Origin of the sequence: Paenibacillus massiliensis subsp. panacisoli DSM 21345, assembly GCF_000426545.1 — a bacterium.
In the GTDB taxonomy this organism is placed as follows: Bacteria; Bacillota; Bacilli; order Paenibacillales; family Paenibacillaceae; genus Paenibacillus; species Paenibacillus panacisoli.
The window spans coordinates 115,343-173,013 of the sequence record NZ_AUFO01000012.1 but is presented as its reverse complement, the minus strand read 5'-3'; the positions used below and the strand labels follow the sequence as shown (position 1 = coordinate 173,013).

The window sequence follows — 57,671 nt, the reverse complement described above, 5'->3', positions numbered from 1 at the left end:
ACAAATATGTCTTTTTTCACAATATTCCATTCCTCCCGATTGATCAGTCAGTCGGTTAATGACTAAATCCTATAGGACAACTGCGAATTTGTCAATACATTGATTTTCTATTGCTTCAGCGGACACAAAAAAGCCATCCGACCACAACATCATTGTTGCGATCTGGACGGCCCCATGCCGATGCGTTTATGTGTATACAGCAAACGAACGGCTCAAGAGACAGAAGAGTTCAGGCGCCCCAGCTCATTCTCCACGACTAGAGTTAGCTCTTCTTCATAACCTCCCGTAATCCGATATTTGCGTACGTACTCTTTTACGAATTTTTTGGGATCTTTAGGCCGGAAAATTCGAGTCATCTCCCGCAGACTTTCCTTTACTTCGTTATGACCTTTCGTTGCCATGATAACTCCCTCCCAAAACGTTGAAAAATAAATGCTTCGTTGAAGAGAATGCCGCAAAGTTGTGTTGTCATATACATTTGAAGTAGGTGTAGAAAACGCAGCTTAGGTCGGGAACTACCTAATGGCAGTGTACCTGACACTTTTATTACCCGAATCTGACCAAAATGAATCACATTCATAGTATAACATATTCAAAACTTCGTTTCAGCTTTCCGGGCTTCATGAACTTTTTTTAATTTCATGTTTTCGATGCAAAGCACGGTTATAGATTAATATCGGTATTTACAGCTCAATATGTTTGGGCATATTCTCAAAAGAGAACATTCATCATGATCAACTGCGTAGTATTGCCTGCACGATTCAAGCCCATTTCATGAAGCGATCTATTAGGAGGAAGCGTCATGCTGAAGAATCAGCCCAAAGTCTTGATTCTCTATGCCAGCTACGGGGCTGGACATTATCAGGCCTCACTCGCGGTCAAGCAAAGCCTTACGAATAGAGGATTCCAGGTTCGATTGCTCGATCTCATGGCCGAGGCACACCCTCTGCTCAATGAGGTTACGAAATTCGTATATATGCAGAGCTTCAAGACGATCCCAAGGATGTACGGCTGGGTCTACAATCGCACCAAGGACATGAGCGCACGGTCTGCCTTCGGCCATGTCCTGCATTCCTTCGGTATCCGTCAGCTCGCCAAGGCCTTGAACGAGGAACAGCCCGACTTGGTCATTCATACGTTTCCACAGCTCGCACTACCCGCATTGCGGCGCAAGCGTGGAATCCGGCTGCCCATCGTCAACATCATTACTGATTTTGATCTGCACGGAAGATGGCTACACCCTGAAATAGATCGTTATTATGTGCCGACCGAGGATATGAAGCTTGAGGCGATCGAGCGAGGGATGGACCCGGAACGGATTGTCCCATCAGGCATTCCAGTCCATGCTTCCTTTCACGAGAAGAGCGCGGAGGAGCTGACTCCGGTGGATGAAGCGACCCATCAGCCAAATATCATAGAGCTCAATGCAGGCGGTGACAACAAGACCAAGACGATTCTGCTGCTAGGGGGCGCTTATGGCGTCATGACCGGGATGCACACTCTGTGCAGTAGGCTGGCAGCTCTGCCTGATGTCGAGGTGCTGGTCGTGTGCGGTCGGAACGAGTCACTACGAGAGCGCCTGACGAGAGATCTTGCTCACTGCTCCAATATCCGCATCTTTGGGTACGTAGATCACATCGCAGCATTAATGCGTAGGAGTGACCTCGTCATTACAAAGCCCGGGGGAATTACTCTGTCGGAAAGTCTATCCTCTGGCTTGCCAATCTTGATCTACCGTCCGGTACCAGGACAGGAAATGAACAATGCCTTATATCTGGAGCGCAAGGGAGCTGCACTCATCTCTACTCATTTCGAGCAGTTAATTGAACAGGTTACCCGGATTTTGTCCGTCCCTCATACCTATGCAGCGATGGCAGCTACAGCCAGACAGCTCGGGAAGCCGTGGGCGGCAGAGCACATTGCGGAGGATATTATACAGCAATGGTTCACTCCTCTGCCCACAGCTATGGAGCAGTAGAACGCTACAGCATATAGCCTCCGGGAACCAGAAAAGCAGAGTCAGCAGCCACGTAGCTTTACTGGGCTCTCGCATAACTTTACGTCAGTACGGACAGCTTAATAGGAGTATATGAAGCCATCCAGCAAGCTCTTGCTGGCGAGTGCTATCAAGCTGACGTAAAGGAGCCAAGCCATGGAACGTAAAGGGAAAGACATGCTCCCACTCTCGGGAGAGCAAGTGGAGGTAGATGGAGTCTACACCGATGAGGATGGTCACGAGCAGCATCTGAAGCGGGGACAGCATTTTCCATCGGATCTGGTACTAGGGTCCAGTGAGTGGCAGCTGACGGAGTATTCCTTTGACAATCATCATGAAGGCCGCACCGATCCACGCCTTGTCCCCAAGGAGGATGACGTGGACAAGCAAGGGAAGATTACTCATCCTCGTCGGCACATGGAGCGCGGTGACCGCTAAGCTTATACGAGCTTTACATGAACTCTTAATACGCCCGCTTAAAAAAAACCGCAGGTCCCTTACGTGGGAGCCTGCGGTGCTTATTATCTCAGAATTTGTTTTACCAGCTTATGATCTACAACGGCATAAAAGGCCGTATCGGTCACACCAGAGACTGCATCCATATATCCAGTAGTGAAGGCACGCTGGAGCTTCAGATTAATCTTATTCAGCACCTCGTAGCGATCCTTCAGTTGGATGCGTACATCCCCAGCCGAAGTCAGTGTTACTGCACCTGGCAGAATAGTATCCTCCGTATAAGAGCGTTGGACGATCTGGTTCTGCTGAGAATAGAGCTCTATGCTGTGCTCCGTATAAAGTACATAGTACTGATCATTCACCACGATGTGGGCTTCATCGGGAATGGTGAGCTCCCATTGCTTTTCCCCATCCTTGTTAAAGGACATGAGCAGATCGTTAACACCTTCTGTCTGGATACGCAGCATGAAGGTACTGTCATTCGTAGCATGGATGGAGTAGCGTGTCGGGTCTCCAGCCGAGACATTAGCATTCGCCGGGAAGATGTAATTGTTAATCGGCTTTAACTCCAGGTTCAGAATATCCAGCACCGTGCTGCCCGATGGCTGCCACCCGTCTTTGGTTTTGACCTTTCTTTGGCTATCCATAACGATTCGATCCTGCTCGGCAGCGACAAAGGCTCCATTCACAGTACCTCCGCCAGTTAGCTTGCCAGCGTCGCTGTAACGGTTAACGACAGAGGTTACAGTCCCATCCGCTCTGACCGTTGCCTCTTCAAATACGTACAGCTCCCCGTTATTCATCAGCTTAATGATACTACCTGCCGATATATTCTGATTCCACCGCTCTAGCCCCTTGTCTGACAAGGATATTAATTTGTTCGTGCCATCGGTATACTTCACATAAGCGTAGAAGGAACCTGGCTCTGTAGGCATCAGCTCTACAGACGTTGCATAGGCTCCATCCGCGGATTGGAATGTATACTGCCAAAGTGACTCCCCAGTCTGATCATTGAAGGCCTGCAATGTATACAGATACGAGTCACTAGTCTCTTGCCCCTCAGCAGACTTCACAACAGGCTGTTGTGTGTATACGTACACCCGTTGCTTGGATGGCAAGGCGTACACCTTGGACTGATTCGGCTCAAGCAGCTTCTGCTCGGCCTGCGCCACAGGCAAGGACGGAGCATTCCAATAAGCAGCCTCCATTGGCTTGGATACACTTATATCGGCTGCATTAGCTGCCAAGACTGCTGGCTGAGAAGATAACAGTAACACGGCTCCCAGCGCTACACTTCCTCCACATTTCCACCATTTCATACTCATGTCGGATTCATTCCTTTCAGCATTTCTTGGGCACGAGCTCCACTTCTGTATTTCAAAATAACAAGAGTACATATTGGGCAAATTCAACAACATGTACATGTATATACGCTCGGCACCATTTCGGTCATTGTTACTAAACTATACCATTCCTATCTAACGACAGCTATCCTATCAAGATTCTACTCAACAAAATGAACCTTACCATCCTCCAGCGACGCAATACGCACCAGAGACTCGACTCTGTAACCAGCCTCCTGCAGCAGGCGCCCGCCAGGCTGGAAGGCCTTCTCAATCACAATACCTATGCCAACGACCTCCGCTCCTGCCTGCTCCACAATCCGTGTCAGCCCGAAGGCCGCTTCTCCATTAGCCAGAAAATCATCAATGATCAAGATACGCTCACCTTCGTGTAAAAATTTGCGAGACACCGTGATTTCATTCGTCTCCTGCTTGGTAAAAGAATACACCTGCTCGACCCAAATATCCTCTCGTAGCGTGAGAGACTTGTGCTTGCGAGCAAAGATCAGGGGGACATCCAGCTCCAGAGCGGTCATGATGCCTGGTGCAATCCCCGATGATTCAATGGTAAGCACGCGCGTAATGGCCTGATCCGAGAAGCGACGCGTGAATTCACGGCCAATCTCCTTCATGAGCATGGGGTCCATCTGATGATTCAGGAAGGAATCCACCTTCAGCACCGTGTCACTGAGTACAATACCTTCTTTACGCACCTTATCCTGTAAAAGTTGCATGATTTCAACCCCCGATCACCAAATTCATATTTGGAACATCACAAATTTTGTGTAAAATAGGCTGTAGAAACTCAAGCTCGATTCGATTATCTCAAGATAAGGAGTGCCACTGTGTATGAAGGGAAAAGGATTATTACATGAATTCAAGGAGTTTGCTGTACGTGGCAATGTCATTGATCTTGCAGTAGGGGTTATTATCGGAGCCGCCTTCGGCAAAATCGTCACATCTATTGTAAATGATATTTTGATGCCGCCGATCGGTAAAATTCTCGGAGATACCGACTTCTCCAACCTATACTATCCGCTGGATGAGAATCACCTGAACCCGGATGGCAGCTCAATGTCCCTCGCTCAGGCCCAGGATGCAGGTGTAGCCGTCATTGCTTACGGACAATTCATCAATGTCCTGCTGGATTTCGTTATCGTCGCGTTCTGTATCTTCCTGCTCGTCAAGGGCATCAATATGCTCAAGCGTAAGGAACAGGACAAGCCTGCTCCCGAGAAAAAAACCAAGGAATGCCCGTACTGTCTCTCCGAGATTCCTGTGAAGGCTGTACGCTGCTCCCACTGCACTTCCCAACTGGAGGAGTCCGTCAGCTCCTGATCGGCTCGTCCAGTATAGCTCGGGCGAATATCACACGCCCGCGGCGTGGCATGTCTGTGAGAAGCATACCACGTCGCGGGCGCTTATCGTCATGCTGTATGAGTGACTTGTAGCTGATCTCTTGGCTTCTTAGCGTCTAGGCAACAGGTTCTCCAGCAGGGCACGAAGATTGCGATCCTCGCTGTACACCTCTTCCCCCGTATCCAATTCCGTCACACGGATATACTTATAGCCAGATTTCGCATCTGTCGGCTCGAACACCAGCTCATCCGTCTGATCTGCTCTTACGTTGTAGCCCATGTTCCCGAACATTTCTGTCAGCTGATTCATATTCGGTGCAGCCCCATCATCTGTAAAGATTAAGCCTCTTAGCTCTTTGACCTCTTCATCATGCACAACGCGAAAGTGAACGATACATTCCATCACTTCCACCTCCTTAATACCATAATTCGTCACATACACTTCCATAGTCTTATCCAGCTTGCCCCGATCTGCGAAGGTTAACCAGCTGTAATTCCCTTGCCACACTCGGCAAAGCAGGCTGATGGGCGTATAATGTATAACCAGCCCTATAGCGGACCCTTACCTATAGTTTACCATTCTGATCAAGGGAACTACCCTGCAATTAGCAAAAATTTATGTATTTTATCCAAACACAAGACACCTAATCAGAACAAGGACCCATTTCTAATACAGCTTATACAGCTCATACAACTACAATATGCCCACATAGGAGATTACGAGCATGACAGAGGAACGTTTCGATATCTATGATGAAGAGGATCGGTGGATCGGCACAGCCAGCAGGCACGACACCCATCGCTTAGGCTACTGGCATCATTCATTCCATTGCTGGATTGCTCGGCAGGAGGGTGCCCGAAGCTATTTGCTGTTCCAGCAAAGACAGTCCACCAAGGATACCTATCCGGATCTATATGACATCACGGCTGCTGGACACCTGACCGCAGGAGAGGATATGAGTATGGCCGCCCGTGAGCTTCAGGAGGAGTTGGGAGTAAAGGCAGAGCTGCATGAATTGATTCCTTTAGGACATACACGAGAGGAACTACAGGGTTATCTGAAAGGAGTACCGTTCGTGGATCGTGAGGTTAGCTCCGTATTTGGCCTACTGGATCAACGACCACTGCATGCGTACCAGCTTCAGCAAGAGGAAGTAGCAGGACTGTACGAAGCAGAGCTGGAGGACATGCTGGCTTTATTTGAAGGAAGGCTGCCTATCGTCCAAGCCCGAGGTGTGAATGTGGAAGCCAAGTCCGCAGGTAGTTCATCTTCACTGGAAGATCGACAAATCACGGCAGATCAATTCGTTCCTCGTCAGATGGACTACTATCAGCGAGTATGCAGAGCGCTATTACATATCATAGGTGGCAGTAATGAGGTGGGCACGCGCCTGCACTAGCGCGTGTATTTATCTACAATGGAGCGGAAGCCTGGACCGTAGCGGGCCGAGAGCTCTGTGCCCATATCGTGCTCCAGCTCGAACAAGATTACTTCCTGTGCAAAATGGTTCAGCAGCAGTCGGGTCATCACCGGGTGCTCGGTTACAACCGCCTGCGCCTGACCCTCTCCGTCCCTCGTGCCGAGTATGCACCAGCGGCGGTCAATGATCAGCGAGAAGGCGCGCCCCGTCATAGGCGTCATCTCGCCGAATGTATCCAAAGGCAACAAGCGCACGGACGGAGCTTCGCCTCCGTCATACGACCACAGCAGCTTGACGCCTCTCTCCTCCGCCTGCGCAAGCTCCTCTCGAAGGAGCTCAGCTTCCTCGCGGGACACATCCGCAATGACCTCATGCTGTGAGCGACGAAGCTCACGCAGCACGGTATCAATAATGTTCCTGTCCCCTTCCATGTTATAGAAGGGAGACTTATCAGGCTCCGGACGAGGCATTTCCTCTACCACAGCCTCCAGTGATTCCTGTACCTGGCCTGAGATGATCCGTGTTAATTCCTCCGCTGGCAGTACGCTGTACCGTACAGGCTCTCCTTCACTGGTACGCAAGTAGCCATGGCTGGCGAGTCGCTGCAAGGCGGCGTACACATTCGAGCGTGAGGCTCCCAGGCGCTTGGCTACTTCATAGCCGGAGGAGGCTCCGTATCGGGCAAGATCCAGCATGGTCTTGCCCTCCATTTCGGTAAATCCCAGATTTCTAAGATGATGCAGCAATCGTTCCATATCCTCTTCGTCCCTCCATGCTGTCGAACGACAGATCCCTGCCTACTCAGCAGGGACCCAGTTGCATCAGATTTGTTCAGCACCACAGCGGGGACACCACTTGGAGCCTTGTGGCAGCTCAGCAGTACAAATTTGGCAGCGTACCAGCTCACGATCCGTATTTATGCGTGGCGCTGCCTGAGCGTCAGTCTGATTGTTCTCCTGCCAATAGCGGATTCGCTCATCCAACACCTCTTGACGCTTGCGTTCACGTGCCAGCTTCTCTTCCTCCATCTGCTTGGCAGCCAGCTCCTCTTGTCGGCGACGCTCCCACTCTGCATCGAATTCCGCCTTTTCTTCAGGCGAGAAATCATGTTCTGCATAATCATATCTATCCTCGTCCAATTCCGGAAGCTCGAATTTGCGCTTCTCCTGCCCTTGCTCTGGTGCCTTCTCCAGAATAGGCTCCTGATGGCCCAAGCCACTCTCCCGCAGAATCGAGGAAATGTCGCTTGCTACTGCAGCCTGAGAATGGGCATGAGTATGATTTTGAGTATTACTTTGAGCTTGGGCCTGAGTATGAGCTTGAGTGCGAGATGGCGAGCTACCGAAGTCATTCGTCAGCTTGCGCCCACACTTCGGACAGAAGTTGGCGTCCAGTGCAGCGGAGGCACCGCATTCGCACAGCCGCTCGTTCTTCAGCTCAGCAATAATCCCACGCAGCCGATCCACATCGTCCTGCAGCTTATCACATTCCTTGGACAGCTGGGTCATTTCCACCTCAGCAATGGACATATCGGAATAACGGTAGCCCTCGTAGAAGACCTGCCCCATCCGCAAGAAATGCACATCCATCTCTTGCTGGATCGCGTCAATCTGATTATTAATTCTCCCGATCTCAACCGCATGTTGGGCCTTCTCTGTCGCCCTGTTCGCCCCATCCTTAATACGCTGAATAAATTTCATAATCTGTATCCTCCTCGTTCCTCTTCAAGCCATATACCTGCCAGACATCCTTCAGGCGCCTGCACCGCATGAGCCTAACTATATTTCCAGGGCTATGGGTCAGCCTATTGGTCAGGTCGTATACGTAATCCCCTTTTGCCAGGCTACTGTTGGAAGCGGCCAATCTTCGCTATAATGGATTTCTATATATTCATATTAGTTGTTGGACGCAATTTTCGCTCGAAAGTCGCGCCTGTCTGTTCAGAACATGTCTATCATACCAAAAAGTATGCTGGAATGTGAAAATGGAAGATTTTGAAAACGAAAGAGGTTTCACAGTATGAACCCCATAAGTACATTTTACCCCCGTCCACTCGGGGTTGCCTATCATACAACACAGCCGGAGGCTTCCAGAGCCTCTCTCAATACCAGCAGGGAGCTTGTGCACGAGCACGAGCCAGATGCTGCTTATTTTCGCGCCCTGGAGCAGGCTGGTATTCTGCTGAATAAGCCGCAGATTGATGCGGTGCGCTACGGACAAGGACCTCTTCTGACCCTGGCTGGTGCAGGCTGCGGCAAAACGACAGTGCTCGCCGCCAGAGCTGGCTATCTTATTACGGTACGTGGTGTAGCCCCGTCCTCACTGCTTCTCGTTACCTTCACCAGTAAAGCTGCTGCCGAGATGAAAGAGCGAATCGCCGCATTACCCGGAATTCGGCCCGCTGCTGCCAAAGCCGTGCAAGCCCGTACGTTCCATTCCTTTGCACTCGCACTGCTCCGACATCAGGGTGTACAAGAGGAGATCTTCGGAGATACGCAGGCGCAGCATACTGTGGTGAAAATGCTCCTGCGTCGTCTGCGGTTAAGTGATGCCATGCAGCCAGAGACCATCCTGTCTGCCCTGTCTGCCTGGAAGGGAGAAGGAAGACAGGTGGAGGAGCTGCCTGAGTCCACTCCCGAGGAAGCTGATCTGAAGCAGGTCGTCCTGGGCTACGAGGAATGGAAGCGGGATCGTCATAAAATAGACTTCGACGACATTCTGCTCCGGGCAGCGACTATGATGCGTGATCCAGACATCCTGCGTCCACTACAGCGGCGCTTCTCTTATATTATGGTCGATGAGTTCCAGGACACCAACGTGCTCCAGTATGAAATGGTACGCAGATTGGCCGCCCCACATCGCAACCTGATGGTCGTAGGTGATGACGACCAGACCATCTACACCTTCAATGGTGCGCGTCAGGAGTCGATTCTGGAGTTCGACCGCGTCTATCCGGGAGCCAAGATTATTACCCTGAATATTAATTATCGCAGTGATCCTCGCATTCTCGGCTTGGGCTCACGCATCATCGCTGTGAATCGCCGGAGACGGAAGAAGACTCTCATGTCCGCAGGTCCAGGAGGCTTAGAGCCGCAATACTTTACTCCCGCTCAAGCGGAAGAGGAGGCCGCCCATGTAATCCAGCACCTGACCCAGCAGGTAGAGGAGGGTACGCTGCGTTATGCTGATATCGCTATTCTACACCGTACCGCGAGCGCCAGTCGGGCGATCTTCGAGCAGTTAGTCATGCGGGAGATTCCTTTTGTCCAATATGGTGCGAGCTCCGTATTCTATGATCAGTCCCTGATTCGTCCGCTGATGGATCATCTGCGGCTGGCCCTGAACCCTCGGCTGAAGGAGGCGCTTCCCAGTGTACTTGGCCCCCTCTATGTGCCTCGGGAGTCAGGAATCGAGTATCTTCAGACGGAGGATCGCAAGCAGCCCAAGAAGTATCCGCTCATTCACCTGACCCGTTGGGATCGACTGCAGAGCTTCCAGCATGAGCAAGTCAAAGAACGGATTCGCCTGATTAAGAATCTCGCAGGGATGAAGCCTGTAGCAGCCATCCAGGAAATGCGACGCACATTTTATGATAAATATCTGGAGAGCGGTGATCCGGGTACATGGACACACTACAAGGAGACCATTCAGGAAAGTCTGGAGGAGCTTGAGACTGCTGCGCAGCGCTTCGAGACAGTGGAGGATTTCGTAGGCTTCGCTAACGAGCTGACAAGGCGTCATCAAGAAATGGAGCAGCTACAGGCTGCTGCTGACGGGGATGCACTGCATCTCATGACCATTCACCGTGCCAAGGGTCTCGAATTTCCCTGCGTATATTGGATCGGTGCCAGCGAGGGCTTGCTCCCACACAGCTCGGCTCTAGCCTCCCAGGCACCGGAGGACCTACGCCAAGGTCAAGCAGCTGCTGGCTCTTCAGGCACGACTTTATCTGATACGGATGCCCTGCTTGAAGAGGAACGGCGACTGGCCTACGTAGCGGTCACACGAGCGAAGCAGATGCTGTATATTACGTCTCCAGCATCTCATCATGGGAAGCCTGCCGCCGTATCCCGTTTTCTGCTGGAGGCCTACGGAGTCAAGCAGGTACCCTCTCGCCCTTCGACATCAAGACCGGAGGTCAAGGAACGAGTTAGCGAAGGGCGAAGCCCCCGCACCATCACCATACCGGTGTGGGTCTGCCCGGATGTGGCTTGCGGAGCCTGGATGCGACAAGACACCCGGGGAGCATCTGGAGCATCAGCAGCCTCTTTTGCTAGCCTAAGCGGAGGGTCAGCAGTTCATCAAAAGACTGGTCAGACCAGACAAGGAACAGCTAGCCAGGCAGAACAAGCAGGATTCACCAGACAGACGACGCGGGAGGCACCGCCGGCATGTCCGCTATGCTCAGCAGCGATGCAGACGGGTACTCGTGCTGTGCCCGCCAGATAAGCATCAGAGATACTTTATATGTATACATTTAGCAGATTCCACACATACGCTATGCACATTTCTTCATAATTTAAGCTCACTTTAAGCGTGAAGCTTTTGCTTGTAAGATTCGGCTTAGTGTACAATAGAATTAAGGCAAGAACAGCCCGAAAAAACACATACGGCACGTGCAGGGCTATTGAATACGAAAGTGACAGTGTACAGCGCTCAGCAGTACATCATTCGCAGCTGAATATTAGCAAGACAGGATATCTGGCAGGTCACCACACTTTAACGAGGCCGTGGATCGTGAAGCCCATCTACCTTTTGGGAACACTGATTGCCAGCACTGCCCTGCTGCGATGTAACTTCCATGTACGGCCGGCTAGGAGAATGCATGTGACTGAATCCAATTCGTCAACCTTGAATCAAATCCCACTCCCGCTTCATGAGTTCCAGCAGCATCTGGAGACTAATCATCAGCTCGCCAAGCAGTTTGAGGAGTGGAAGAAAATACCCGTCATGTACCAGCTCGCTCTGGAGGAGCTCCAGAACAAGATCAAGCTGATTCAGACCGAATGGAAGCTCATGGATGGCTTCAGTCCCATTGAGCATATCAAGACTCGGATCAAGGAGCCCCATAGTATATTGGAGAAGGTCCGCCGTAAAGGATATGAAGTCACGGTGGATAACGTGTTATCCCAAATTCATGACATAGCGGGTATGCGTATTGTATGTGCTTTTGTCAAGGATATCTATCGTCTGCTGGATCATTTGCAGACCCGTGAGGATATACGCATCATAGAAGTAAAGGACTATATTGCTCATCCTAAGCCTAATGGCTATCAAAGTCTGCATGTCATTGTAGAGGTGCCTCTGATCCTGTTCGAGGGCAAGCGCTGGATGAAGGTCGAGATTCAGATGCGTACGCTCGCTATGGATTTCTGGGCCAGCCTGGAGCATATCCTGTATTACAAATTTGACAAACAGGTACCGGAATATGTTGTGACTGAGCTCGCCGAGGCAGCCAAAGCGGCCAATGCGCTGGATGACAAGATGCTGAGTCTGCGTCGTGAAATCCTGTCCCTGAGTGACGGACAGCGACAGCCTTCCTAGTCCCGTTCTTAGCTTGTCCTAATGACAATGTGAACAAAAGCGGCCTGCTCTCGGAGCATAAGCTTATGCCCCGAGAGCAAGCCTGACTTGTGACCAGTTCCGCTATCTGGAGCTGGTGCTGCAACCAGTGAGGCGAACAAAAAACAGGTCGAGAACCGCTCAACTGAGCTCTGTCCCCGACCTGTTTTTTCTATTGTTAGATCGCTATGACCTTAGATGATCCTCGTCTCATTGCAAATGCAGTTGCTTCTCGGTGCACTATATTTCCAATAATTCTCGTGTCACTACAGCTTCATATGATCCTCGTCAAAATACTCCTCCAGCGTCAGTCCCAGCTTGGCTACGTCCTGTGCAAGCTCCTTGCCAAGGTATCGAATGTGCCAAGGCTCATATACATAACCCGTAATACTTTCCTTGCCATCTGGATAACGAATGACAAAGCCATATTCAGGTCCATGCTCTGCGAGCCATTTGCCTTCTTTGGTGCTGCCAAGCGACTCTTCCAGCGCATTCCCTACACTTGGGCTAGATACGTCGATGGACAGGCCCGTCTGATGCTCACTCATACCAGGGACGGCGCTCACGCGTGATGCATAGGCCTCACCCTTGGTCTTCACGTTGTTGTTATAGATGGCCTCTTGACGTTTGTAGGACCGGTATCCAGAGACAGCGCGCAGCTCTATCCCATCCCGCTCTGCTGCTGCGAAGAGTCCCTCAAGTGCCTGAGCTGCTTCCTTACGCATATGGCGCTTCTCATGAGGGCCGTCGAAGGAGAACGGTACATTCGGCTCGACCAGATCACTAGGCTCATAGCCATCTGGAAGGCTACGCTGCTTGTTCACAATGACAGCGATGGCCTCAGCGTTCGTCACTACAGCCTTGCTTCCCTGCTCCCGTACTGTCGCTTGCAGTGCATTGTTCTGACGTTGTGCCAGCACCGGAGCTGCTGACGAGCTCGTACCGCCTGTAGCCTGTCCTACTCCTGAGTCTCCACCTGCGGGCTGTTCTCCCGATGCTTGTCCTGCACCAGTAGATCCAGTAGCAGACCCCGGGGATACTTCCGTGTTGTTGTCGTCAGTGCTGCCGTCAACTGCTGGTGTATCTGTCCCCGGTTCAGCAGGCTGTACAGACTGCTCTCCGCCTTGTTCTCCTTGAGAGGCCGCCAGGTTGTCGCTCTCCTGCTTGCCGGCTCCCCCTTCGCCGCAACCGCCTAGCAGCATTGCTGGCACCAGTAGGCCCGGAATCAACAGTCTTGTCCAAGATTTATAACCGCTCATGCGGTGTTTCATATGCTCCATGAGATAAGCTCCTTAATCTATGTCAGGATGAATATTCGATCTTCAGATCGCACCATCCCATTGTATCCAAATTGTGAATAAGTCACGATGTTCATATAGGACCATGCCATGAACTGAGTAACGGATATAGTCCTATTATAGCCTAATTCGTCTATCAGACGTCTCTTTTCGACAGACCTCCAATTCGTTCCTGCACATTCGCAGCGGCATGCTGACGAACGATGTCGAGTGCCTGAAGCGCCTTCGGGTGATGAGACATCAGGGCGGCTACATCACGAAGCTCAGGCTGTGACACCGGCCCTGTAGATGAGCGAATCTCGAACGTATGCAGTTCGGGGCCTGGCTGATGAAGGGTTCCTTCGGCCGCTGCTTCTGCAATCCACTCACCGAATGCGCCTCCCCCTCGTCTGCCTTCCCCAGACGGATCGACAGCGAGTCGTTCGAGAGGATTACTTCCAGACGCCCTTCCCCGGTCTCTCGCCCACTCGTCAAATACGCCAGATAATAGCTCCGCCTTCGACAGCCCCGCTGCTTCCAGTCTGAGCAACGGATCAGCCTCTAGCACAGCCAGTGCCTCCGTGGCATGCCTGCACTCCTGCTCTCCACAGCTACAGTCTTCAAGGATGAGGAGGGGCGGCAGTTGTCTCTTGATCCATTCAGATGCATCTCCCTGCAATAACTGGTACAGCTCCAGGGGGAAGCCGCGCAGCCTGTTCAGTATACTCTCCCGGATTGGGAGAGCAAGCAGTTCCGTCCTGCCTGTGACTGTGCATACAGGCTGCTCTTGCCGCTCATCGCTCCACTCTGCCGACCATGTCCCTGCAGCCACCTGCAGACTTATTCGCATCTTCATTCCCCCTGCAACCAAATATCATTCTGCAAGGCAACCAAGCCTCGCAGCTCTTCATCTGACATCTCTGTAAGCCAATTCTCGCCAGAGCCGACAACCTGCTCGGACAGCATCTTTTTGCTCTCAATCAGCTCATCAATCCGTTCCTCCAGCGTGCCCTGACAAATCAGCTTGTGCACCTGAACATTGCGGTTCTGTCCAATCCGGAATACACGGTCTGTCGCCTGATTCTCCACAGCGGGATTCCACCAGCGATCATAATGGATGACATGGCTAGCCCGTGTCAGATTCAGACCGACGCCTCCTGCTCGAAGCGAGAGAACGAAGATATCTGGTCCTTCCCCCTGCTGGAATCGCTGCACCAGCTCATCTCTCTGCTGCTTGGACAGCCCGCCGTGGAGGAAAGAAGGACGCTCGTCATACATCCGTGCCAGACGTGATACCAGTAGCTCTCCCATAGCTACATACTGAGTGAAGATCAGCGCTGCTTCTCCATTGGCCCGTATGGCCTCGATCAGCTCCAGCAGTCGTTCCATTTTGCCCGAGGCCTCTGACTTGGCATTCTCTCCCCGTTTACTACCCAATAGAGCTGGGTGATTACAGATCTGCTTCAGCTTCGTCAAGGAGGAAAGGACCAAGCCTTTGCGTGCGATGCCACTTTGTCCATCCAAGGTTCCCATCAATTGATCAACGACGCCTCTGTACATGCCCGCCTGCTCTGGAGTCAGCACACAATATGATTTGAGCTCCAGCTTCTCTGGAAGGTCCTTGCGAATATCGGGGTCACTCTTCAATCTGCGCAGCATGAAGGGCGAGACCAGCTTATGCAGCTCACGTAGCATCTCCTGTCGATCCTCCGCTGCACCGGTATAACGGTGCCGGAAGGAAGTCGCGCTCCCAAGATAACCAGGATTCAGGAAATGAAAGATCGACCACAGCTCGCTGAGACGGTTCTCAACGGGAGTGCCTGTCATGGCAATCCGATGCGGAGCCGAGAGCTTCATAACGCTCTGCGATTGCTTGGTCCTGGAATTCTTGATGTATTGTGCTTCATCCAGCACAATGGAGGACCACGATACGGCTGATAGATCGCCCCCGTCGCGACCAGCCAGATGATAGGTCGTCAGTACAATCTCATGATCCGTAACCTGGTTCACGAAATCCTCACCATGCAGTCGCTGGCCCCCATGATGGATATATAGCGACAGGTCGGGTGCGAACCGCTGCAGTTCACGCTGCCAATTGCCAAGTAAGGAGGTCGGGCAGATAATCAGCGCAGGCCCCCTGCTGCTATTGGACGGGCTGTAATCGAGTAGACAGGTAATTACCTGTATTGTCTTTCCCAGTCCCATATCGTCCGCAAGGCACACACCAAAGCCCAGATCACGCATCGCAGACAACCACTGAAAGCCACGCTCCTGATATGGACGCAATTGCCCATGCAGTTGGGGAGGTACTCGCCTTGGGGCAACAGATCTTAGCACACCGCCCTCCAGCAGCGAGCCCAGCAGACCAAACGACTCAGTGCCATAGATGGATATGCCCTTCCAGACGGAGCCCTCCTCTGGGTCCTGCTCGGCAGACAAATGCATCCATTCGGCCAGAGTCATCTCGCCCTCTTCCTGTTTCTTGATGTATCTCAGTACCTGTCGCAGCTCTTTCGGATCAATCTCAACCCATTCGCCTCGCAAGTGTACATAGGGCAGGTTAGTTGCAGCGATGGCTTCAAGCTCCGCCAGTGACAGCACATTCCCACCTAGCACCGCCTCGGCATCGAAGGCTACAATTTGATGCATGCCTAGTGGAGAGGCCTCCACTGCGTTTGTCCCGAACGCAGTACCCTCTGCATGCTCACGCATACGCAGACGCAAGCCTGCGCGCTTGCGTCCCTCCTTGCTCCATTTGGAAGGCATTTGTACAGCTGCACCGATCTTCTGTAGTCTTGGGACCGATTCGAGCAGGAAAGGATAGAACTGCTCCGGGCTTAAGGTGAAGGCTTCCGGGTAGGGATTCTGCATAGCCCCCTTCACCTCACGCGACACCTCTGCTGCACGTCCCATACTCATGAGTAGCTGCAGTCGAAGATGGCGATAAATGATATGCCCGCGTTCAAGATCAGGCTTGTCATACGTCCATATATCCGCCGCTGATAGACGGAGGGACGGCTCCAGCACACTTTCCGCCCAGAAGGTCACCTGCCAATTCGTAGCTCCCTCCTCTAGAGGAGGCTCAAGACGCAGACACAGGCGCAAGCTCCCTTCCTCAGGCTCTCTTTCTTCCTTCCCACTCTGCGGAATACCTGCTCCATTCAATGAAGCCACCTGTGCATGAAGCTCCTCCATCTCAGCTGGCGTACCCTGAATGGTGATCGGTCGCGTACCTGTCAGCAGACTGTTCCACCATAGATCAGCCAGCGGTGAGGTCCCGCGGCGATAATCCGGGCGCTGCCTGGAGAGCTCACGCTCACGTTCCGCCGTCGCCTTGCGCATCTCCTGCTGAATGATGGCGGACATGAAGGAATGCAGTACGATCGCTGCGGCTTCTTCCCGAGAGGAAGGATCATGATTCGCAAGCAGCGTTGGCGCAGACAGACCAATCGCAGGCATTGCTGCTGCTAGCTCACGAAATCTACCGATATCCTCTTCCGATTCGAGTCGTGGCTGCCAGACACCCATCGCAGATTCCTGCACACCGCGTCGTCTGGCACCGCCGGACTGCACCTGCTGGATACCTGGCACAACCTCGCCTCTATGAATCAGTTCAAGCGCAAACCGCGCCGCTGTTCGCCAATAAGGCAGCTCTTCTCCTGCCCGGATACCTGCAGCAGCACAGTCCTGTTCACTCAAGCGCAGCAGCAGCTCAAGCGCATCTGCAGGCTCCAGTGCCAGTCCTTCCAATGTACGTCCGAGCATGGCTCGCCTCTTGCCTCCGCCTGATTGCTCCGCACGTCCAGCATTGGGCACACGCAGCTCAGCCAGCCGCAATGCTGCCTGCCGAAAAGGTTGTATTCCGTTAGATAGCTTCAGTCTTCGTACGACACTGCTCCAGGCATCGACACGTGGCTCAGAAGTCTCACCCGAAAAGCAGAACATTACATCTCCAAGCCAAATTGCGTACAGCGGTTGGTTCATATCAATCTCCCGTCCAGCCTCTAATTGTTACTCTTCATCATATACGAAAATCCCGCCAAATCAAAATGCTTTCGAAATTATACTGACGCCAAAAAGACGTCCCCGGCATCCTGGAGACGCTTTTTTGGGAGATCAGCCCTACTAGTATTCCCGCGAATGAAAGGACTGCGCTGCAAGGGGAGCTACTTTCTCCCGTAATCCGCCTTGATTTCTCCCCAGCTCTTGGTTTCCCACTTGACTACTTTATTAGTATACGTATTATTCTGCAGCCACCGCTCCGCGCGGTCTACCAGATCCCAGATCTCTCGCGTCGATTCATCGCGCGGCAAGGTGGAGACGGCCTTCTTCTGTCTGACCCATTTCAGGGCGTTGACCGAGTCGCTATAGACTGTCTTGTTGCTGTTCAGATTCTTGAGATACGCAAGTCCATGCACGATGGCCAGGAATTCGCCCAGATTGTTCGTCCCCTTGGCAATTGGCCCGCAAGAGAACAGTACCTCACCAGTACGGGTATCGACTCCCTTATACTCCACTGGCCCCGGATTTCCGCGTGTGCCTACATCCACCGAAATGCTGTCATAATCAATGTCCGTTGCTGGTGCTCCTCCGGAATGTGCTGTGCCCTTGCCTGCAGCCGATCCCTTGCTTCCCGAGGAAGCTTTGCCTGTACCCGCCACATTACCCCAGATTCCCTTCCAGCCGTGGGCAAATGCCTTCTCCGCCTCTGCCTTGGAGGGAAAAGCCTTGAACTTGGCCCCCGTCACACCACTCACTTGCTTCTGACAATCGGCCCAGCTTGTATAGACACCTGGTGTCTTCCCTTCCCAGACAACATAGAATTTTTGGTTAGCCATAGATCCTCCATGTATGAAAAGATTAGTTTTATATTTCATGATCATCAAATGAACCTGTCCAACATAACATTTTATCATGTCATATGTTACATGTGGGCAAAATGGGTATATTCATAATAGACATTCTTGACCCGCTGGTCATCGCAAATGACCGTGGAGCGAACATTCACTTCAGTTAGGAGGATTTCGAAATGCATCGAAGCCATCCCTTTAAATGGTGGAATATCATTGCTTATGTTGCGGTCATCGTGACCAACTATCTGGCCATGGCACTGCCGATCGGAGGTCGCAGCACATCGGCTGTCTCGGACATGTATCCAACGTTGATTACTCCAGCGGGCTACGCCTTCTCGATCTGGTCGGTCATTTATCTGCTGCTGGCAGGATTCGTGATCTATCAGGCTTTGCCTCGAGGCCAATCCCGGGACTCTGTACAGAGCATCGGAGTCTTCTTCATTCTGAGCTGTCTGTTCAATATCACCTGGATTTTCCTGTGGCAGAATCTCTATATTGAACTCGCTCTCCTCGTGATGCTCCTGCTGCTTCTGTCACTCATCAAAATCTATCGTGCCACCAGGGTATCTTATCCGAGCTCCGGGGAAATATGGTTCGTACGACTCCCATTCAGCCTCTATATGGGTTGGATATCTGTCGCAACGATTCTCAACGTGGCCATTACACTGGAGAAGAATCAATGGAGTGGCTGGGGCCTGAGCGACAGCACCTGGGCCGTCATTGTCCTCTGCATAGGAGCAGCCTTGGCGATTCTGGTCAGCTTCCCATACAGGGACAGTATCTATCCGCTCGTGTTCGTATGGGCCTATATTGCCATAGCCGTCGAGCAGCGAGGTACGCAGAGCGTCTATCTTGCAGCCCTTATTCTGGCGGCCCTGATCCTGATCTATTCCATCTGGCTGCTATTCGCCCGTAGTCAGGATCGCGATTAGCGGAGTTATCTGTGCTGATTGAATGATTGAATCAATGATTCAATCGTCTAGCTCGGCTGAATAATAACACATCCAATGTCTTCACAAAAAAAGGGGATCATCCACCGTAGTCTTATCACTACGCGGACAGTCCCCTTTTCCTGTATTATATCTAAGTAACGATTAGCCCTTCAGTGCGATGGTCTCGATCTCCACCAAAGCATCCTTTGGAAGGCGTGCCACCTCAACTGCACTTCTTGCCGGGTATGGCTGCTCGAAGAAGGAGCTGTACACCTCGTTCACTTTGGCAAAATCGTTCATATCCTTGAGGAACACTGTAGTCTTAACTACATTGCTCAAGCTGCTGCCGGCCTCTTCCAGAATAGCCTTGACATTATTCAGGGAAAGTCGTGCCTGCTCCTCTACACCTTGACCGAACTCACCAGTTGCTGGATCAAGTCCCAGTTGACCTGAGGTAAAAATAAAATCGCCTGCCTGCATAGCCTGACTATACGGGCCGATTGCGCCAGGTGCGCGTTCTGTCGAAATAGGTTTCATCATTATGTACTCCCTTCGGTCATCTTTTTGAATACTGAGCCTATTATAGCATTATGCTCAGGGTGTAGGACAAGCTATCCTCACCTTACCATATGAAAAAGGTACCGAAACGCCCGGTACCCTGCTCATACGACATCTATTCTGATTCAGCCTGCAATCATCCTATTGGCATGTCCAAGAACATTACGACTGTCGACGGATTAATACCCGCCTGCTCCGTGTGTATAGGTCCCCATATTTCCGGCGGCCCCTGTCCCAATTGTTAGTCCTGGAGTAATGAATATAATACCGGCACTAAGCGTAAGTAACAAAAAGCATTTCATTTTCCGCATTTTTACGCACTCCTCTGATCATATTTTCATAACTCCGCTGATTTTCAACACGTGTATGCCGTCTAAATTCTTCAAATAATGTCACACATTTGATAAAACCAGCCTTGTCACCCATTTTAATGGATGATGACAAACTTTGGAGTACATATTTTACTGCAAGGTCGAAATTTTGCTGCTGGTAATAGTAATATGACAATTCATAACAGAAATTGGCGAATCGTTCGAGGGTGAAGTGCATATTATAATAGCTACTGCTCGCTTGCTGGCTGTCGATATAGGTGGAGATTCGGTCCTCGAATTGATCAAGTATGCTGCTGACGTCCAGACTATAGCGGTTCGCAGCCTCCATAATCTTCTCCAGTGCAGGCAGGACCTCGTCTTCATTATGCTCAATATACGCAATGTAAGCAGGCAATACGCTTGTATTGCCTGTCATCAGCTCATAGGCGAAGCCGTTGGCCTTGGCCCAAATGCTGAATTTGCGCACCTCTGCCTTACCCATCTCACCCAATCCCTTGAACCAGCTCAAATCTGTGTAGTACTGCGTATACTGCTTGGCCTCATGATACTTCTTCTGCTTGTCACACGCCGCTGCCTTCATCAGATAGGCGTAGCCATAATAGACCACAAGTGGATACTTGGTTGTACGTTCTTCTTCGTTATATGGCTTGTTCTTGCATTCGTATGTATACATGGTGTAAGTATAGTTGCTTAATTCATTCGCCAGCTCGTGGACCCGGTCCAGTCGATTCAGTGTGAAATAGACATTAATCAGTTGGAGCATAGCATCAGGCTGCTCTTCCTCCGGCAAGCGGTTACGGAATGGATCGAATCGAATTGCTGCGCGCAGGTTCATCTCGTAATCATCACTCAGTTGCAGCATGAACAAACGATAGTGGCTACGTGCGAGTCGCTCTGCATGCTGATACTGCTCACTCTCGGCCACCGCCTCGAAGAATGGAGCCGATTCCTTATGATACCCTTCCTGGTACAGCTGCTCTCCTACTGCAAAAATAACAGGGATATGCCCAAGCTCGTCCAATACAGCAGGTAGTGCCGATTGGATGCAATCCAATCTTCCCATGCGTGCGCATTGCAGCAGATAAGGCTTCAGACGTGACAGCTTCCATTTGTTATCAACAACGCACTCCTCCAGATACATCGGGTATAGCTCGCCCTCCGGGTGCCCCATCGCCTCTGTGATCCGGTCCAGCTCCTTGAGCGACAACGGTTTCGGAATCTGGTAACGCAAAATAGCACTTAAAGTCCCTTTATTCAGTCCGCAGCGTCTGCTGAATTCCTGAAGTGAACAATTCGTCTGCTCTAAGTACGACGCTATGAGCGAACGCAGTCTATTTCCAACCTCCACATTAGCTCCCTCCCACCATAGTACATATGAACATCACCTTTTAATTCACTTTCCCTGCTGCAATACGCATGTGGTCGATATTGTTGCTTTATCCCCTTCTAAGTAGCATATATAGAGACAGTGTATTTTTTTGAATTTATTGAGATTATATGTAAGAATTAACCAGGGGTCAATGAAACTTTTTAGCTATTTATCGACGGCAAATTTTACTAAGTCGAAAAGCATGACCACGGAACCACTTCTTTTGTTATTTTTACTATTTTCGGTGTCTGTTTTCGGCGGAAGTGCTCGGATCGAATCGAAAAAAAGCACAAGTATCGCTGACTCGTAAAATAACAAGAATCAGTGAACTTGCGCTTATCCGGAATCTATATTTACTTGTTCAATGTAGGCTGCCACGGCCTCTTCGTTATGTTGTCTGCTCATTGTCCTCCTAGGCTGTAGGCTTTTTGTATTGTTTTTTGGCATACCAGTAACGATTCAAGAGGTCATCCAGTTGTTCGGAGGCTCTCAGTACTCGATCGTCTGTTCGGCCAAACTGATGTGCAGAGTCTAACATTTTTTCACGAAAGTACTCGATTTTCCCCTCCATCTCTCTCAAATCCACCATAATACCCCTCCTTTTCATCAAGTTTCTTGCCCAAGACCTTACGATTTTAGGCCTGTCACTCCTACTCTGGCTCGTGGCTTACATCTTCAGCTTTAGTGTCACATATGTTTATATTTTTTTGACATTGCCAAAAAAAATAATCTTTTGTCTTCTATGCTATATATACCCATTTTTTAGCAGCAACCATCATGGAAAGTACAGATTTTTTTACAAAAGTAGTTTCGAACCTCCCGATTCTCCCATGGATGTGAGACAGAACGCCTTTAGCTGAAGTGTTTCTTGCGATAATCGAATGGTTCAGCTCCGCTGAAAACTTACATTCTATTATCTGAACAAAATGGGAGTACCTGTCGGTTAGACAGAGCACTCCCATTTATTCGTTCGGTTCTCACGAGCGATAGTTGTAGATCAATGCGTCGGATCAGAGCCCAGCGCGTGAATGACTTCATTCGGGTACACATGGACTCCTCTAGCACCCGCTAGAGCTATGCGAACCATTGCCTTGGCAATAGCTGCCGCCGGAATGGCCCGATAAGCAGACAGCCTTCCGTTCCACAGTGGTGACGTAAGCTTCATGAGGACCGCAGCAACCCGCTCGCCTGCTCTTCGCTCTGATCGCTCACCCAGAATGAGGGATGGACGAAACAGATGCAATGCAGGCAGCCCCACTTCGGCCAGCGCTTCCTCAGCCTCGCCTTTTGTACGGCTGTAGAAGATTCGTGAATGCGGATTGGCACCAGCGGATGAGACAGCGAGCATCTGTACGATCCCTGCCTGTCGTGCCAGCTTCGCAGCCTGCAGTGGATATTCCAGATCCACGAGCCGGAACCTCTCCTGCGACCCCGCCTTCTTGATCGTAGTGCCGAGTGCACAGTACAGATCATGCACTCCCTCAAATACATGAGCGGATTGCTCCAGCTCATCCCACGAGATGATGTGCTCAGTCAGCTTGGGGTGCTGGATGCCAAGCGGTTTACGAGTAAGGACCTTCACCTCTGCATAGGCGGGGTTCTCCAGCAGTTCTCTTACGATCAGGCCTCCTACCAGTCCTGTCGCCCCTATAATCAATCCCTTACGATCCATGCAATTGTCTTCTCCTCTTCCTATATCCTTGCTTGCGGCCTGACTCCTCTAATGGTAAGGACTCTGACGTGTAGAGGGGCAGATACAACGCGAACGTGCTCCCCTCACCCTCTGCACTGTCCAAGCGAATAAAGCCTCCCATCAGACGCGCCAAGTCCCGACTAATGGACAATCCCAGGCCCGTCCCTCCATACTTGCGGCTAATCGATCCGTCCGCCTGCTGGAAGGCCTCGAAGATATAATGCTGCTTCTCCGAAGAAATGCCAATTCCTGTATCCTTCACTGCAAATACAACCCATTCACCTTTGAGTTCAGGCTCTACAAGCTTGCGCTTATGGATACTCAGTGTCACACTGCCCTCATGAGTGAACTTGAACGCATTAGACAGCAGGTTCCGCAGAATCTGCTGAATACGCTGCGGGTCAGAATTCATCTGGGCCGGGCAATCCTCAGAGGTCTCTAACTGGAATATCAAGCCCTTGTTGCGGGCAGTAATCTCAAAATTCACCATCATGACCTGACCGAGCTCCAGCACATTGACGGGCTCCATGACAATTTCCATCTTCCCAGCTTCCACCTTGGAGAGATCCAGAATATCGTTGATCAGCTGCAATAGATCTTGCCCTGATGCATGGATAATACCCGAATACTGCTTAAGATTGTCCTCCTCCATCTCCTTCCCCTGCTCATTAATAATCTGGGCAAGGTTAATGATGCTATTTAGCGGAGTACGAAGCTCATGAGACATGGTTGCCATGAATTCGGATTTATATTTGGAAGCCATCATTAGCTGCTTGGCTCGTTCCTCCAGAATCAGCTTGGCCTGCTGCAGCTCGTCCCTCTGCCTTGAGAGCAGACGGTTGGCCTGGATAATCTGATGGTTGCGCCTTTGATCCATTTGGAAATCACGCAGCATCAATGCGAACAGATAGCTTAACACTATGCCTAACGGCAGCGTATAGGGCACGATATGCCCCAAATAATGGGCTGTAGGGATAACCCCGAATATCGCAATATTAATGACATTCGCTATATTAACAATACCTATTACAATGGAAGCCTTGACGATAAGTCGATAGCTGGAGTGCCGCATCCAATAGTTCAATCCGGCTCCAAGCACTCCTAATATACTCATATTGATAAAGCCCGCGATAGAGGCTTCATTGAACCCAAGCGTGAAGCGCACCAGTCCCGTGAGCACCCCGATCAGCACTAGCACAGAGGCATGAGGATAGACCAATATGGCGATGATCAGCGGGACGAACCTGAGGTCAAAGATAACTTCCTCGTTAAAATTAAAGCCGAATGCGGAGCTGATCCAGCCACACAAAATGATGAACAGGACAGAACTCACATATTTTACAGCGGTAGAGGCCTTGATCAGTACATATTTATAAAATACGTTCGCACAGTATGCCACTGCGATCAGCATACCTAAATTCAGCAGGAACATCTTTGAATATTCCATAGCTTCCCCCTGCTATTCAGAATAGAAGTCCCTAACCTAGGGATGGCTCACATACTCTTCCATCATACCATGAAGTGATTTGATTCGACACTCGTGCTAAGGAATCGAATTTTCATTTTGAAAGTTAATGATTTACTTTTAGCGCACTATATGTTATAGTGATATTTGTATGATTTAACCCCATATGATTCCTCGCAACAAGTACACTCCGCTCACCGCTGGAGTTCATTCAATTTTTTTCATCACCCAACGTGTAGAATTTTGAGCTTTTTGCAGTATATTTTGCATTCACACTGGCGCGGTCATCGGAGCCGCAAGGATGGAAGAGAGGTAGGGCTTTCGTCGTTTGGCAAATGAATTGATGGAATCGCAATGCCCTGTTACCGGGTTGGTAACTGCCTTCATTAGCGAAGGTGGCAAGGGGTTAGTATATAGAATACTGGCTGACAAGTGTGTACGTCGCCACAGAGAGGCTGTCCCCATCTTAGATGGTAGGGCAGTCTTTTTTTACCCAAAAAAAATGAGCCTATGAGCCTATGAGAATCGCTGGGCAAAAAAATAACCCGTCCATTATGGGCGGGTTCATTCACACTTGATGAAAGAAAGGGGTTAATATCTGTAGTATAGGTGGCCTACCTTAAAATCAAATGATATGAACCTTAAAGAAAGATTAAATTAAACCCCTCTACAAGGATTAATAATCGGTCCAGTATCTATAGGCCTCATCATCCTGTGAGGAGCGCTGAGGCAAGGGTCTCTTGGTCTGGGTGCTTCCCTCGGGACGCTCCCATCCCTCCAGAATGACCGCCTGCATAAACGAGGACTTGTCGTCCCATCGAATATACGCCTGCTGCTCCAAATGGATAAAGGCGTTCGTTATCTCCTGCTTGCTCCGCCCAGTCCTCACCTGAAGCTCTCGTTCATTGGGCATCCGCCGCTGCTGCGCATAGAAATTGTACAGGATACGCAGTAGCTTGCGCTCAAGATCTGGCAGCATGGAACCCCTCCTTCATGAACTGGAATAAAACATAGTCTATCTGCTTACACGAATTAGAATGCAACACCACACCAACCATCAACATGATCTCAACATAAGCAGTTCAACATAAGTAAACTAACAAAATGATCACCAAAAATAACTTCAGAAAATAAGAACACTTGTTCCTATTTTAACAGTTACTAATACTGTTGGCAACCCTGTGCCGCATCCAAAAAAACACAGCTTCAACTGAAGCTGTGCTCTGCCCTTAATCATCAACCATTGTCTCTCTCCTGGCGGCCTACAGAATACATCCACCATGCGATACTGCCAATGCCTCCAAGAGCCAGTGCTGAAAAAAACAGGATATACAACAAATGGGTCATTTGTGACATCACAATCGCCTCCTACTTGTTGTATACCCTTATTGTAAGTCTGATTATACCTTAAGAGCTGCTTTTGCTGGGTTCACCAGGCTTACCACCTCTACGCTTCACCAGAACGATAATGATGGCAACTACAAAAAAGATACAGGAAAGCGCAACAGCCAACGTATGCGAAATACCTCGAACATCCTCTTGCTGAATCCCGTTCGATATCGTGTAGCTTGCCCCCTGCATGATCATCAGTGTGCTGAATAGCACAATCGGGCTGAGAATAATCAGACTAGCAATTCGCTTCTTGCCTGCGACCAGCACGACACTCCCCGCCGCAACGATCAGCAGCAGCCAGTACAGCAAGGCTTCTATCAAAATTGAATTTCCCAACATGTTCACTCCTCTACACATAGAACTAATATCGTCCTGCAATCCGTCATCTAAATCACTATTTGTGCAATCATATTGTAACAGACTACAGTCCATCCTCCAACCGCAGCGCCTGCGTTCTGAACCTTCTTTTACTAATACCTTGACCAGATCAAATAGGAGTGTAAAGCCACTACAAGTCTGCACCATTGCTTAATACAACGAAGGGCACCCCTTGCCTCCAAGGCTTAGGGTACCCTCGTCTGCTTCCCAATCTAAGCAGTCCTGTACAGCCTGCTTCTTAATGTGCGCCCTTCTTGGTGAAGCCACCGCCATACACGTCAGCGACATCCTCGACGGCGACAAAGGCCGACTTGTCCACTTCCTGCACGACGCTCTTCAGCATAGACAGCTCCAGTCTGCTGACCACACAGTAGATCACTTGAGTCTCCTCCTTGGTGAAGCCTCCTCTAGCGTACAGGTAGGTAGTGCTTCTGCCCAGACGTGTCATAATAGCCTCGGACATCTCCTCGTATTCACTCGTAATGATCGTGACTGATTTGGACTCATCCAGACCTTCAACGACGATATCCATGACCTTCGAGGCAATGTAGAACGTAAATATGGAATACATCGCCGAATCCCAGCCCAGAATAAAGCCTGCCACGATGAAAATAACCACGTTGATGATGAGAATGATCTGTCCGACAGAGATGTTGATTTTTTTGGAGATCAGGATCGCCAGAATCTCAGCACCGTCGGTAGTTCCTCCCAGACGAAGCACTAGGCCAACTCCCAATCCCAGCAGCAGCGCTCCGAATAATACTGCAAGCAGCTTGTCGTCTGTGAAGGCCTCTACATGGTGGAGATAGCCGGTGGTAAGCGACAGAACCACAATTCCGTATAGAGCTGACAAGGCAAAGGTCTTGCCTACTTGTCTGTATCCGATGAACAGGAACGGAAGATTCAGAACGAACAGAAATATCCCGAGTGGAAGCTTGGTCACATTCGCAATCATTAGAGAAATCCCTGTAATCCCGCCGTCAATAATCGCATTCGGCACGAGAAACAGCTCCAGTGACACCCCTGCCAGAATTGCTCCCGCTGTAATAAAGAGGAACTTCAATAGCAATTCAGTGGGTGTAAGTTTCTTGGGTTTATGTACCATAACCAATCCTTTCTTCAAGCAGATTAGCTTAATTTTAATATTTTTCAACCACTTGGTAAATGCTTCATCCTTACAAGTCGTTATCCGTTCGACTCATCAGGTACAAAAAAGACCGGTCCAAAGGCTGGAAGCCGGTCAAACAACATGACATCTATACATTCTAACCGATCTCCGGAGCAATATCCTAAAGATCCCTCAAAAGATGAGATGCAAAGAATCCGGAAAAACCAAATTGGAGTCTCCGGATTCCGTTATCCATGTGAGAAATTTATGGTTAATAGCCTTCTCTTTCAATATCAAATTTCACTTTCTCCGATACCACAGCGCCAGAAACAGCACTACTGCCAGCAGCAGGAGTGACATCGTATTCGTAATCAGGAAAGCATACCCGGTGCCGCTAGTGATGAGATCCAATGCATAGATCTCCATTAGCAGAACCCCAGTGAACATGGATATGACGGTATTCAAATGAAGCCCCTTGGCCGAGCGTTCTCTACACATCAGTACAATTTGGGGCACCCAGCCTATGGATAAGATGACACCGCCGATCAATTGCAGTATGGCAAATAGCACATCGCCCATCTCCTTTACCCGAGCAGTATATGCCTAGGTGTAGAGATGGTTACGATGCAGCGGAGTACTTTGTCTTGAATTTCGCGCTGACTTGGCCTTCTTGGAGACACCAATGCTGCTTAAGATCGGGAATTGTTATCCTGTCGCCGATTGTTCCCCTATGTATGTATGAATAGCCGTAGTCCAGTCCAGCACCAGACATATCTAATTCAGGTCCTTACTACGTAACGCTGACAGCTTGGAGGTGACCGATTGCAGCTTCAGACTACGCGAGGATTCCTTGTCGCGACGATCATCAATCTTCACCGAGGTGGACACCCGTCCTGCCCCTGCTTGAAACGGCGCCTCATGTAGCGCAGCAATTGCAGTAAATACATCGTCAAGCGATCCCTCAATGATCGTGCTCATCGAAGTAAGCTCGTAGGAGATTCCTTTCTGCGTAGCCAGTACGCGCTGCATATCTGCCACATAGTCACTCAGACTTGTAGTTCCAGTACCAATTGGGATGACGGTCACTTCAGCGATTGCCATTGGCTGCTCCTCCTTCAAATTGGATCATTCTAAACTCTATTCTACCAGTCTGCAGCCTGCCAATTCAATTGAGCTCAGGTAGAGAGGAACAAGAAGGCGATCATAAATCGTTCCACACAAAGTTCAAATTTGAGCCAAACTTCGGCATACTCATTCTAACTCTCAAAAGCTTGCAATTTGAACGATAACCAGCAATATCCTTTACCTTTTGCATGGAATTTTGCTATAATCGTCATTGCGTCTTTCGAATTTTCTGTTTGCAAAACACTATATATTGGGGTAACCTATTTAAACAGCATCTAAATATAGTGCGGAAGCGAAAAAAGACGATTTTGTCCTTAAGCCTATAGCTTTACATATATTTTCCACTTCTATAAGCAGGCTAACACCATCAACAGATTGCAGCATACGCTTCTGCCGACCATAGCTCACAGTGTGATGCTCCTCTTATCGTTGCTGTCGATCTATCGAACAGCCCAATCATCATTTATCCCTTGAGTTATTCATATCGCAAATTATTTATCCCATGAAAGTGAGGAATTCATCCATGCCACACACCGTGACCAAACCTAATAACCGCCAGCTTGCTTTCGACGAGATGCGTTTGTCCGTCTATGCCGATCGGGCGCTGAACGGCCTGAATCAGCTTGATAAGGAACGCCTGCTTCGCGGGGTTAACTCCAAGCTGCGCCGTGACGAGGTCACTGGAGACGAGATTAGCAATGCCTTCATCATGTCTGCTCTGGAGCTCGTGACCAAGGAAGAGCCAGACTGGAAATTCGCAGCTGCTCGCTCTCTACTCACTTCCCTGTATAAGAAGGCAGCCTATAACCGCCGTTATAAGTCCTACCACGACAATCCATACGGTGCCTTCTACCCGCTCATTACCGAGATGGTGAAGAAAGGTATCTATCGTCAGGAACTGCTCGATTGCTACAGCAAAGAGCAGATCGACGAGTTGGGTGAGTGCATTGAATACCAGAACGATCTGCTGTTCGATTACATTGGACTATTGACTCTATCCGAGCGCTATCTTGCCCATGATTTTGACGGTCGGGTGATGGAGCTGCCACAGGAACGCTACATGGTCATCGCCATGTACCTGATGCACCAGGAGCCAGCGGAGCGCCGCATGGAGCTGGTTAAGGAAGCTTACTGGGCGATGAGCAACATGTATATGACGGCTGCTACACCGACGATGTCCAATGCAGGCAAGAAGGTGGCCGGACAGCTTTCTAGCTGTTTCATTGACACCGTAGACGATTCCCTAGAGGGTATCTTTGATTCCAATACAGACGTAGCTCGTCTCAGCAAAATGGGCGGCGGTATCGGCGTATACCTGGGCAAGGTTCGCGCTAGAGGCTCTGACATCCGTGGACACAAGAACACCAGCTCGGGCGTCATCCCATGGATTCGCCAGCTGAACAATACGGCTGTCAGCGTAGACCAGCTTGGAACACGTAAGGGTGCCATTGCGGTATATCTGGATGTATTCCATAAGGATATTCTGGCCTTCCTTGACCTGAAGCTGAACAATGGTGATGAGCGTATGCGTGCGCATGATGTATTCCACGGTGTCTGCCTGCCTGACTTGTTCATGGAGCGCGTGGAGAGTCGCGGTGAATGGAGTCTGTTCTGTCCACATGAAGTCAAGAAGGTCATGGGCTGGACCGATGAGAATGGTCGTCCGCTGGGACTGGAGGATTTCTACGACGAGACAGCAGGAGCAGGTTCATTCCGCGAGAAGTACGAGGAAGCTGTGAATCATCCGACACTGTCCCGGATTACGGTACAGGCGATCGATATTATGAAGCGTGTGCTGAAGTCCCAATTGGAGACAGGTACACCATATATGTTCTATCGTGATACCGTGAACCGTGCGAACCCGAACCGCGTTCATGGCATGGTATATTCCTCCAACCTGTGTACGGAGATTATGCAGAACCAATCTCCAACCGTGGTAGAGAAGGAAGAACTCGTAACCAAGGATGGGCAGACACGCATCGTTATTTCCAAAATTCCTGGAGATTTCGTCGTATGTAACCTGAACTCCATCCATCTGGCTCGTGCAGTACCTGCAGGCGTGCTGGATCGTCTAGTGCCTATTCAAGTGCGCATGCTGGACAACGTTATCGACATCAACAATATTGAGGTGCTGCAGGCTCAATATACGAATAGCCAATACCGGGCCGTGGGCCTTGGAACCTTTGGTCTTCATCACCTGCTGGCTCTGGAGGGCATCCGCTGGGAATCCGATGAGGCGGTAGAGTATAATGATCATTTGTACGAGAAGATCAATTATCTCGCTGTCAGATCCAGCATGGAGCTGGCGAAGGAGAAGGGCCGTTATGCGAAATTCGCAGGCTCTGACTGGGAGAATGGACAATACTTTACCTCCCGCCATTACACAGATGGTACCCGTCCAGGCAAATTCGTGACGACTGAGCAGTGGAGCGAGCTGGCTGCAGAGGTGCAGACGAACGGTGTACGCAACGCCTGGTTGTTCGCGATCGCGCCTAACGGCTCCACCTCGATCATCGCTGGTTCTACGGCCAGTATTGATCCGCTCTATGAGCTGCTGTCCTATGAAGAGAAGACGACCTACAAGATCGCTAACCCTGCACCAGACCTGAACGCCAATACTATCTGGTACTACAAGACAGCGTTCCTCGTAGACCAGCACGCTTCCATCAACATGGCAGCCGCTCGTCAGCGTCATATCGACCAGGGACAAAGCTTCAACCTGTACGTTCGTCCAGATATTAAGGCTACCGAATTCCTGGAGCTTCATCTGCATGCCTGGAGATCCGGTATGAAATCGACCTATTATGTTCGCAGCCGTGCGCTGACGATTGAGGAATGCGATAGCTGCGCATCCTAAACCCAACTGAAGGAGAGACTCACCCATGCAGTTGCAAAAAATATTTAACACCGAAGCGCCCAACCGCTCGACTCGTATTATAGAAGGAGAATGCTCCGGCATTCTCAACTGGAACGATATTCGGATGCCGCACATGTACAAGCTGTACAAGGTGCTGCTCCTGAACCACTGGATCGCTGATGAGATACCGATGTCCAAGGATGCATCACAGTTCCCGCTGCTGGACGCCGAAGAGCAGCGTACCTTCAAGATCAACATCGGCTTGCTGGCCGTACTCGATTCCATGCAGACCATGTTCGTGGGAGATGTGAAGCGCTACTTCACCGACTCCTCCCTGGAGGCTGTAGCCGCCATTATCGGACAGCAAGAGGTTGTACACAATCAATCCTATTCCTATGTTCTCTCCTCGCTCGTATCCGAGCAGGAGCAAAAGGAAATCTTCGAGTACTGGAAGCATGATCCGGTGCTGCTGGAGCGCAACACCTTTATCTCTAACATCTATCAGGAGTTCCGGGACAACCCTAATCCGCAGACCTTCTTCAAATCCATGGTAGCGGACCTGATTCTGGAGGGTATCTTCTTCTACAGTACCTTCGCCTTCTTCTACAATCTGGCACGCGACCAGAAGATGATGGGTACCAGCCAGATGATCTCTTACATTCAGCGTGACGAGAATCAGCACTGCTACTTCTTCGCAGAGGTATTCAAGCAGCTACTGGTAGACTTCCCGGAGCTGAACACCAAAGAGAACATGGATTATGTCTACAGCACAATCCATCGCGCCGTGGAGCTGGAGACAAACTGGGCATTTTACACATTGCCTAATGTTCGTGGTATTGACCTCAATGAGCTGTCCGATTACATCAAGTACATCGCGAACAAGCGTCTTCGCCTGATGGGTATGGAGAAAGCTTACGAAGGTGTGGATGTGAACTGCATGCCGTGGATCAAGCCTTTCTCGGATGAAGCGCTGAATGCGACCAAGACCGACTTCTTCGAAGCCAAATCCCGCAACTACGGTAAAGTGGGCGACGATAACGGGTTTGACGATCTGTAAAAAGAACAAGAATGTGTTGTCCTGAAGGTTATGGGGCAGACTCATTCATGAATACTAGAAATATGCTTAACTTCTACAGGTGACCAGAATTTTATCTGTCACTGCAAATTAAAGGAGGGTGCCTCAAAAGCCATCTAATGGCTGCTTGAGACGCCCTCCTTCAGTTTATAGACAAGCTTCTTTTGCTTCGAGCCAAACTCATATCGACCTTCAATTGAATCAGTTTCATCTCCCCTTGCTCCAATGCTTGCATGTCATCCAATTAAGAAAGCTATTTTTTCTGCACAGGTATCCAGATTTCCCCGGAATCATTCACTGCCATACCACAATACATTTCAAAACTAGGGCCTTCCACCTGTTCGTATTCAGATGTCGGGAACCATTCAGAATATATTCGTTCCCATAGCTTCTGAAGCTCGCATTCGTGGTTAGGAAAAACACAGCTACGAGTTTGAATTGCTCTCCCCATAGCTGTGTCCTTTAGTTAAGCTCTATTCGTCATGCCCTGTCGTCAAGCTACGCGTAAGACGCAGCAGCTCCACACCAGCCAGTAGCACAATTCCAATCCCATGTGTGTCATTGAGCTGCCAATCCAGCTCTTCCTTATAATACAGCTTGTTGAAGGAATAGCCCGAGCCGCGGCAGACGCCATATACATTGCCACCCTTGTCGATACAGTAGCGGGACAGGCCCTCCCAGCCACGCTGAGCTGCGGACATGAACATATCCGGCTCACTTACCCAGCCCAGACGCACACCACGCGCATACGCATAGATGAACATGGATGTACATGATGCCTCCGCATACGATTCAGGGTCGGTGAGCACCTGATGCCACAAGCCCTGCTGATCCTGCAGCCGCAAATACCCATAGGCAAGCTCATTCCAGAAATGAAGCAGCTCCTCCCGCAGCTCATGCTCCTCTGGCATCACGGTCAACAGCTCTGTGAGGGAGAAAATAACCCAGCCGTTCCCCCGGCCCCACGGCACCCCGTTGGGTTTGTCGAACTTGATATCATAGACATGATGCATGATGCCCAGCTCCGGCTGGAACATCCGCTTGCGGTACAGCAAGAACTGCCGAGCCGCATCCTCCAGATAGGCTGCCTCTCCAGTCAATCGGTAATACTCCGTCAAGAACGGCGTACTCATGTACAGATCATCGCACCACATCGTATCCTTCATGAAATCCGTAGTCCCTGCTGCACGGTATAGAGCGCCATCCTCCTGCCGATCCTGCACCTGTGTGATATAAGCAGCAATATCTGCTGCGGCCTTCACAGCTCCCTGCAATGGGCGCATTCGATGGGCTACCAGCATGGCGGCACCGAAGGAGCCGCAATCATCCAGCGAATCTATCAAGGTGAGCTGATGGTTAATTCCTGGTGCTCCGAAGCGATCGCGGTCCCAGACCGCATAGGCATGCAATGAAGTACATTGTTCGATGTGTCCTTGTGCATAGTCTGCAAAATAAGGCTGCGACAGCTCCTGCCCTGTAGCAAGCAGACCATATAGCGTGACCCCGAGAGGATAGTTCCAGCGTCCATACATCGCCGTCTCTGTATAGGGGCGCACCCAGCTGTCGGGCTGATCCACACGCCAGAATTGGGCTGAGGCTTCCTCGCCCAGCAGCGCACGAACGGTAGGTAAAGAGGCTACAGACGGGGCCTCCTCTACCTCGAATGGCCCCAGATGCAGCCACGGATCAGTCGAGCCTTCAATGCGATAAGGCTGTACGAGACGGACCTTTTGCATAGCTGTATGATCGCTCCTATGGTGCGCACCGTCTTCTGGTGTACTGACCTGGAGTACCGATGAAGCAGTATCGTCAAAGCCTGAGTCTAGATCTGGACCCGTGTCTGCGTCTGACTCTAATTCCAGCTCGAAGCCCCAGCCTTCACCGTCACATACGGATTCCACAATCAGCTCATGGCGACCAAAATCCAGTCGCAACGGAACGACTAGCTGGTCACGATCCTGCGCCTTGTTGCTGACCAGTGTGCCGTCAAGGTACACCGCAAGGGACGAGATGGCCCGGCAGGACCCGTATAGCTTCACAAGGATCGGCTCTGGACTCTTAGATTCAATGCTGCACCAGGAGAACGCTACGGCATCCTGCTTCACACCAAAGATACGAGAGAGCTGTCCCTCCTGCTGCTCCTGCTCAGTCCAGCGGAGGTCAGGATACCACGTATATTTTGCAGCAAAGTCAGCTTCTCCATATCCCAGAGTAACAGAGGATCTCTCCTCTCTGACATTGTCTCTTCCGTCCGTAATCGTATGAGAGGTCGCCGTCTTCTCCTGCCTATGATGCATATCGGCCCCGGAGGATTCCACATTCGACTGACCTGGCCATACATTCCACCGCTGCTGCTGCGGAGCGCTGTACAGCCAGCCTTCGCAGCCGTTATGCTCGTCAGTCGGCATCAGCAAGTGCAGCGGGGCTCCTTTCACACTGCCTGTGCCGAATATACCGCCGCAGCCCGTGCCGACAGCCACGAATTCCAGTACGATATGATTCCAGCCCGCATCCAGCTTAGCCCGGAAATAGCTCCGCCGCTCTGGGAACACATCCTCGTTCAGATTGGAACGAAATGCGCTTCTCCCATTGATATAGACCCGGGCGGGACTGTAACAGCTGATCGCAAACGGGAGCTCGGCCTCCGTGTCACTCCACAGTTTTCCCCACACATAGACGAATTCACCCGGTTGTACAGATGGGAATCTCTCATGCAGATTCATATCATAGCGACAATCCGGCAAGCGCCGGAAGCCGCGCTCCGAATGGACACGGTACACCGGGGGGTGAGCCGGGTGTGCACCCACGAAGCGCCCAGCGACAGCTGTCAGCACCTGCTCGATCTGCGTTCCCGCATATCGGCTTATACTATGATGAGGAGGAAAATACGCCGGAATGTGAGCCGCGGCATCGCTTATTTGGACAGCCGTGCTTGAATGGATCATGGCAGGCAAAGCCTTTGAATCTTTCACATCCTTCGTATTGTCCGTATTCTTCTCAACCAATCTGCTCATCGTCCGCTCCTCCTCTCAGACCCATTCTCCACCAGGATACAATGTTGAGCTATAAAGACGCTTGCTCTGCTTCAACGGCTTGGCAGCAGCCGGGGTCAATTCCATAGGTGCAGAGGCAAAAACCTTTGCAGTCTCATCATCATAGATAATGACCTGCTCAAGTCCGGTTCCCAGCAAATCCCCGTGTGCAGCATAGCCTTCATGAGGGAACTGCACAACTCTGTTCATTTCACCATCATAGAGACCCGGATACACGCCTCCGCCCCGACGATAGGCCAGAATGTAATCCAGTGCGTCCTGCTCCCAGTGACCTACCGTCTCTACAATCGTCAGCCATCCGCCTGTCGTCCGTTCTTCCTTCCACACCTCACGGCCTTCGTGATCAAGCAGGAACAGGGCATCCTTGCCCTTTAATCCTTTGCCATCATCCTCCCGTACCATTCGGTCAAGCCCGGCTACCTGCAGTCCTGGCTGATCCTTCAGGAATCGTCCCAGAGCCAGATGCTGAGATTCAATCGAGCCCTCGTAGCGCCACAACTCCTGTCCGTTCCGATCGTACATCACCGTCACACTGCCGCCAATGACCAGCTCAGGTAGTCCATCGCCATTGACATCACCGACCCAGATGCAGTCCGCATGATCGTCCAGATCATGGCAGCTCCAGCGCAGCTGTCCCTTGGCATCCAGCAGGTCATACCCGGCCATGACCTCATCCAACCCATCTCCATCCAGGTCATACACCCACGGGAAATGCCCTACATTCCCCTTATGTGTCCACAGGAGATTGAAGTCCCGGTCAAGTGCCCACAGCTGGTGATACCGATCCTTGAGGATAATATCCGAGGGATGGTCCCCCCCTGTCAGATTGGCAATGATAATACAGTCATGTGCATGCTCGGACGGAAGATCATGCACGGCTTTTACCTGCCCAGTGTTACCGTCTAAGATATGAAAACGTCCATCCATTACACACAGCACCTCAAGCTGTCCATCGCCGTCAATGTCGTAGATTTGAACAGGATAATCTGAGCCCTGCTTCCCTGCACCCGGGTCGGGCTTCCCTGTCTGCCATAGAAGCCTTCCCTCCAGATCGTAAGCCGTGAGACACTGCACCTGATGCGGAATATAGCGAACATCCTGGCGGTTGTCTGGCTGCACGAGTAGCAGCTCCGCACGCCCATCTCCATTCAGATCACCCAGCAGCAGCTTGCACCGCGGGCCAGCAGCCGTAATATCAATATCCGCAAGACAATGCGGGGCCAACTCTTGAATAAGTGCTTCCATAACCAGTCCTCCTGTCTCTTCTTCACACGAATACATGCCATCTTTACGAATACAGTCGAGTTCGAGCAGATACATTCCTTAGCAGACACATCCCTCAATTGAAGCAACAACCCTATGCCTTGACTGCATACGATTTCGGGTTTGAATGATCTGCAGAGAGCGTGGTAAACAGAAAGCGGGGAAGCCCTAGAGAAACGACAGTGGCCGCCTTTAAGCTTGCTGTTCATCAGCTTTTCCATTTCGTTGGAAAGAACAGCAAGCTTAACAGTGGTCGATAGGGCTCCCCGCTTGCAGCGGCTCTACACTCACATTTGATTCTGGTCAAGGTACTTAGTTCAGATCCACCTGAGCTCCCCCGGGAACCTCTACGATCGAGCCATCAACTGCCAGCCACACGGAGGAAGCCCCTGGATTGTAGACAAAATCACGAGCAGCGGAGAAGATCAGCTGGTTACACGCCTTTAGATAATGGACGATCTCAATGTTCGTCGCATACCAGATATCCTCGCGGTGTCCTATAAGCTCACAAAAACGCTCCATGACCTCCCAGTTGTTGTCTTGATCGAACTCATAGCTATGTCCCCACACCGCCATCAGGTAGAGGTACTGCCGCTTGTGCAGGGCCGCAAAATTCTCCCCGTGCTCCATCAGGTGATCGTTATGATGACAGGTCATTTTCCACTCCAGCCAATCCTCAGGCAGCCCGAAGCCACCCCGGGTGGTCGGCACCACACGTGCATACTCCATCCCGAGCGACGGAAGAACGCTTATTATATCCTTGTTATAGGAACCATTTGGATAGGACATTCCTCGAATGGGTGTACGCAGCAGGCTCTCGAAGTACTTGCGGTCCTCCACGATTTCATGGACGATCTGCTCCATAGGACACCGTGCGAGTGTAGGATGCGTCTGGGTGTGCACAGAAATCTCGTGACCACGGTATAGCTCCACAAGCTCATCCGCGGGAATCCGCTCAGGCTGATCCAGCAGACCTGAATTCAGGTGAAAGGTACCTTTGATGCCGTATTGGTTGAACAAGCCTACGAGTCGTTCATCGGCTCGCTTCCCATCGTCATAGCTCATGGTAAGCGCTTTATGCCGACCTTGCGGATAACAATAATAAATACTAGGCATGATCGCATGCACTCCTTTTCTATCTCAACTTCATCAGGTTCTTTGCCCTTTTTGTGCTCGTATGTCCTTACCATGTACCTCGTACTTCTGTTTACTTCTCTTACCTTTTTACTGCTCTTTATTGCTCTTTATTGCTTCTTCCTACTTCTTATTTTCCCTTGTTCTTCTTCATTCTCCCTCTTGCTTCGTCACACTTCCCCATACTTACTCATACTTACTCATACTTACTCATGCTCCCTCTATACAGCCAACATGCGATCATGTGATCCGGTAGGCAGCTCTATGACTATTTCTCTTGCTTATTGCAGCTCTCCTGCTTGAGACGATGCCAGTGGTGCATACACAGACAGATCGGCATACTCCGCAATCAGTGGTGCCATCTGTCGAAAGCCGATATACCCACCTTCAAGCAATGGACCATAGCTCTCCCCATCATCTGTCCAACGAAAGATCGGCAAGTCGTTGATGGCAAAAGTAAGCTCTGCACCTTGCTTCAGCACCAGGATGTCGTACACATCTCGCATATCCTCCACATCCGGGAGCGGATCGGCCCCCTGTGCTACCAGATGGAAGCCATAGCTCTTCCGTAGGTTACAGGTATGAAAGCCGCGTTCCTCCGCCCACATTCGGCGGAAATACGAGACATGAAATGCATCGATATCCCCGTGATGATATTGGTCATATTCACCAGTACGGACTGCCAATGCAGGATCGAACAGATCCCGTCCGCCTTGACCACGAGCAGCGAAGAACATAATGGCCAACCCCGGCTCCCGCAAGGGACGGAAGCGCCAAGTAATTGCACAATCCGCTGGAAAGCTCACGGGGCACCAATATACGACATTGGCACGCTGTCCTTCCTTTGGGTCCAGTGTGCTTTCGAGCCGCATTCGACCCATTGGGAAGGTCACAGCCCCCTGCCCCTCCAGACGGAAGCTGCTAACATCCGACGGAGATGCGAGTGGATTGTAATAGACTCGTTCCCACTGCTGTGGAATCAAGACAGGACGTTCAGTGTGCGTCATATCCTCCACCTCCCGTTTGCTTTTCTCTGGCATCATGTCAGAGCCCATACCTCTTAGGCGCGAGCAGCAATCGCCGCTGCATCCTCAGGCAGCTCAGCAGCAATCAGCTCCAGGCTAATAATGGCGTTGATCGACCACTGTGAGGCTTCATTGGTATTCATCCAGTCAATCTCATTCAGCTCATGGACATACTGCACCCGTGCAGCTTCACGCTGCAGATTCACACGCCCGAACGGATTGGCCAGCAAAATGCTCCAGCAACGCTCAGCCGTAGCCGTGTCCTGTCGGTAATACGCTCCATAGGCAGCAATACCCACACTCAGTACAGCGTGCTCAAAGCGAAGAGGACCATTGATGATTCCTCCTGTGATGGCGTCCTTCTCTTCCTGCGGCAGATTGTAAAAGACACCGAATTCCGCCAGCATATCCTCCCACTCCGGGTCCTCCAGCATGGCTGCCAGCTCGAACCAGACCTGCGGACCGCCCATACTAATCGCGAGGTGTCTGCCCCAATTGTCATCACCCATGCCGTAGAGCATGCCGGTCTTGGGATCGTAGCCATAGGTAGGTCCCGACAGCAAGCGCAGATTCGCTCCCTTGATGCATTCGATCCCCGTCAGAATCTTGTCACGGTAAGCCGTATCCTCGAATCGCTCCCACCTTGTCATCCAATTCGAGCTGAAGGCCGCCCAGTCTGGTCCTACCCGAGCATGAGTCGGGAATTCGTCCTTCGGAAAATAAGCCCGCATCGGGTCCAGCGTCACGGTACTGAAATCCGCATCCTTCACATCATCCATAACATCCCCGATCCGCTCATCCCCGGTCAGATAATAATAATAGCGGTGGAGGCCTGCCATGGCGATCCGTGCCTCCTTGCAGCCGCAGCCCCAGTGAATGACGTTATGACGCGAGCCCAAGCCAGCATATTCTCCAAAATGGTAGGAATCCACCTCGCTCGTATGCCGGGTCATCGCCTCGGCCATTCGGAACACATCTGCGCGTCCGGTCCGCAAGAACGTCAGCCACAGCCACATATTCGGCACCAGCTCACCGTTCTGCCAGGCACAGCCACCCAGATCGTAATTCCAGACATGCCGCACTGGATCATAGCTATGCATGAAGTCGCCATAGTCCCAGAAGCCGTACCATCTACGCTGCTCGATCTCCTCCAGATAGAATTCGATAATCCCATCCAGCCGATCCTCCAGATAGCTCTTGGACGGGGTGCTTCGATCTGGCAGACTCCAGATCCCAAAGACAGCGGCCTCATGGTAATACTCCGGTGTACACACAAGCCTTGCAGGCGTATCCACCGCTGTCTGCATTCGCGCCAGCCCTTCCCTGTCTGGTGTCTGCTCCGTGCACCAGAGCGTCAGCTCGTTCGTGTTCGCAATTCCATACGGTGTAGCTCGCAGCTCCTCCGCTCCTTCATAGGATGATTCCACATGCGTTTCCGTATCGTAATGCCTTAGGTCCATAGCTCCTGCTTCCGGGGACCAGAACCAGACCGTCAAGCTTGCGCTATCCGTCGCGGCTGCTTCAATCTCCATGCCCGAGGGATATTTGCGCCAGCTATCCTTCAGTCCTACTGCTACGCCGCCACCCTCCGAGCCAATGTACCCCAGACCACCGGCACGACGCCCTTCGGCTGCCTTGATCCAGGCATTGCCCTCAGCTGTGCGCTTGACGATCCGGTAATGATCTGCGGAGTCCTGTACGATCCTGAAGCCGTTCCAGGTCGCCGAATCCGCCAGCAGGCTGAGAAAATAGGCATCCTCATCCGCGTCGAAGGCCACGGGGCGACCCTCGGTCTGATCTGTGAACAGCTCCTGATATTTCCCCTTCGTGCGCCGGGTATGCAACGTCTTGGGCGATTCACTGAACAGGCCACGGTCACCACCAAAACGAACATGGCGATTATAGAGGGGCCCACGCATAGGAATGCTGAACCGTATTCCGAGTCCTCTGATATAGTCCTGATGCGGGTTCCCATCGTAATGAAAGGTATGTACCACCCTTATAGAATCCAGTCCGGCATGGAAATAGAGACGCAGCGTGTATGGCAGCCATTCCTGCGAACCTGAGCTGGATACGGAACGGTGTCTTCCCTCCAGCTTCAGCACAGCCTGCATCGGACCATCCTGCTCCAGCAAAACACGCCGGGTATGCCCCGCGAAGCTCTCCTCCCGGATCGTCACGGTCCCGGAGACCCGATCCCGCACCTCACGTATACAGATCAATTCGCCTCCATCGCACAGCTGTACCATTTCATTCGTATCCGGAGCGCTTACCGTGGAAGCAGAAATTGCCGCACCTGATCTTCGGTGGATACTGCGGAGCAGTCCTCGTCCCTGCTTGTTCACTATACAGGTCATAACACCTGTGTCTATGATGAAGGTCTCCTGCGTCTCCTGAACATCCACTCGCAGAGGAAGGACTTGTATCTCTGATGCATCTAGATCCTTGGGATCTGTTCCCTCAGTCAAAATCCATTCTCCATCTCCAACTTGGGAATCCTCACAGATGGCGGTATGGAAGGACCACTTGATGCTGCCATCGGGCCAGTAGGCGGCTGGGCGACTCTGTAGTGGGAGCTCGACATCATGCTTCTGCCTGCTTGCAACCAAGTGAGGCAACTCCTTGCGAGACAGCTCTCCTTTTCTCCACGGCACCCCCCAGGTTACTCCTGTGGTGATGGTCGGCTTATGTAGCCAGCGTAGAGGAATCCTTGGCACCATGTTCAACATAATCATCTCCTTATAGTGAAGCTGCTTCTTGAGGTCCAAGAAGCAGCAACCTGAGCAGGACAGCACAGTAATTCGGTGATTCGAGAGTAATAAAGTAGTCTCATATTAATGAAATATCCTAATAGTATTGAAGTATTCAAGTGGTATTAAAGTATCATCATGAAAAAAAGCACATAAGCAATACGCTACTATTTTCCGTCCTGCCGGGCAAATTCGGAGCTGTCCTGCTGGTACAGCTTGCGATAATGCGTGGGGGTCATGCCCTCCTGCTTCTTGAAAATCCGATTGAAGTAGCTATGCTGATATCCGACCTGTACAGCTACATCGTTAATCAGCAGCGAGGTATCCCGCAGCAGCTCCTTGGCCTTATCCAGCCGCAGCTCCGTAAGATAATCGATGAAGTTCTTACCCGTAACCTTCTTGAACCATTTGCTAAGCACAAACGGACTTGTGCCCGTATAATCAGCGCAGCTATCCAACGAAATATTGTGCATGTAATTCTCATTCATATAAGACATTACCTGCTCCACGGTCCGTCGGAGGCCGGCGTCCGAGCGTTCTGCCATCTCCTTCAGGAACGGAGCGACCACCTTCGATCTGAACCAGTCGAGAATGAGACGCGGCTCATGAATCTGCGACAGCGCAGCATACATATTCGCACCCTTGAACAGCTGGTTAGGGTGAACGCCTGATATCATAATCGCATGCTGGATACTCCCGAGCAGATGCAGCATGCCCTGCTGCACATCTATCGCCTTCGCACCATCTGCACATAGCGCATCCAGGAACTCCTCCAGCAGACGATAGGCCTCATCCGCCTCTCCCATACGAAGAGCCTGAATGAGCCCCCGTTCCAATGTAAAGGAATACTGCGAGTCTGGCGCTGCTTCGCCAGTACGATCCATCTGCTCCAGATTGATGATCTGATTCTCTCCACTGAACTGACGATAGCTGGCAGCCTGCTTCACGGATTCGAAGAGCAGCGGAACCGCTGATACCCGGTCCGTCGGGGCGGCAAAAGCAATCGTCACTCTCATCTTGAGCATGCGATTGATCGCCCCTGTCAATTCCTCTGCGAAGGTCTGTACCTGCTTCAACAGCTGTTCTTCAGGTGTCCCCATAATAAGCAAGCCAGCTGTCAGATCGTGGAAATGGATACTCTCCGCTTGGTGAAAGTGTTCAGCAGCCATCTCACCCATGATATTAACAGCCGCGAAGGATACCAGACTCTCGTCACCATCCCTAAATTTCCCCTCCAGGCTGGAGATCCCTGTTAATTGAATATAGAGCACTACCAATTGGCAGTTGTCCATACTCCATTGATAGCGTTCCATTCGCTTACGAAGCTCCTGCTCGGAATAAGCATACATATTCCCTTGGAAAAGCTGATGCAGGAAGCTCTCCTTCACCTGGGGAAGCTGCTCGGATAGCGTGTACTGTAGCGCGTGACTCTCCCCGTATAGATGTAGCCAGCGCTGCTCAATCACGGAGAACTCATCCACTCGGGCATGAGCAGCCGCATCCTCTGGCATTAATGTCTGCATGAGCCTTCTGACAGGAGAATAAATCTTCCGCGAGGCGAACCAAGACAGGATAGCTGCCAGCAGTAACGCACAAGAGCTTACCGCAAAGATCAGACGAGAAATAAAAATGACAGGAGCCGTAATATTCGTGATTGGAGAAGCCGAGACATACAGCCATTCCGCAGCAATCCGAGAGAAGCTGCCATAAGTAACGGCGTAGGTCACATCCTCCCACTTGAACAGGAACGAGGACGAGCTCCCGGAGGCACGCTGCTCCTGAATGGCGCTGCGCAGGGCGCTCACGAAAGGAGCGTCCTCCGTACTCCCCCCGGCTGAGACGAACAGATCCCCTGTTGTCCTCAGCAGGAAGGTCTCGCCGTTTTTGTAAGGCATCATCGTCTTCAGCATGGCGGCTACCTTCTCTGAATCCATGCGCATCAGCAGAGCTCCGTTCGGGCTCTGGCTGCCACCAGGAATATGGTGCACCAGCGTCAGGTCCTTCTCCCAAGGTCGATTGGGATCAAACGCCCACTGCGCCCAGTAGGTGCTCTGTTCCTGCTCCATCAGCTTCTCATAGCGCTCGACTACCGCAGCAGAGGACACGAGACCATACTCGGGATTGAATAGAACAGGCTGCTCCTCTGACAAATACAGCTCTACCTGTTTTGCCATGGAGCTAGAGCCCTGCATGACCACCAGTGTCTTGGTAATATCCCACGCCCGTTCATGGTTCAGCGTGAAATCCATTCCCTTGAGACTGTAATCGAACTTCGGATCGAAGGCCCAATGCGCCAGCATGAGCTCCAGATTCGTTAATTGATCATTCATGTAAGCTGCCCGCTGCTCGATCTGACGATTGTGGTTCGCCAGCAGCTCACTCTCCAGTCTGCCGCCAGCCATCCAATAGATCATTGCACCAATAATGAATCCGGGAATGGAGGACACGACGAGGACTATAGTCAAGTTACTACGAAAATACCGTCCCCGGTGTCCCGCCCGGAACGGACTGTACCGACTCCATTGCATCGCGATCCTTTTCAATGTGCTCTCACCAGCCGAATTAGATTTGAAGTGAAGCCAAACTGTACGCTTCTCCTTCGGCTCCATCCGGCTGGGTCTGCATCCATGAGAGCACGCACATCTTGCTGCTCTATACGCCATGGTTGCTATCGCTACTGGGATGCTGCCTTGGACAACCTTTCGAGGTAATATACTGCCTCATGGCTGGCACAGACTCCACGATGAATGAAGCCTATGTCAGCCATAGCAGGATCTAACGATCGAAAGTGGTCCTTATTTCTCGGAATTCGCGTACAGCTCGTTCATTTCATTTACCAGTTCATCTCCGCCTGTGTTGCGCCATACCTCAAATGCAGCCTTCAGGCCTGCTTCGTCAAGCTGTCCTACAATGAATTTGATACGTGCGTCGTTGATGATATTGTCCAGCTGCGAGCCCTTTTGTGAATACACCTTGGAGATGAAGGCCTCCGCCGGATTATTAACGATGAACTCCTCATTAGCCTTCTGTACGGCATTTTGCTTGATCAACAGAGGCGTCTGCTTCACCTTGGCCGTGCGATCCTCAGGGATGAATGCCAGCATTTGGTTCAGTCCCTCAACCTCACTCTCCAGCAGGACTGTATCCTTGGAACGCTCTACAGCTCCGTCCACTATTGCGTAGTGCTTGCCTTCCAGGCCGTAGTTCAACAGTGTCTGATTATCGGCATCGTTCAGCTGATCGAGGAATTTCAGTACCTTTTTCAGCTCATCCTCCGTCTTCACCGTGGATTTCGGAATGGCAAGGATTCCTGAGAAGCCTGAAGTCGGCAGCGTACGCAGTTGACCATCTGGACCCTTGACTCCACCATTAACATCAATATAGTGCTGGTCCGGCTGATCCTGACCTGATTTCTCCAGCGCAGCGTGAATCCGATTGTCGATCCGTGCTCCACCATCTACCACGTCTACGATTACGCCAGCCTTGTTATTCACGATCGGGTCTGTCCATTTGGCACTGTCCATGACCGGGAAGTCTGAGTTAATCAGCTTCTCATCGTAGAGCTTTTTCATGAATTTAAGCGCTTCCAAATATTCAGGATACTCATGCTCCGGCACAAGCTTGCCATCCTTCACGCCCCATTTATTAGGCGAATTGAACCACAGCTTGATTGTATCGAAGCCACTTGCCCATTGTCCGGTCCATTTCACCAGCACCATACCGTAGGTGTCAGCCTGACCATTGCCATCCGGGTCCTGCTCCTTGAATGCCTTCAGCATATTATAGAAGTCATCGACCGTCTCTGGCTCCTTCATACCGAGCTTATCCAGCCAATCCTTCCGGAATGCCATACCGTTACGACCGAGGTTGCGTCCACGATAGATCCCGTAGTTCTTGCCTTCAATTGAGGAGTTCTTCATAATGACCGGGTTCGCCTGACTGAGATTCGGGTAATCCTTCAGATAAGGACCAACCTCCCAGAAGGCGCCTGATTTGGCAGCGTTCACAAAACTGGATGCCTTGACATCGCCCACATAAATAATATGCGGCAGCTTGCCTGAGGCCAGTGTAATATTGAATTTGTCCGCATAGGAAGCATTAGGTACCCATTCAAAATGGATCTTCGTTCCTGTGCGCTTCTCAATCTCGGCTGCAGTCGGACTACCATCCTTCGGATAATTCGTTTTGAAGATTGGAAGCATGATATTCAGATTCAAAGCACCATCATCAGCCCCTGCTGATCCTTGATCCTGGTCACCGGAATTGGCGGAGTTGCCACCGGCACAACCTGCGATCAAAGTTACTATCATCATAGCAGCAATCAGCATTGACAACCAGCGTTTCGTGTTAGCCATACATGTCCCCTCCATTATACTTATTCATTTTCTTGCCAGTCTGAGAACTTGCTCTACTCGTCTGAGAACTTGCTCTACTCGTCTGAGAACTTGCTAATGACCCTCTTCAACTCCGCTTCCCTCTCCATAACTTAGCCCTTCACAGAGCCCAGCATCACCCCTTTGGCAAAATGCTTTTGCAGGAATGGATATACCAGCATAATCGGCACTGTACCAACGACGATGACCGCCATCTTGACTGCCTGGTCCGGTGGCTGCACAAAATTCGGGTCCATTGAACTCAGATCACCAGCAGCCGACTGGGATAGCATGACGATCTGACGCAGAATGACCTGCAGGGGCCATTTGCTCGGATCATTGATGTACAAGAGCGCCGAGAAGAAGTTGTTCCAGTGACCCACCGCGTAGAACAAGGTGAACGTTGCCAGCACCGGCTTGGAGAGTGGGAGTACGATTCGCCATAGCAGCCCAAGTTCGGTACAGCCATCAATCTTGGCAGCCTCCTCCATCTCAAGTGGCAGCTCCTGAAAGAAATTCTTCACAATGATCAGATTGAAGGCACTGATTGCTGCAGGATAAATCAACGCGTTCAGGGAATCGAGCATATTCAGCTCACGAATGACGAGATACGTCGGGATCATCCCGCCGCTGAACAGCATGGTGAAGATGATCAGATTCAGAATCAGATTGCGCCCCATCAGTTGCTTCTTCGCCAATGGATACGCCATAGTGACGGTGCAAAAGAGATTCACAATCGTCCCGACGACTGTTACATAGATCGAGACGCCAATACTGTTCACAATCGTATCCGTGGAGAAAATGAAGCGGTACGCATCTAGCGAAAATGTAGTCGGAATCAGAAATACAGCACGCTGCGTAATCTCTGCCTCCGTCGCGAAGGAGCCGGACACGACGAATATGAACGGAATAATCGCTACAATGCCGATTAGACCGAGGAAGACATAGTTGAAGATGTCAAACGTCACGCCTCCAGCAGTTCTATATTGTTTGGCCACGCTCTATCCTTCCCTTCCGAAGATCTTAGTCATAGCTTAGTAAATGCCGGACTCGCCAAACTTCTTGGCCAGCCAGTTCGTGCCCAGTACCATAATGACGCCGATCACGGACTTGAACAGTCCCACAGCGGTACTGTAACTGAACGCACCTTGTGTGATCCCCAGTGTGTACACGTACGTATCGAATACCTCCGCTACTTCACGGTTGAGTGCATTCATCATCAGATAGATTTGCTCAAACCCGTTGTCGAGGATCGTCCCCATACGTAGAATCAACAAAATAACAATCGTGCTACGAATAGCTGGAAGTGTAATATGCCAGATCTGCCGCCAACGGTTCGCACCGTCCACAGTCGCCGCCTCGTACTGCTCCATATCTACTCCAGAGAGCGCCGCCAGGAAAATGATTGTCCCCCAGCCGCACTCCTTCCAGATGGTCTGGAGGATGATCAGCGGACGGAACCAGTCAGGATTGGCGAGGAAATCAACTTTTTGCCCTGTAAACGCATACACAATTTCATTGACTGTACCGCCTTCTGTCGTTAAGAGCACATAAGACATACTTGCTACAATAACCATAGAGATGAAATGTGGTACATACACCATAGTTTGAATGGTTTTCTTATAAAAGGAAAGCCGAATTTCATTCAGCAGCAGCGCCAGTATGATCGGTGCCGGGAAGAAAAATATAAGATTATAGAAGGACAGGATCAATGTATTGCGCAGCAGCATGAAGAAATCGGGATTTTGAAAAAACACACGGAAATGCTCCAGCCCTACCCATTCGCTCTTCCAAAAGCCCAAAAACGGCTGATAGTCCTTAAATGCTAACATGACTCCCCACATCGGGATGTACTTGAATATCAGAAAATACAGCAGACCTGGGATCAAGAGAATATACAGCCAACGATCACGGATCAGCCTCTTCTTGCGGAGTGCCCATTTATTAGGATACAGTCTTGGCTGTGATGCCGCCAGGTCCTGAACTGCTCCACGCTCCATTACGAATCACCTCCGGTTGTCATCACAACAATTACGATTGAAGCAGCCATGGAATGCCACAATCCTTTGCGTGAGTTCATTATGGAATGAGGAGCATTTTCCGGCAATTAGACTTTTTCAACGGGGCTGTTATTGGCCAGATTTGATCGGATACTAGGCCTCTTCAAGAAAGTGCAAACGGTGCAAAACATTACTATTGCGCGCAATGACGCCGCCGCTTATGCTTCCCCTGTTAAGTTACTATAGGAGAAATTCAGGTAGGAGCCAATCAGAATTGGTTTCGGTGTATGCAATGCAATATCTACTCACCAACGAGACAAGGAGGCTGTACGAATATGACAGCTAAGCTGTATCACGGGGCCGCCTGGTATCCCGAGCTGTGGAATGAGGATGTGCTGGAGCAGGATATTCGGCTGATGAAGGAGACCGGAATTAATCTGGTCCGTATGGGGGAATTCGTATGGAGTATGCTGGAGCCAGAGGAGGGTCGTATTAATATCACGCCGTTCGCCGACTTCATTGAACGTCTGCATCGGCACGGGATTGATACGATCATGTGCACACCTACGCCTACTCCGCCGATCTGGATGACCCATCAGCATCCTGAACGCTGCTTCGTAGATCAGCAAGGCACGGTCATGGGGCACGGAGCTCGTCAGCACATTTGCACGAATCATCCTTATTTCCGGGAACGGGCTGCCATTCTGGCAGAGCATCTCGCACGGGAGCTCGGGCAATTGCCTGGCCTTGTGGGCTGGCAGCTGGACAATGAATTCAAAGCCCATGTAGCCGAATGTATGTGTAGCACCTGCCTGGGGCTATGGCATGAATGGCTGGAGGCACGCTACGGTACTATCGAGCAGTTGAATGAAGCTTGGGGAACGAATATCTGGAATCAGCGCTATCAGCGCTTCGATCAGGTGCCCCAGCCGGGACCAGCTCCATTCCTGCATAGCTCCTCGCTGTGGACTATGTACCGTCTCTTCTCCATGGAGAAGATCGCGGAATTCGCAGATGAGCAGGCGGCTGTCCTGCGTCGCTATTCGGATGCTCCCATCACGCACAACAGCAGCGTTGCCTTTCATGTGGATAATGAACGGCTGTACCAGAATCTCGACTTCGCCTCATACGATACCTACGCCTCACAGGAGAACGTGCACGCGTATCTTCTGAACTGTGACCTGTGGCGTAATTTCAAGCCGGGCCGGAGCTTCTGGATCATGGAGACAAGCTCCTCCTTCGCGGGCTCACTGAAGAGCTATGCTCATCCGCATCCGAATGGATATCTGAAGGCTGAGGCGGTAGCTGCCTATGCGCTGGGAGCTGAAGCGTTCTGCTACTGGCTCTGGCGACAGCAGCGCAGCGGCAGTGAGCAGACGCACAGTGCCGTGCTAAGCGCTTGGGGCGATTACGGGGTAGGCTATGCCAACGTCCTGGAGGTGGAGTCTGCTCGACGCGAGCTAGAGCCCTGCCTACTTCATAGCCATCCCGTGCAGGCCGAAGTAGCCATTACTTATTCAGACCGTACCAAGGCGTACCTCGCAACAGAGCCGCATCGGGGATTGAATTACCGTGGACTGCTAGGGGATTACTACAAGCGCGTGCTGAACATGGGGATTCATCGCGACCTGCTGCCGGAGGGAGCTGAGCTTAGTGGATACAAGCTACTGCTCACACCGTTCGTTCATTATATATCTCCCGAGTACTTGGCTAAGGCTCGGCAATTTGTAGCCGAGGGTGGCACCTGGATTGTAGGTCCACTGAGCGGTGGACGAACCCAAGAACATACGATTCATACAGATGCTGCGCTGGGCAAGGAGCTCGAACAGTTGGCTGGTGTCAAGACGAAGTATACGTACCCGATGGAGCAATCCGGGTCGATCGGCCATGCCTTCGGTGTCTCGGCGGATTTATCGTTATGGAGTGCCCTCTTCGACCCACTTCCCGGCGAGGCGGTCAGTATAGGGGAAGTCATCGGCGGACTGACACCCGGCTTGTCCTTTGTTACCGAACGCAGCTATGGACGCGGGTCCGTCGTCATGCTGGGCTCGCTGCCAACCGGTGACGACGGAGATCTGCTGCTACGCAAGCTGATTGATCATTATGCAGCGCAATCCGAGGTTCGGTTGCGGAGTGATGTCACCTCGGGGACCATTGTCTGTCCCCGCCAGGGAGAGGGCTACGAGCTATGGGTAATCGTCAATATGGACGGTCATGGCGGCTCCGTCACACTTCCGTACTTGGGAGAGGACGCCCTGAGCGGACAACAGCTGCCTCCCGGGCCACTCGAGCTTGGTTCTTATGAGTATAGAGTAGTTCGTTTTCCGGCGTAAAAAGTATAAATATGCAAAAAAAGCTTCCAGACCCACGTAGATTGTGGTCTTGGAAGCTTCTCGTGCGTGGTCAGCGGTAAGCAGGGAAGCCCTAGAGAAACGAAGTGTCTGCCTTTAAGGTTACTGTTCAACTGCTGTTCAACTGCTATTTAGCTCAAATCAAAGAACAGCAAGCTTAACAGCAGTCAACAGGGCTCCCCGCTTGCAGCGGCTCTACACTCCGTTTTGATTCGGTCAAAGTCTACTCTAAAGTTCTTGCTCTAAGCCTGCTGACGCAGCTTCAGGAATACCTGATAGCTACGCTCAGCGCAAGAGGAGATGGACACCGGATCAAAGCCGATCAGATCAGCATACAGCGTATCATTTAGCGGAGCTGTCCAGGACTGCGGCAGCTGTGATGCACCGAGTCGTGCCCCCATAATGGAGCCTACGGTAGCCCCGTTGCAGTCCGTATCCATTCCTCCGTATACAGAGGTCACTACCGCCTTCTCAAAATCATTGCCCGCATATACTAGTGACGCTGCTACCAGCGCCGCATTGTTATTCGTGTGCACCGCATCATAGTGACTGAAGGTATCCCAGATCCGGCTAACGAGCTCCCGTTCATTGCGAGCCTCAAGCCCAATCTCCATGCCACGCTGAACATCCGCCGCCAAGCGACTGGTCCTCGGAATCTCACTTAAGCCAACCTGTACAATGCGCTCACTGTCGCTCTCCACGAATGCAGCCGCAATCATAGCCGCAGCCAGCATCTCACCATAAATGCCATTCTTCACATGAGAGAACGAGGCATCGCGCCAGCCCAGCTCTGCTGCCAACTCTGGTCGCCCGGCTACACCATAGGCCAGACCATCGGCACGAATCGCAGCTCCAATCCATTCCCGATAAGGATTCAAGTGCATCCGTACATGCTCCTGGCGCTCCAACCAGTTCGAAGGCTTGCCCGGATGAAGATGAGAAGTCTCCTGTGCAAAATTCATGTAGGCCTGGGTCTCTGCTGTACATACCTGACTGTACGTCAGACGGCGATGCCACAGCTTCCCGATATCCCAGGAATCCCAGTCGAGCCCCTTCTCCTCCAGCATGAGCAGGCCCAAAATCGTATAGCGGATATCATCATCGCTTTCCATGAAGCGAATTTTCTCCCGTACACTCAGGGGTCCCAAATCCGTCAACCCCAGCCCGTACTCCTGTTCAGCTCTGGAATGCTCTGGCGTATAGCCTTGGATCGGCCAAGCGTCCGCCCCCTTGAACCAGAGCTCGACATTCTCCCATCCTGGTCGTCCATCCTTGCCGTACAAATAATCAGGGTGCTCCAGCGGCTTACCGAGCGCGCAACCAATACTGCGTCCCAGCCAGGCACCACGGAATTTATCCTGCCATATCTCCTCACTCCAGTCGGCCTGAAGAGTCCGTGGGCCATCTGGCCGCAGACGACGAATTCCTTCCAGATCTGAAGGCTCCTCGAAGGGGAATTCCGGAGTTACAGTGAGGCTCATTAGCTCATGATATAGCTCCAGCAGCTTATGTTCGTCCTGACCCGCAGCTGTCCAGCGCTCCGCAAAGCCCTGCGTATCGCAGCCCTCTTCGCCCCGCTGTATGAGCTCCAGCCTCACCGTCTCTTGCAAGTCTGTCCAGCCCGCCATGTTATGCATCTCCTTGCGAGGCTTGCAGCACCTTGGCATCCAGTATAGCCAGCGCTTCAAAAATAAGACGAATAAAGGCTTCACGATCAACGCCGAGCAGCACATTAACGTTCGGCTCCCGGTCTGTCTTCGTACGCAGGTCACCTACCGTCATCCCGCGGGTATACGTCCCTTGTGTCTCGATCGTGACATCCACCATTTTGGACTGGAACAGCTCGGGCTTCAGCAACCATGCAATAGCACATGGATCATGCAGTGCATTGCCATGATAGCCCATCTTTTTCCCGAAGATCGAATAGAAATCCAGTAGCTCTCCTACCATGACAGAGACTGGGCCACGCGTCTTCAGCGCTTCGATCTCTTCGTCGAATATAGCGGCCTTATCCGTCACGTCCAGACCGCTCATTGTAATAGGAATGCCTGATTCGAAGACAATCTGAGCCGCCTCGGGATCAACGTAAATGTTGAATTCCGCTGTGCGTGTCACATTGCCGTAGGCAAGTCCGCCGCCCATCATCGAAATGCCCGCAATACGGGATTGTAGCTCAGGATAGGCACGAATCAACGTCGCAATGTTAGTCAGCGGGCCAATCGGTACCAATGTAACGGGCTCAGGCGAGGACAGCAGGATATCCCGCATGAATTCGACTGCTCCCATCTCCAGCGGACGATAGCGGCTTGGAGGTAGCACCGGGCCATCCATGCCGGATTCGCCATGAGCCTCTTCTCCCGTCACCAGCGTACCGAGCAGCGGTCCCTTCGCGCCTTTGGCTACAGGGATGTCCGCACCTACGAAGCTCAGAATCTTCAGTGCGTTATCTGTGATTTTCTCCAACACCTGGTTGCCGCCTACTGTGGTGATTCCTTTGATCTCCAGCTGCGCAGGATGAGCCAGCGCCAGCAATATAGCAATGGCATCGTCATGCCCCGGATCGCAGTCAATAATAATTGGTCTAGTCATGGTCCTCTCCTCAGTTCGTTTTTTGTGCCAGCTTCCGGCGCTTCTTGCGTGTCTCTGCAATCGCATAGACGATCAGACCGATGACGGTAGCCACATATGGCAACGTACCGATCAGCTCGGCTGGAATCTTGAGCACCTGCAGTGCATTTGCTAACGCTTCTGCTGCACCGAAGAGCAGCGAGGTCAGTGCTGTACCTACTGTCGTGCTCCGCCCCATGGACTCAGCTGCGATCGCAATCCAGCCCCGTCCGGCAATCATATCCCGAGTGAACAGGGACAGGTACCCCATCGACATGTAGGCTCCTCCCAGACTGGCGAAAAAACCACTCAGCAGTAAGGCCGCATATTGAATTTTCACCACGCTGACTCCGACGGATTGAGCTGCGTGTGGATTCTCGCCAACCGAGCGAATCTGCAGCCCCAGCGGCGTTCGCTTCAACAGATAATAGACGGCGATAACCGCCAGTATAGAGACATAAGTCAGAATATGATGACCGGACAGGATCGGACCGAGCACCGGCACCTGATCAAGCAGGGGAATATCCAGGCTAGGCAGCACCTTGCTGGGCAAGGAGGTGGACGAGCCTTTATCGCCGCTTAACAGGTACAGCAGGAATACAGTTCCCCCTGATGCGAACATATTGATAGCAACCCCGCCCAGAATAATATGCGTCTTGAACTTAAGGGTGAAGAAAGCTAGCAGCCCGGCAATCGCTGTACCAGAAAGGACAGCACCCAGCAAGCCTATCCAGGCACTGCTTGTATAAGAGCTAACAACAACCCCAGCCAGCGCTGATACCAGCATGATGCCTTCCATACCGATGTTGATGATGCCCGCACGATTGGAGATCAAGGCACCCAATGCAGCGAACAGGATCGGCGTCGTCACCCGCAGCACCGAAAATGCAAAATCCGTCGTAAGAATCACGTTCAACAGACTATTCATGAAGCTTGGCCTCCTTCAGCAGCATCCGATTCTTCCAGAATTTGAGGAACTGCTCTGCCGAGATCAGCAGGATAATGACAGCCTGAATAATCGAGATCATCTCGGAAGGCACGTCCGACAGGCGAGCCATCAGATCAGCACCAATGCGAATATAGGCCAGGAAGAGTGCCGCTCCGATAACGGACAGCGGGTTATTCTTCGCAAGCATGGCTACAAGTGCGCCATCAAGCCCGTATCCTGGCAGCGCAGTCCATTGGAAGCGATTATACATACCCAGCACCTCTACAGAACCGCCCATTCCAGCGATGAAGCCTGCAATCAAATGCACGACAATGATTACCTTGGCTGTCTTCATGCCAGAGTAGCCAGCGAACTCACGGTTAGCCCCCGTCATACGCAGCTCATACCCCCACCGGGTCCGGTACATGAAGAAGTGAGCAGCTACGATGAGTACCAACACAATAATCAGCCCGGTATGCAGGCGGGTGCCCGGTACAATTTTGTCTAGCTGGGCCGTCTGAGCAAATTTATAGGATACATTCGAGAAGGCCTTGGCATCCCGCAGATGATAATTCAGCAGGTACAAGCCAATCCCGAATAAAATACTATTGAACATCAGAGAGGTAACCAGCTCATTCGCGTTCCATTTGGCCTTCAGGTAGCCAGGTATGGCCGAGATGAGCGCTCCCGTAATAGAACCTGCAGTAATAGCTATAATCGGGTGCAGAATTCCGTTCATGCTCAGGTGAATAGCCAGAATCGCAGCGACTATGCCAGAGATGTAAAAGATACCCTCTGCTCCAAGGTTGAACATATTCGTCTTGAACAGGAGCGATACCGACAGCCCCGTGAACATGAGTGGAATGGCCATTTCGACTACATTTCCCATTCTGCTTACCGTTGATAGCGGCTCGAACAGAAAGATGCGAATCGTTTCTACAGGCTGGCTGCTTACCAAGGAAATAATAATGAATGCGATAGCAAGCGCAATCAGAATGACCGCTGAGGTCCGCAATACTTCAAAATACTTCAATCGGAACATGGGGAAGCCTCCTCACTCAATTGCTCCTGCTGACGTTGAATACCCAGCATGTAGAGGCCAAGCTCCTCTTCACTGACACTGGCTGGTGACTCTAGGCGGGCAACAATCTTCCCATCGTACAATACGAGCAGCGTATCACTCATTTCGAGGATCTCATTCAGATCCGCCGAGACGAGCACGACAGCACAGCCGGCATCCCGCAGCTCCAGGAGCTTCTGATGGATGAATTGGGCTGCACCGATATCCACGCCACGCGTGGGCTGCTCCGCAATCAGCAGGTCGGGTCCGGTCGAGCACTCCCGGGCAACGACTACCTTTTGCATATTACCACCAGACAGCATACCAATCTGCTGCGTGGGGCCAGAGCACCGCACCTTGAATTCCTCAATCAGTGAGCGTGCCAGCTTGTGAACAGATGACATGCTCAGGAACAAGCCTTTATTCAAATTCTTCGAACGATACTGGGTAGAGATCAGATTATCCGCAATGCTGGCTTCACTCGCGGCACCCTGCCGATTCCGATCCTCCGGGATGTAGGAGACACCCAGCTTACGAATATCATGAATGTCGAGAGTGTTGATGCTTCTACCTTTTACTGCAACCTCTCCTACGGCCTGACTGTTATGCAGTCTTCCGGTCAGAGCCTCGATCAATTGCGCTTGTCCGTTGCCTTCGACTCCGGCGATGCCCACAATCTCTCCGGCACGAACATGAAAGCTAATATCCGACAGCAGAGTCTTCCCTTCATGATCAACAGCTCCAAGTCCCTGTACCGATAGTACAGGGTCACCATAGCTCGGACGCGTCTTATCATACTTCAGCACGACATCCCGTCCGACCATCAGCCGTGAGATTTCCTGCTCACTGACATCCGCTATGTTGAATACACCCTCTGTACGTCCACCCCGTAGAATTGTGATCCGGTCACAGATCTCCTTCACTTCCTTCAGCTTGTGCGAGATGAACACGATCGTATGGCCCTTCTCCTTCAGCTGCTTGAGCTCCCGGAACAGCTCCTCCGTCTCTTGGGGCGTCAATACAGCCGTAGGCTCATCCAGAATGAGAATTTCTGCGCCACGAAGCAGCGCCTTGAGAATCTCCACCTTCTGCTTCATTCCCACACTCAGATCCTCGACCTTCGCTTCAGGATTCACCGTCAGGTTGTACTTCTGGGCCGTCTCCTTCGTCATCCGCACGGCCTCCGCATAGTGAATACCGACCCCTCGCCTTGGCTCCATACCAAGCACCATATTCTCTGCAACTGTAAAAGACGGTACCAGCATGAAATGCTGATGCACCATACCAATACCCAGCGCTATAGCATCCTGCGGATTGCCCAGCTTCACCTGCTGGCCTTTTAGCAGAATCTCGCCTTCACTCGGCTCCTCCATCCCGAACATCATCTTCATCAAGGTGGACTTGCCTGCACCGTTCTCGCCAGCAATGGCATGAATCTCGCCCTCCTGCAAAGAGAACTGTATGTTCTTGTTAGCCACGACCCCATTCGGGTATACCTTCGTAATGTTTCGCATTTCCAGCAGCGCGCCGGGCATGGTAGGCAACTCCTCTCTACAGCAAATATGCACAAAAAATATACAGCCGAAAAATGCATCAAATAGGATGACTACACTTTCCAGCTGTACAAGATCAATTCCCGTGTGTGAGTGTAGAGCCGCTGCAAGCGGGGAGCCCTGTCGACCACTGTTAAGCTTGCTGTTCTTTCCAATGAAACTGAAAAGCTGATGAACAGCCGGCTTAAAGGTGGACACTCCGTTTCTCTAGGGCTTCCCCGCTTTCCGCTAACTACGATCTCCGCAGATCATTAACACCAAAAATCGAATTGATTCAAAGGTAGTAGACTATGAAAAAACGACATAGCCTCTTTCAGTTAGTGGGCTTATGGCTTGACACTGTTGCGGATCTCTTCGATCTCGGAAGTCTCCATACCCATTGCATTCGCTACTGTGATCTCATTGTTCATCAGCCTCTTCTTAATGTCCTCTACTTGAGCCTGCAGCTCGGCTGGGAACACTTCCTTGTAAATATCATTTTCGGCAATTCCTACACCGTTCTCGACGAATCCTAATACTTCACGTTTGCCCGTCTCCAGTGTGCCTTCCTTGGCTTTGGTCACCGCTTCAAGGATGGCTGTGTCAATCTTCTTGATCGCAGAGGTAATAATGAGATTCGCTTTCTCACTGTCTGTATCTTTCAATAGTGCCGCCTGGTCGGAATCCACGCCAATGGCATATTTGGATTTCTCTTTTGCCGCATCAAAGATGCCAAGGCCAGTACCACCTGCTACATTGAAGATCACATCGACACCGGAATTATATTGAATGAGCGACAGCTCTTTTCCCTTGGCTGGATTTACAAAATCACCTGCATACGATACAGCGACCTTGATGTCAGGGTCCACATATTTGGCTCCCTGAATATAGCCTACGAGAAAGGCGTTGATGCCTGGAATATCCATACCACCCAGGAAACCGATTACGTTGTCTTCATTGGCCTGTGGCATGTCCGATTTCGTGGCCAACGCAGCAACGGCTCCCGCTAGGAAGGATACTTGATTCGTAGAATAAGACATGTTGT

At 51.2% G+C, this 57,671-nt stretch carries 47 protein-coding genes (2 of these 47 running past the window's edge); 10 read left to right on the top strand and 37 right to left on the bottom strand.

Annotation, left to right across the window (positions count from 1 at the left end; genetic code table 11):
* Both K331_RS0112275 and K331_RS0112270 read right to left on the bottom strand, forming a co-directional pair.
* Positions 1–20, bottom strand: partial view of a TetR/AcrR family transcriptional regulator gene (locus K331_RS0112275; RefSeq protein ID WP_028590517.1) — the 5' portion only. The gene continues 625 nt to the left of window position 1, outside the view; 20 of the gene's 645 nt are visible here — the first part of the coding sequence; it begins with the start codon at positions 18–20; the stop codon falls past the left edge of the window.
* 192 nt (positions 21–212) lie between these two features.
* Positions 213–401 carry a hypothetical protein gene (locus K331_RS0112270; protein WP_018887082.1) on the bottom strand — a complete coding sequence of 63 codons (189 nt, stop codon included), beginning with the start codon at positions 399–401 and terminating at the stop codon, positions 213–215.
* A 401-nt stretch (positions 402–802) separates the two neighbouring features.
* On the opposite strand from K331_RS0112270, the gene K331_RS0112265 reads away from it, so the two are divergent.
* Complete coding sequence (locus tag K331_RS0112265; protein ID WP_028590516.1) at positions 803–1,978, top strand: MGDG synthase family glycosyltransferase; 1,176 nt, start codon at positions 803–805, stop codon at positions 1,976–1,978.
* Between the two features lie 174 nt (positions 1,979–2,152).
* Positions 2,153–2,434 (top strand): hypothetical protein, encoded by a 282-nt coding sequence (locus K331_RS0112260; protein ID WP_028590515.1) that lies wholly within the window; start codon positions 2,153–2,155, stop codon positions 2,432–2,434.
* A gap of 83 nt (positions 2,435–2,517) precedes the next feature.
* Here the strand turns inward: K331_RS0112260 and K331_RS0112255 are convergent, their stop codons facing one another.
* Together K331_RS0112255 and K331_RS0112250 are read right to left on the bottom strand one after the other, a co-directional pair.
* Positions 2,518–3,777 carry a hypothetical protein gene (locus K331_RS0112255; RefSeq protein WP_028590514.1) on the bottom strand — a complete coding sequence of 420 codons (1,260 nt, stop codon included), beginning with the start codon at positions 3,775–3,777 and terminating at the stop codon, positions 2,518–2,520.
* Between the two features lie 179 nt (positions 3,778–3,956).
* Entirely contained in the window at positions 3,957–4,529 is a 573-nt protein-coding gene (locus tag K331_RS0112250) for a xanthine phosphoribosyltransferase (RefSeq protein ID WP_028590513.1), read from the bottom strand.
* A gap of 115 nt (positions 4,530–4,644) precedes the next feature.
* Here K331_RS0112250 and mscL point away from each other — a divergent pair, with 115 nt between their 5' ends.
* Entirely contained in the window at positions 4,645–5,133 is a 489-nt protein-coding gene (gene mscL, locus K331_RS0112245; protein ID WP_028590512.1) for a large conductance mechanosensitive channel protein MscL, read from the top strand.
* Positions 5,134–5,262: 129 nt separating this feature from the next.
* On the opposite strand, the gene K331_RS0112240 is transcribed toward mscL, so the two are convergent.
* Positions 5,263–5,556 (bottom strand): hypothetical protein, encoded by a 294-nt coding sequence (locus tag K331_RS0112240; protein WP_028590511.1) that lies wholly within the window; start codon positions 5,554–5,556, stop codon positions 5,263–5,265.
* A gap of 322 nt (positions 5,557–5,878) precedes the next feature.
* Between K331_RS0112240 and K331_RS0112235 the strand changes: the two genes are divergently transcribed.
* Positions 5,879–6,553, top strand: coding sequence for an NUDIX hydrolase (locus K331_RS0112235; RefSeq protein WP_028590510.1), 675 nt, complete (start codon positions 5,879–5,881; stop codon positions 6,551–6,553).
* On the opposite strand, the gene K331_RS0112230 is transcribed toward K331_RS0112235, so the two are convergent.
* Both K331_RS0112230 and K331_RS0112225 read right to left on the bottom strand, forming a co-directional pair.
* Positions 6,550–7,329 (bottom strand): TrmB family transcriptional regulator, encoded by a 780-nt coding sequence (locus K331_RS0112230; protein WP_028590509.1) that lies wholly within the window; start codon positions 7,327–7,329, stop codon positions 6,550–6,552. The genes K331_RS0112235 and K331_RS0112230 overlap by 4 nt on opposite strands.
* Positions 7,330–7,395: 66 nt before the next feature.
* Positions 7,396–8,274, bottom strand: coding sequence for a zinc ribbon domain-containing protein (locus K331_RS0112225; protein WP_028590508.1), 879 nt, complete (start codon positions 8,272–8,274; stop codon positions 7,396–7,398).
* Between the two features lie 319 nt (positions 8,275–8,593).
* On the opposite strand from K331_RS0112225, the gene K331_RS0112220 reads away from it, so the two are divergent.
* A complete protein-coding gene (locus K331_RS0112220; protein WP_028590507.1) occupies positions 8,594–11,023 on the top strand; it encodes an ATP-dependent helicase in 2,430 nt (809 codons plus the stop codon).
* Between the two features lie 372 nt (positions 11,024–11,395).
* A complete protein-coding gene (locus K331_RS0112215) occupies positions 11,396–12,118 on the top strand; it encodes a GTP pyrophosphokinase (protein WP_026281316.1) in 723 nt (240 codons plus the stop codon).
* Between the two features lie 284 nt (positions 12,119–12,402).
* On the opposite strand, the gene K331_RS0112210 is transcribed toward K331_RS0112215, so the two are convergent.
* The 4 genes from K331_RS0112210 to rnhA form a co-directional block, all read right to left on the bottom strand.
* A complete protein-coding gene (locus K331_RS0112210) occupies positions 12,403–13,416 on the bottom strand; it encodes a M15 family metallopeptidase (protein WP_028590506.1) in 1,014 nt (337 codons plus the stop codon).
* A 154-nt stretch (positions 13,417–13,570) separates the two neighbouring features.
* Positions 13,571–14,263: a hypothetical protein gene (locus K331_RS30975; RefSeq protein ID WP_051289809.1), complete on the bottom strand. Its 693-nt coding sequence runs from the start codon at positions 14,261–14,263 to the stop codon at positions 13,571–13,573.
* Between the two features lie 2 nt (positions 14,264–14,265).
* Complete coding sequence (locus K331_RS0112200; RefSeq protein ID WP_028590505.1) at positions 14,266–17,397, bottom strand: DEAD/DEAH box helicase; 3,132 nt, start codon at positions 17,395–17,397, stop codon at positions 14,266–14,268.
* 182 nt (positions 17,398–17,579) lie between these two features.
* Complete coding sequence (gene rnhA / locus K331_RS0112195; protein WP_028590504.1) at positions 17,580–18,251, bottom strand: ribonuclease H; 672 nt, start codon at positions 18,249–18,251, stop codon at positions 17,580–17,582.
* 191 nt (positions 18,252–18,442) lie between these two features.
* On the opposite strand from rnhA, the gene K331_RS0112190 reads away from it, so the two are divergent.
* A complete protein-coding gene (locus K331_RS0112190; RefSeq protein WP_028590503.1) occupies positions 18,443–19,198 on the top strand; it encodes a tryptophan-rich sensory protein in 756 nt (251 codons plus the stop codon).
* Between the two features lie 162 nt (positions 19,199–19,360).
* Here K331_RS0112190 and K331_RS0112185 read toward each other — a convergent pair whose 3' ends face one another.
* The 10 genes from K331_RS0112185 to K331_RS0112135 form a co-directional block, all read right to left on the bottom strand.
* The gene (locus K331_RS0112185; RefSeq protein ID WP_028590502.1) at positions 19,361–19,738 is read right to left on the bottom strand and encodes a RidA family protein; all 378 of its coding nucleotides are present in this window, start codon (positions 19,736–19,738) and stop codon (positions 19,361–19,363) included.
* A gap of 291 nt (positions 19,739–20,029) precedes the next feature.
* On the bottom strand, positions 20,030–21,436 hold the full coding sequence (locus tag K331_RS0112180; protein ID WP_028590501.1) for a helix-turn-helix domain-containing protein: 1,407 nt from the start codon (positions 21,434–21,436) through the stop codon (positions 20,030–20,032).
* Between the two features lie 433 nt (positions 21,437–21,869).
* Positions 21,870–22,046: an aspartyl-phosphate phosphatase Spo0E family protein gene (locus K331_RS31455; protein WP_169718335.1), complete on the bottom strand. Its 177-nt coding sequence runs from the start codon at positions 22,044–22,046 to the stop codon at positions 21,870–21,872.
* 408 nt (positions 22,047–22,454) lie between these two features.
* On the bottom strand, positions 22,455–23,129 hold the full coding sequence (locus tag K331_RS0112170; RefSeq protein WP_028590500.1) for an NAD(P)H-binding protein: 675 nt from the start codon (positions 23,127–23,129) through the stop codon (positions 22,455–22,457).
* Positions 23,119–24,597 carry an ATP-binding protein gene (locus K331_RS0112165; RefSeq protein ID WP_028590499.1) on the bottom strand — a complete coding sequence of 493 codons (1,479 nt, stop codon included), beginning with the start codon at positions 24,595–24,597 and terminating at the stop codon, positions 23,119–23,121. The genes K331_RS0112170 and K331_RS0112165 overlap by 11 nt, the downstream gene beginning before the upstream one ends.
* A gap of 694 nt (positions 24,598–25,291) precedes the next feature.
* Positions 25,292–25,594 carry a hypothetical protein gene (locus tag K331_RS0112160; RefSeq protein ID WP_028590498.1) on the bottom strand — a complete coding sequence of 101 codons (303 nt, stop codon included), beginning with the start codon at positions 25,592–25,594 and terminating at the stop codon, positions 25,292–25,294.
* Between the two features lie 428 nt (positions 25,595–26,022).
* Complete coding sequence (locus K331_RS29430) at positions 26,023–26,346, bottom strand: hypothetical protein (RefSeq protein WP_154659253.1); 324 nt, start codon at positions 26,344–26,346, stop codon at positions 26,023–26,025.
* Between the two features lie 277 nt (positions 26,347–26,623).
* Positions 26,624–27,490 carry a YitT family protein gene (locus K331_RS0112145; protein ID WP_028590497.1) on the bottom strand — a complete coding sequence of 289 codons (867 nt, stop codon included), beginning with the start codon at positions 27,488–27,490 and terminating at the stop codon, positions 26,624–26,626.
* A gap of 303 nt (positions 27,491–27,793) precedes the next feature.
* A complete protein-coding gene (locus K331_RS0112140) occupies positions 27,794–28,072 on the bottom strand; it encodes a PQ-loop domain-containing transporter (RefSeq protein WP_036634792.1) in 279 nt (92 codons plus the stop codon).
* Positions 28,073–28,267: 195 nt separating this feature from the next.
* A complete protein-coding gene (locus tag K331_RS0112135) occupies positions 28,268–28,594 on the bottom strand; it encodes an MTH1187 family thiamine-binding protein (RefSeq protein WP_018887110.1) in 327 nt (108 codons plus the stop codon).
* Between the two features lie 547 nt (positions 28,595–29,141).
* On the opposite strand from K331_RS0112135, the gene K331_RS0112130 reads away from it, so the two are divergent.
* Positions 29,142–31,475, top strand: coding sequence for a ribonucleoside-diphosphate reductase subunit alpha (locus K331_RS0112130; protein WP_028590495.1), 2,334 nt, complete (start codon positions 29,142–29,144; stop codon positions 31,473–31,475).
* A 25-nt stretch (positions 31,476–31,500) separates the two neighbouring features.
* Positions 31,501–32,532: a ribonucleotide-diphosphate reductase subunit beta gene (locus tag K331_RS0112125; protein ID WP_018887112.1), complete on the top strand. Its 1,032-nt coding sequence runs from the start codon at positions 31,501–31,503 to the stop codon at positions 32,530–32,532.
* A gap of 271 nt (positions 32,533–32,803) precedes the next feature.
* On the opposite strand, the gene K331_RS31450 is transcribed toward K331_RS0112125, so the two are convergent.
* The 10 genes from K331_RS31450 to K331_RS0112080 form a co-directional block, all read right to left on the bottom strand.
* The gene (locus K331_RS31450) at positions 32,804–33,001 is read right to left on the bottom strand and encodes a GyrI-like domain-containing protein (RefSeq protein ID WP_084165466.1); all 198 of its coding nucleotides are present in this window, start codon (positions 32,999–33,001) and stop codon (positions 32,804–32,806) included.
* 22 nt (positions 33,002–33,023) lie between these two features.
* The gene (locus K331_RS0112120) at positions 33,024–35,564 is read right to left on the bottom strand and encodes a glycoside hydrolase family 88/105 protein (RefSeq protein WP_084165465.1); all 2,541 of its coding nucleotides are present in this window, start codon (positions 35,562–35,564) and stop codon (positions 33,024–33,026) included.
* Positions 35,565–35,579: 15 nt separating this feature from the next.
* Positions 35,580–36,848 (bottom strand): hypothetical protein, encoded by a 1,269-nt coding sequence (locus K331_RS0112115; protein WP_028590493.1) that lies wholly within the window; start codon positions 36,846–36,848, stop codon positions 35,580–35,582.
* A 330-nt stretch (positions 36,849–37,178) separates the two neighbouring features.
* Positions 37,179–37,982 (bottom strand): polysaccharide deacetylase family protein, encoded by an 804-nt coding sequence (locus K331_RS0112110; RefSeq protein ID WP_028590492.1) that lies wholly within the window; start codon positions 37,980–37,982, stop codon positions 37,179–37,181.
* 299 nt (positions 37,983–38,281) lie between these two features.
* Positions 38,282–39,007 carry a DUF1961 family protein gene (locus K331_RS0112105; protein WP_028590491.1) on the bottom strand — a complete coding sequence of 242 codons (726 nt, stop codon included), beginning with the start codon at positions 39,005–39,007 and terminating at the stop codon, positions 38,282–38,284.
* Between the two features lie 53 nt (positions 39,008–39,060).
* Positions 39,061–41,754 carry an exo-rhamnogalacturonan lyase family protein gene (locus K331_RS0112100; protein ID WP_051289813.1) on the bottom strand — a complete coding sequence of 898 codons (2,694 nt, stop codon included), beginning with the start codon at positions 41,752–41,754 and terminating at the stop codon, positions 39,061–39,063.
* Between the two features lie 188 nt (positions 41,755–41,942).
* Entirely contained in the window at positions 41,943–44,384 is a 2,442-nt protein-coding gene (locus K331_RS0112095; RefSeq protein ID WP_028590489.1) for an AraC family transcriptional regulator, read from the bottom strand.
* A gap of 186 nt (positions 44,385–44,570) precedes the next feature.
* Positions 44,571–46,130 carry an extracellular solute-binding protein gene (locus K331_RS0112090; protein ID WP_018887121.1) on the bottom strand — a complete coding sequence of 520 codons (1,560 nt, stop codon included), beginning with the start codon at positions 46,128–46,130 and terminating at the stop codon, positions 44,571–44,573.
* A gap of 131 nt (positions 46,131–46,261) precedes the next feature.
* A complete protein-coding gene (locus tag K331_RS0112085; protein ID WP_018887122.1) occupies positions 46,262–47,146 on the bottom strand; it encodes a carbohydrate ABC transporter permease in 885 nt (294 codons plus the stop codon).
* A 36-nt stretch (positions 47,147–47,182) separates the two neighbouring features.
* A complete protein-coding gene (locus K331_RS0112080) occupies positions 47,183–48,148 on the bottom strand; it encodes an ABC transporter permease (RefSeq protein ID WP_028590488.1) in 966 nt (321 codons plus the stop codon).
* 335 nt (positions 48,149–48,483) lie between these two features.
* Between K331_RS0112080 and K331_RS0112075 the strand changes: the two genes are divergently transcribed.
* A complete protein-coding gene (locus K331_RS0112075; RefSeq protein ID WP_028590487.1) occupies positions 48,484–50,481 on the top strand; it encodes a beta-galactosidase in 1,998 nt (665 codons plus the stop codon).
* A gap of 260 nt (positions 50,482–50,741) precedes the next feature.
* Here K331_RS0112075 and K331_RS0112070 read toward each other — a convergent pair whose 3' ends face one another.
* The 6 genes from K331_RS0112070 to K331_RS0112045 form a co-directional block, all read right to left on the bottom strand.
* The gene (locus K331_RS0112070; protein ID WP_028590486.1) at positions 50,742–52,127 is read right to left on the bottom strand and encodes an ADP-ribosylglycohydrolase family protein; all 1,386 of its coding nucleotides are present in this window, start codon (positions 52,125–52,127) and stop codon (positions 50,742–50,744) included.
* A 1-nt stretch (position 52,128) separates the two neighbouring features.
* Positions 52,129–53,088 (bottom strand): nucleoside hydrolase, encoded by a 960-nt coding sequence (locus tag K331_RS0112065; protein WP_018887126.1) that lies wholly within the window; start codon positions 53,086–53,088, stop codon positions 52,129–52,131.
* Between the two features lie 10 nt (positions 53,089–53,098).
* Positions 53,099–54,034: an ABC transporter permease gene (locus tag K331_RS0112060; RefSeq protein ID WP_028590485.1), complete on the bottom strand. Its 936-nt coding sequence runs from the start codon at positions 54,032–54,034 to the stop codon at positions 53,099–53,101.
* Positions 54,027–55,076, bottom strand: a complete 1,050-nt coding sequence (locus tag K331_RS0112055) for an ABC transporter permease (protein WP_028590484.1) — start codon at positions 55,074–55,076, stop codon at positions 54,027–54,029. Before K331_RS0112055 ends, K331_RS0112060 begins: the two co-directional genes overlap by 8 nt.
* On the bottom strand, positions 55,064–56,629 hold the full coding sequence (locus K331_RS0112050; RefSeq protein WP_028590483.1) for an ABC transporter ATP-binding protein: 1,566 nt from the start codon (positions 56,627–56,629) through the stop codon (positions 55,064–55,066). The genes K331_RS0112055 and K331_RS0112050 overlap by 13 nt, the downstream gene beginning before the upstream one ends.
* A gap of 344 nt (positions 56,630–56,973) precedes the next feature.
* Positions 56,974–57,671: the 3' portion of a BMP family ABC transporter substrate-binding protein gene (locus tag K331_RS0112045; protein ID WP_028590482.1), read on the bottom strand. Its footprint extends 430 nt past the window's final position; only the last 698 of its 1,128 coding nucleotides appear in the window; its start codon lies off the right edge, out of view — the gene reads right to left on this strand; its stop codon occupies positions 56,974–56,976.

Excerpts from the sequence above, each read along its gene's own strand:
- K331_RS0112270 (WP_018887082.1), bottom strand. The coding sequence starts at position 401 with ATGGCAACGAAAGGTCATAACGAAGTAAAGGAAAGTCTGCGGGAGATG.
- K331_RS0112265 (WP_028590516.1), top strand. The coding sequence starts at position 803 with ATGCTGAAGAATCAGCCCAAAGTCTTGATTCTCTATGCCAGCTACGGG.
- K331_RS0112260 (WP_028590515.1), top strand. The coding sequence starts at position 2,153 with ATGGAACGTAAAGGGAAAGACATGCTCCCACTCTCGGGAGAGCAAGTG.
- K331_RS0112255 (WP_028590514.1), bottom strand. The coding sequence starts at position 3,777 with ATGAGTATGAAATGGTGGAAATGTGGAGGAAGTGTAGCGCTGGGAGCC.
- K331_RS0112250 (WP_028590513.1), bottom strand. The coding sequence starts at position 4,529 with ATGCAACTTTTACAGGATAAGGTGCGTAAAGAAGGTATTGTACTCAGT.
- mscL (WP_028590512.1), top strand. The coding sequence starts at position 4,645 with ATGAAGGGAAAAGGATTATTACATGAATTCAAGGAGTTTGCTGTACGT.
- K331_RS0112240 (WP_028590511.1), bottom strand. The coding sequence starts at position 5,556 with ATGGAATGTATCGTTCACTTTCGCGTTGTGCATGATGAAGAGGTCAAA.
- K331_RS0112235 (WP_028590510.1), top strand. The coding sequence starts at position 5,879 with ATGACAGAGGAACGTTTCGATATCTATGATGAAGAGGATCGGTGGATC.
- K331_RS0112230 (WP_028590509.1), bottom strand. The coding sequence starts at position 7,329 with ATGGAACGATTGCTGCATCATCTTAGAAATCTGGGATTTACCGAAATG.
- K331_RS0112225 (WP_028590508.1), bottom strand. The coding sequence starts at position 8,274 with ATGAAATTTATTCAGCGTATTAAGGATGGGGCGAACAGGGCGACAGAG.
- K331_RS0112220 (WP_028590507.1), top strand. The coding sequence starts at position 8,594 with ATGAACCCCATAAGTACATTTTACCCCCGTCCACTCGGGGTTGCCTAT.
- K331_RS0112215 (WP_026281316.1), top strand. The coding sequence starts at position 11,396 with ATGCATGTGACTGAATCCAATTCGTCAACCTTGAATCAAATCCCACTC.
- K331_RS0112210 (WP_028590506.1), bottom strand. The coding sequence starts at position 13,416 with ATGGAGCATATGAAACACCGCATGAGCGGTTATAAATCTTGGACAAGA.
- K331_RS30975 (WP_051289809.1), bottom strand. The coding sequence starts at position 14,263 with ATGCGAATAAGTCTGCAGGTGGCTGCAGGGACATGGTCGGCAGAGTGG.
- K331_RS0112200 (WP_028590505.1), bottom strand. The coding sequence starts at position 17,397 with ATGAACCAACCGCTGTACGCAATTTGGCTTGGAGATGTAATGTTCTGC.
- rnhA (WP_028590504.1), bottom strand. The coding sequence starts at position 18,251 with ATGGCTAACCAAAAATTCTATGTTGTCTGGGAAGGGAAGACACCAGGT.
- K331_RS0112190 (WP_028590503.1), top strand. The coding sequence starts at position 18,443 with ATGCATCGAAGCCATCCCTTTAAATGGTGGAATATCATTGCTTATGTT.
- K331_RS0112185 (WP_028590502.1), bottom strand. The coding sequence starts at position 19,738 with ATGATGAAACCTATTTCGACAGAACGCGCACCTGGCGCAATCGGCCCG.
- K331_RS31455 (WP_169718335.1), bottom strand. The coding sequence starts at position 22,046 with ATGGTGGATTTGAGAGAGATGGAGGGGAAAATCGAGTACTTTCGTGAA.
- K331_RS0112170 (WP_028590500.1), bottom strand. The coding sequence starts at position 23,129 with ATGGATCGTAAGGGATTGATTATAGGGGCGACAGGACTGGTAGGAGGC.
- K331_RS0112165 (WP_028590499.1), bottom strand. The coding sequence starts at position 24,597 with ATGGAATATTCAAAGATGTTCCTGCTGAATTTAGGTATGCTGATCGCA.
- K331_RS0112160 (WP_028590498.1), bottom strand. The coding sequence starts at position 25,594 with ATGCTGCCAGATCTTGAGCGCAAGCTACTGCGTATCCTGTACAATTTC.
- K331_RS29430 (WP_154659253.1), bottom strand. The coding sequence starts at position 26,346 with ATGTTGGGAAATTCAATTTTGATAGAAGCCTTGCTGTACTGGCTGCTG.
- K331_RS0112145 (WP_028590497.1), bottom strand. The coding sequence starts at position 27,490 with ATGGTACATAAACCCAAGAAACTTACACCCACTGAATTGCTATTGAAG.
- K331_RS0112140 (WP_036634792.1), bottom strand. The coding sequence starts at position 28,072 with ATGGGCGATGTGCTATTTGCCATACTGCAATTGATCGGCGGTGTCATC.
- K331_RS0112135 (WP_018887110.1), bottom strand. The coding sequence starts at position 28,594 with ATGGCAATCGCTGAAGTGACCGTCATCCCAATTGGTACTGGAACTACA.
- K331_RS0112130 (WP_028590495.1), top strand. The coding sequence starts at position 29,142 with ATGCCACACACCGTGACCAAACCTAATAACCGCCAGCTTGCTTTCGAC.
- K331_RS0112125 (WP_018887112.1), top strand. The coding sequence starts at position 31,501 with ATGCAGTTGCAAAAAATATTTAACACCGAAGCGCCCAACCGCTCGACT.
- K331_RS31450 (WP_084165466.1), bottom strand. The coding sequence starts at position 33,001 with ATGGGGAGAGCAATTCAAACTCGTAGCTGTGTTTTTCCTAACCACGAA.
- K331_RS0112120 (WP_084165465.1), bottom strand. The coding sequence starts at position 35,564 with ATGAGCAGATTGGTTGAGAAGAATACGGACAATACGAAGGATGTGAAA.
- K331_RS0112115 (WP_028590493.1), bottom strand. The coding sequence starts at position 36,848 with ATGGAAGCACTTATTCAAGAGTTGGCCCCGCATTGTCTTGCGGATATT.
- K331_RS0112110 (WP_028590492.1), bottom strand. The coding sequence starts at position 37,982 with ATGCCTAGTATTTATTATTGTTATCCGCAAGGTCGGCATAAAGCGCTT.
- K331_RS0112105 (WP_028590491.1), bottom strand. The coding sequence starts at position 39,007 with ATGACGCACACTGAACGTCCTGTCTTGATTCCACAGCAGTGGGAACGA.
- K331_RS0112100 (WP_051289813.1), bottom strand. The coding sequence starts at position 41,754 with ATGTTGAACATGGTGCCAAGGATTCCTCTACGCTGGCTACATAAGCCG.
- K331_RS0112095 (WP_028590489.1), bottom strand. The coding sequence starts at position 44,384 with ATGGAGCCGAAGGAGAAGCGTACAGTTTGGCTTCACTTCAAATCTAAT.
- K331_RS0112090 (WP_018887121.1), bottom strand. The coding sequence starts at position 46,130 with ATGGCTAACACGAAACGCTGGTTGTCAATGCTGATTGCTGCTATGATG.
- K331_RS0112080 (WP_028590488.1), bottom strand. The coding sequence starts at position 48,148 with ATGGAGCGTGGAGCAGTTCAGGACCTGGCGGCATCACAGCCAAGACTG.
- K331_RS0112075 (WP_028590487.1), top strand. The coding sequence starts at position 48,484 with ATGACAGCTAAGCTGTATCACGGGGCCGCCTGGTATCCCGAGCTGTGG.
- K331_RS0112070 (WP_028590486.1), bottom strand. The coding sequence starts at position 52,127 with ATGGCGGGCTGGACAGACTTGCAAGAGACGGTGAGGCTGGAGCTCATA.
- K331_RS0112065 (WP_018887126.1), bottom strand. The coding sequence starts at position 53,088 with ATGACTAGACCAATTATTATTGACTGCGATCCGGGGCATGACGATGCC.
- K331_RS0112060 (WP_028590485.1), bottom strand. The coding sequence starts at position 54,034 with ATGAATAGTCTGTTGAACGTGATTCTTACGACGGATTTTGCATTTTCG.
- K331_RS0112055 (WP_028590484.1), bottom strand. The coding sequence starts at position 55,076 with ATGTTCCGATTGAAGTATTTTGAAGTATTGCGGACCTCAGCGGTCATT.
- K331_RS0112050 (WP_028590483.1), bottom strand. The coding sequence starts at position 56,629 with ATGCCCGGCGCGCTGCTGGAAATGCGAAACATTACGAAGGTATACCCG.